Origin of the sequence: Mucilaginibacter sp. (genome assembly GCF_039921305.1) — a bacterium.
Taxonomy (GTDB): domain Bacteria; phylum Bacteroidota; class Bacteroidia; order Sphingobacteriales; family Sphingobacteriaceae; genus Mucilaginibacter.
Window position 1 is genome coordinate 115,343 of the sequence record NZ_JBDSCA010000015.1, and the last position, 57,671, is coordinate 173,013.

Consider the following 57,671-nt stretch of genomic DNA (forward strand, 5'->3'; position numbering starts at 1 on the left):
AAAATCAACACCGGGGAAGTAGGTGCGGCCGCGTTCTTCATAGTCCGACCGGATATCCCTCAAAAAATTGATCTTCTGGAAAGCCGCGCCTAAACTCCGCGCCTGCGGTAAAAGCCTCTGGTAAAGCGCTGTATCATTCTCACTAAATACCCGCAAGCACATCAAACCAATAACCTCTGCCGAGCCATACACGTACTTCTCGTAGCTTTCCTTATTATAAGCCGTTTTATCCAGATCCATTTCCATGGATAGCAGGAAGGCTTCTATCAGTTCTTTTTCTATATGGTACTGATTAACTATATGCTGAAATGATTGCAGTACCGGGTTCATGCTAATACCCTGCTCAATTGCAATAAAGGCTTCCTTTTTAAAGTCGGCGATCAACTGTAGTTTATCATACTCGTGAAAAGTATCAACAATTTCATCCGTATAGCGCACAAAACCATAAATAGCGTAAATGGCATATTGGTAACGCTTATCAAACGCCCTGATGCCTAAACCAAACGAGGTACTATACTGGTGGGTAATTACTTTACTGCACTCAAAGCAGGTTTCGGTATACAGATCCATTTTATCAGCCATGCAGTTTACAAACTTATAGATAATTGCGCATTAATTATGTACAATTAGACTCTCAATCAACATGGCTCTCAAATATTTGTTTAATTTGCCCTGCGAATTAAACATGAATAAACCCCAAAACATTATTGTAATAGGCGCCGGTTTTGCCGGATTGTCCGCCGCATCGGTATTAGCCAAAGCGGGCCACAAAGTTACCATCATCGAAAAGAACGACCAGCCCGGCGGCCGCGCTCGTGTTTGGGAAAAGGATGGGTTTAAGTTTGATATGGGGCCAAGCTGGTATTGGATGCCCGATGTTTTTGAAAACTACTTTGCCCTTTTCGGGAAAAAAGTGAGCGACTATTACCAGCTCACCCGCCTCGACCCAGGCTACCGCGTTTACTTTGGTGATGATGAAGAGATAGACGTACCGGCCAACATTGAAGCCCTCGAAGAGCTATTTGAGCAGATAGAGCCCGGCAGCAGTGCCAAACTCCAGCAATTCCTGATCCAGGCCAAATACAAATACGAGGTTGCCATGTGCGATTACGTATTCCGCCCTTCCCACTCCATTACCGAGTTTATTGATCTGCGTTTGATCCGCGAAAGCTTTCGTATCCAAATGCTTAGTAGCATGAGTAAGCATGTACGTAAGTATTTTAAAAACCCTAAGCTTATCAAAATACTGGAGTTCCCGGTGTTATTTTTGGGCGCAACCCCGCAAAACACCCCGGCCATGTACAGCCTGATGAACTATGCCGATCTAAGCCTCGGCACATGGTACCCCATGGGCGGCATGAACGAGATTGTAAAAGCAATGGTAAGTCTCGCTACAGAATTAGGCGTCGAGATCAAACTTAACACCGAAGCCAGCAAAATAAACGTAAGCGGTAACAAAGCCCAAACCATTGAAACTAATCAAGGCACTTTAACCGCCGATTTCATTATAGCCGGGGCCGATTATAAATTTGTTGATCAGCACCTGCTGGATAAAGCGCACCGCAACTATACCGAAAGCCATTGGGAAAGCCGCACTATGTCGCCATCAAGTTTGGTTTACTTTATAGGTTTGAATAAAAAACTCAAAGGCATTACACACCATAATTTATTTTTTGATGAGGATTTTGACCTCCATGCCCACCATATCTACACCGATCCGCAATGGCCGGATAAGCCCCTATTCTACGTAGCCTGCACCTCACAAACCGACAGCTCCGTTGCACCCGAAGGCTGCGAAAACCTCTTCTTCCTGATGCCCCTTGCCCCCGATCTGCATGATGATGAGGAAACACGCGAAAAGTATTTCAACATCATGATAGACCGCTTTGAGGCCATCACCAGCCAAACCATCCGCGAAAGCATTGTAGTAAAACGCAGCTACGCCCTCAACGATTTTAAAAACGATTATAACTCGTACAAAGGCAACGCTTATGGTTTGGCCAATACCCTTGCCCAAACCGCCTTTTTTAAACCCAGCATGAAAGCCAAAAAAGTAAAAAACATGCTGTATACCGGTCAATTAACGGTACCCGGGCCAGGCGTGCCACCTGCTTTAATATCCGGACAGGTAGCCGCTAAGGAGGCTATTAAGTTGATGAGCGGGAAAAAGTAATAGGTAAGCACACATTTAATTCGCATTTTCCATTTATGAAAAATATTCAGTAACTTCATATTAATCAAACCCTTACCATCATGAAGTTTTTAAAAATACTATTAATCATTATTATTGTGCTGGTTGCTATTTATTACGGAGTTGGCGCATGCTTATCTAAAACCTATACAGTAACCGAATCTATCACCATTAACAAACCCGATAGCGCGGTTTTTAAAACCGTTGCCGATTTTAAGGAGTTTGCCAAATGGAACCCCTGGTTTGAAAAAGAACCTACCGCGGCAAGCAAAATTGAAGGTACTATGGGCGCTCCCGGCTCAAGCATTTACTGGAACGGTAAAAAAATAGGTGAAGGTAAAATGGAAATAATTAGCCTTGAACCCAGCAAAACCATATCCGAAAAGTTAACCTTTATACAACCATACCAAAGCGAATGCACTAATAATTTTTCTTTCGCTCCCGATGCAGGTGGCACCAAAGTAACCTGGGCAATGGACGGCGTAAGCCCAAACATCATGTCGCGTTGGATGATGATGGTATTTGCGGGCGCTGTACACGATGACTTTAAACACGGCTTACAAAACCTTAAAAAACAAATGGAGGCCAACTAAAAAGGTCTTTTCGGTCTTCCGGACTTTACCGACTTCCAGACAATATCCACAAACGGCAAATGGCCATCCTTTTCGGGATGGCCATTTAACTATATATATATTGAGTTTATGTGCTAAAATTAATCTTCGGCGTAGATAGGTTTTTTAACCCCATTATCATAAGCCTTCAAATTCTTTTTCAACAGTTTACGTGCCACGTGTATACGTGTTTTAACTGTTCCTATAGGGATCTCCAAATGATCAGCAATCTCGTGATATTTGTGCCCGTCAAAATACATCGTGAACGGTACAAAATAATCTTCGGGTAGTTTATCTAAGGCACGTTTAATATCGTCCATCACAAATTTAGCTTCGCCTTGGTTTTTAGTTGAGCTAAAAACTAAGTTTGGTGATGATATCTCATCGCTCTTAGTAACAAAAGTGCTCATCTTAACAAAACGACGGTAGTTGTTGATGAAGGTATTTTTCATGATGGTATATAACCAGCCTTTTAAATTGGTACCTTCTTTAAACTTATTATAATAAGTTATTGCCTTTAACATTGTATCCTGAACAAGGTCGTTAGCATCGTCTGCATCGTGTGTAAAGTGAAGTGCATAAGACCTCAAAGAACCTGCCTGACGTAGTACCATTGTGTTAAACTCAATCTTTGTCATAGTGTTAATGTTTGTGTGAAGTATTAAACAAACATAGTACCGCTTTATGTGTATGATGGGGTTTACTATGGTAGCCTTAGCGGGACAAAGCACTGAACCAATTATCAATCGGGTACAAAAACAGGCTAAGTAACTACCATACAGTACAATGACAATCAATAAATAAAAGTTTATTTAAACCGAGATAGGGCATATTAGTCAAAACAGACCAATAAAAATGTGTATACTTTTCCAAACAATTGTGAAAAACTATATAATATTTACTTCACGCTCCAGCATAACGCCAAATTTAGTATACACACTGTCTATGATTTGCGACGAAAGACCGTACACCTCTTCGCCCGTAGCGCCGCCATGATTCACCAGCACCAAAGCCTGGTTTTTCCAGGTACCCGTATTGCCTACAACTTTACCCTTCCAGCCACATTGCTCAATGAGCCAGCCTGCCGCCAGTTTGATTAAACCATCCCCGGCAGGGTAATTCACCACATCGGGGTATTGGGTTTTAACAGGCTCAAATTCCGTTACCGGGATAACCGGATTTTTGAAGAAACTCCCCGCGTTACCAATAGTAGATGGATCGGGCAGTTTAGATACACGGATATGCGATACCACCTGCGAAATATCTTTTATAGTAGGGTTAGTAATGCCCCTGTTATTCAACTCCTGCTCAATAGCGCCATACCTTGTATTGATACTAGCCACCAGCGATAAATGGAATTTAACACTTACTATAATATACTCACCTTTTTGCTGTTTAAATATACTGTCGCGATACCCAAACTGGCAGGCAGCTTTATCAAATGCTTTAAACGTTCCGGTTGCAATTTCAAAAGCCCGGCAACTATCAAACACATCTTTCAGTTCCACACCATAAGCCCCGATATTCTGGATAGGCGATGCTCCTACCGAGCCTGGTATCAAACTCAGATTCTCCATCCCTGCAAACTCCCACTTTACAGCATAATTCACCAGATCGTTCCAAACCTCGCCCGCGCCAGCTTCTATAAAAACATCAGTATGGTTAATGCGATGCTCAATACCACGGATATTCATCCGGATAACTAAGCCATCAAAGTTTTGTGTCAACAATAAATTACTGCCGCCGCCCATTACCAACCGCTCAATGCCTTTCCATTGTGGGTCCATAAACAGTTCCACCAGTTCATCCTCATGGTTGATCTCTACAAAATACCGTGCGGAAGCATCAATACCAAACGTATTAAAATTTTGAAGTGAAATGTTCTCGTGGATCTGTAGCATACTAAAAAAAGATCAAAAAATAATGGTTCAAAGTTTTGTTGCGTTCATCCTTCAGCAAAAATTGTTTGGTCAGGTTTTCGTTCGGATAATTGTCAAAGCTTTTCAACAGCTTAAACGGGATATTATTTTTAAACAGGTTCTTCAATAATGTATCCTCAACCAAAACAACCTCGTTTTTGTTTTTCTTGGCGATAACCGAATCAATGTTAACAAAGCTAACTGGCCTGTTAGTGTAAAACTCAAAGGCATCGGGCACTTCAAAGGATGCTATCACCTTTTTATCGGCATTTACATTTTTATTAATGTAGTGAGCCGCATTAACATCCCCTTTGTAAAATAGCAATACACGGTAAATTTCAACTATAAGATAGGCATTAACGAATATGGCTACGCCACAGGTAAGTAAAAACACTTTCCTGACCACTCGTTTTCTGAAAAAAGACCCAAACAGAGTACCACACATACCACCCGCAAAGGCTGTATAACCTCGCATGTTAAGAGGGATATAAAAATAAAATATCAAAGCCCCAACCAGTATCATCAGCACAATACAAGTGACATACTGTACAATTATAAAGACCTTCGATTTACCATCATCAAAAACCTGCTTCACATAAACCGCCGTGATGATAGCGAAAAACGGAAATAAAATATTGGTATAAAACGGTAATTGAAATTGCGATACAGAAAAGATGATGAGCATCAGCAACGAGCCCGACAAGGTTATATACTCCACCAAAACTACACCTTTCACTATCTTTTTAATGCTGATGAATAAGCTATAGTATAACAAAAATGCCCAGGGCGCAAACGCCCAAAGCAGCGTATGCAAAAAGAAAAAGTAATCCCTATCCGGGCGAATAATGTAACCTGTGTTGCTAAACCGCCCAAACTGACTATCCCACAAAAACCATTTGATGCCTGATACATGGGTATGGTTAAACACTACCTTTTCGGGATGGATATCAAACTGTATATATAAGGTATAGATCTCGGGCAGGGTAAACAGGGCAACCAATACAACAGCCATTAGCCAACGCCATTGAAACAGGCCCTTAAAATCCTTTTTAAACAGGTAATCGCCAATAATAGCGAAACCTATGGGGATAAGAAGGTAGATGCCTTTGGTCATCACCGCGCAAGCGGCGAATAAGGAAGCGATCAGCAGATCGGCTATGCTAAACTTTTCTTTCAGCTTGTAAAAGTGATAAACACTCCCCATCAGCAAACCCATAATATAAGGCTCGGCCCTAACATCGGTGTTCGACATGATGGTATGCTGCGCCGTTAACAGGATCAGTATCGCGATAAGCGCGGTATCAAAACCGTAAAACTTTTTAGCCAGTTTATAAGTGTACACAACCGACATGAAATAGAACAGTAAACCCGGTAGCTTGTAAGCCACCGTACCCACGCCAAAAACCTTAAAGCTCAAAGCCACCATCCAAAACGGGAAGTGCGGTTTATCCAGCCAATCCTTTCCCCGATAAATCAGATCAGTATAGTTATGGCTCTGCACCATATTACGGGCTATCAAACCATATAAGCCAGGGTCGTTCGTAAAAAAATCGGTAGTGATACCGGCTATATTAATAGCAATAGCCAGCACAAGCACAATAAGCCACGGTCGTTTTTCAGCTGTAAGAATATCTTTAAAGCTTGCGCCGATTGCGGGTACAGAAAGGTTAGGATTATCTACGCTCATTGATCGGCCAAAAATAGCGAAATAACTTATAAAGCAGATCGCCCTATTTGCCCGACAGGTAGTTTTTTATTTTCTTGAAAAAGTCTTCCTTACGGGGAGCGTTCTGCCCGTCGTGCGTAATACCGTTCCTTAAATGATGATCAAGCTTTTGAGCATATTCACGAATGTTTGGATCGCTATCCAGCTTCATTTCGCTGATAAACGGGTTGGCATACTCGCGCAAGGCTGCATTTTTCGATACCGTATAATACGAGCCTGTTTCTTTGGCATCTGTATTTACATTGGTAGGCAACTCATTATTCTCGCTAAACAAATCAATGTGATATATCTTAGGATTCAGCTTTTTAAGCCGCTTGGTTCCCTTCCGTTCATTGCGCCAGGGGTGCTCTTTGTATTTAAGCTGCTCCATCAAAAACGATTTTTTCCAGATGGATATTTGGTGCGACATGAGATACTCACTGGCCGCGTTATCCAACAAACCTACCGATAGTCCATTTATTAATTCGCCCGTGGGGTTGGTACGATTAACCTGATTACTGGATAGTTTAAACAGATCGGTATGTTTAGTCAAACTATAATCAATAATTTTATTAATGGTCTCGCCGCTTACGGGCTTATTCAGCCACATATCCTCTTGCATGTAAATGATGTAGTCTTCAGATATTTGCTTTAAACCATTCAGCAGCCTGTGGCTCCATTCGCCTTTACCCGTTTTCAAATTTTTGAACAGACTTGATTGATACTCCTCAACCTCCGTCAAAAAATAGTAGTTGATGTCAACATCGCCGTATGGCCAGTTCTTTTTAAAAAAGTAGGCAAAGCCCGGGTACAATAGTTTGTACCTGTCGCAAGTGTGAACTATGAGGGCGATGTTTTTCATTATCTAAAGGTAGAAAAAAGAACTGTGCGATTGCTTCGTACCTCGCAATGACACCTATTTTTTATACTTCCTCTCTGTTATTAGCAACCCAAACTCTTCAGCCGGTTCTTTCTCCATCGATTTATGATGCATCTTATGCGCCCTCCGAATATTCTGCAAATACCTATTATCACTTTTAAAAGCCTTAAACCGATTATGGATGAACCAATCGTGAAAAACAAAATAGATGATACCGTAGGTGCTAATGCCAGCGCCTATCCAAAAGCGATAATCTAAATTCAAATGTCCAAGCCACATCAGCCATAAGGCAAAGGCTGCGAAACCAAAACTGAATATATCATTAAGCTCCAACCAACCACGTCGCTCCTGATGGTGTGTTTTATGGATAAACCATAGTGGGCCATGAAATAAATATTTATGAATAGCCCACGAGAAAGCCTCCATCCCAATGATGGTTGAAATTAAGATAGCTATATTGAATAAAACTGTTAACATTAAATAATCTCCGTAATATAAAAACCCATCCTTTAACAATTAAAGGATGGGTTTGTTATTTAAAGTCTCCCCTTTAGGGGAGATTTAGAGGGGCTCTTAAATATGTATCGGCCTGTTATCCGTAGCAGCTAAACAAGCTTCACGCATGGCTTCAGTATACGTTGGGTGGGCGTGGCTCATGCGGCTAATATCCTCGGCGCTTGCACGGTATTCCATGGCTACCACTGCTTCGGCTATCATATCCGCGGCACGTGGGCCTATCATGTGTACACCTAAAATCTCGTCGGTAGTAGCATCAGCCAATACTTTAACAAAACCATCCATATCACCGCTGGCAACAGCGCGGCCGCTGGCTTTGAACGGGAACGAACCTGTTTTGTATTTAACACCTGCTGTTTTCAATTGCTCTTCGGTTTGGCCTACTGCCGCAACTTCGGGCCAGGTATAAACTACGCCCGGTATCAGGTTATAGTTAATGTGTGGTTTTTGGCCGGCAATGGTTTCGGCAACAAAAGTACCTTCGTCCTCTGCTTTGTGAGCCAGCATAGCACCGCGTACCACATCGCCAATAGCGTAAACACCTTTAACAGATGTTTCCATATGATCGTTAACCGTGATCTTGCGGCCACGTTCCTCAACAGTTAATCCAATATTTTCTAAACCTAAACTATCAGTATAAGCCACACGGCCAACGGCAACCAGGCAGTAATCGCCTTTCAGTTCCATTTTATCGCCTTTAGGGCTGTCAAAATTTACGGTTACTTCTTTGCCTTTAACGCTGGCTCCGGTTACTTTGTGGCCCAGGTAAAACTCCATGCCCAGTTTAGTTAAAACCTTTTGCAGCTCTTTACCTAAACCTTTATCCATAGTTGGGATAATGCCATCCATAAATTCAATTACAGATACTTTGGCACCTAAGCGCGCGTAAACCGAACCCAATTCCAAACCAATAACACCCCCACCTATTAACACTAAGTGCTTAGGTACTTCGGTTAAGGTTAAAGCTTCGGTACTGGTGATGATGCGTTTTTTATCAATAGGTAAAAACGGCAACTGCGATGCTTTTGACCCTGTAGCTATAATTACGTTTGTACCGGTAATAGTTTCTTCGCTGCCATCAGCTTTGGTTATTTTGATGGTATTTTTATCAACGAACGAACCCATACCCTGGTATGATGTGATCTTGTTCTTTTTGAACAGGAAAGTTATACCACCTGTATTTTTCTGAACTACCTCGTTTTTCCTTTTGATCATCTGCGGCATATCTACCTTCAAATCCTTCAGCTTAATACCATGTGTTGCAAAAGTATGCGCGGCATTGTGGTAATGTTCGGACGAATCTAATAACGCTTTTGACGGGATACAGCCTACATTTAAGCAGGTACCGCCAAAGGTTGAATATTTTTCGATACAGGCAGTTTTTAAACCAAGTTGGGCACAACGTATAGCGGCTACATAACCACCCGGACCCGAACCAATAACAACAACATCATATTGCATAATAATAATTTTTAAGGCGGGGCAAAGTTAAGCAATATGATGTAAAAAGGGACACAGTTTATCGCAACTGTATCATTTTAATATCAATTATATTCTATCATCCGCAATACTTAAATTAGCCTTTTAAACTGACTTCCTATTACTATGAAAAAAATTCTATTTGTTTTTTGCATTTCCATTTTATGCATGAGTGTTTACGCCCAACCCAGCGCTAAAAAAACACAGCAGGAAATTGACGATTCGTTGTATGTTAGAAACAACTACACCAAAATGGAAAAGCAAATAGTCATGCGTGATGGTAAAAAACTATTCTGCTCTATTTATATGCCTGTAGATCAAAGCAAGAAGTACCCTATCGTCATGACGCGTACGCCATATACCGCGGCACCTTATGGCGGGGATAAATTCAAAACCACCTTAGGCCAGAACATGCTGCTTGCCCGCGAAGGCTTTATTTTTGTTTATGAAGATGTGCGTGGCCGCTGGATGAGCGAAGGCGAATATGTGAACGTGCGCCCGCAAATAGATAACAAAACCAATAATACCCAGGTTGACGAAAGCAGTGATACTTATGATACTATTGACTGGCTGGTAAAAAACCTGCCTAACAACAATGGCAAGGTTGGTATAGAAGGTATCTCCTACCCGGGATTTTATTCAACCGCCTCCTTACCAAACGCCCACCCTGCACTAAAGGCGGTATCGCCCCAGGCTCCGGTTACCGAATGGTTTATTGGTGATGATTTCCACCACAACGGAGCTTTTTTCCAGATGGATGCCTTTGCATTTTTAACCAGTTTTGGTGTACCCCGCCCCAAACCTATTACCAATACCGAGTTTAAAAATGGCATTAAATATATTCAGCACGATAACTATAAATTTTATTTAGAATTAGGCGCGTTGCCAAACTTTAAAAAGAAATACCTGGGCGATTCGGTAAAGTTTTGGAACGAAATGATGGATCACCCCAATTATGATGCCTTTTGGCAAGGCATGAATATCCAGCCGCATTTAAAAAACATTACCCCGGCCGTGATGACGGTAGGTGGTTTTTTTGATGCCGAAGATTGCTACGGAGCTTTACACACCTACCAATCTTTAGAAAAACAAAACCCGCAGAGCCACAAAAACATGTTGGTGATGGGCCCATGGTTTCACGGTGGCTGGGAACGTGGCGATGGCGAGACCTTTGGCGATCAAAACTTCGGACAAAAAACCAGCGTTTGGTTCCGAGAAAATGTGGAACTGCCTTTCTTTAATTACTACCTGAAAGATAAAGGCAGCATGGACCTGCCCGAGGCTACCATATTTATAACCGGCCAAAACCAATGGCACAAATTTGATACGTGGCCGCCAAAAAACACCAGCGAAAAAAATTTATACCTGCAAGCTAACGGAAAGCTATCATTCACCGCACCAAAGGCTGTGAAAAGTTTTGACGAATATGTGAGCGACCCAGCCACACCGGTACCCTACCAGGATGGCGTACAAGAAAAACGCACCCGCGAATACATGATAGACGATCAGCGTTTTGCCTCACGCCGGCCGGATGTTAAAACCTACCAAACCGAAGTTTTAACCGATGACCTAACCTTAACCGGACCGGTAATGGCCGATGTTTTCGCATCAACCACCGGTACCGATGCCGATTTTGTTGTGAAGCTAATAGACGTTTTCCCGGAAAATTTCCCTAACCCTGTTCCAAATCCAAAAAATGTAACGTTGGGCGGATACCAGATGCTGGTTCGTGGCGAAGTATTCCGTGGCCGTTTCCGTAAATCATTCAGCAAACCCGAGGCATTTATCCCCGGTAAGGTAACTGAAGTAAAATATGCTTTACCCGATGTTGCCCACACCTTTAAAAAAGGCCATCGGATTATGATCCAGGTACAAAACTCATGGTTCCCGCTGGTTGACAGGAATCCGCAAAAGTTTGTAGATATTTATAAAGCTAAGGATTCAGATTTTCAGAAAGCAACAATTAAGATTTTCCATAATGTCGCTGCGCCTTCGAGTGTGAAGGTTACGGTGTTAAACTAGATTTTGATTCAACATATGGATTTGATTGAGAAATTAAAGTATCACAGAGATATTAAAAAATATGTAAAAATCATCCGGGAAATACCCGGTAGCAAGTTAGGTATCGTTGCCGGGTACATCCTTCAATTATCGGATGACTTTGTGCTGATTCACGAAACAGATGATTTCAAAGCATGTGGGTATATTATTCTACCTATTTGGCAAATTACAAAACTGCGTTCAAATAAAGCAGACAAATACTACGATAAAATAATACACTGGGAAAAAGTAATCGATAAAATAGGGATTGATTTTAAAATAGATCTAAAAAATTATCGGACGATATTTAACACATTAAAAAAAAGAGATTTCAACATTATAGTTGAATGTGAAGATCCGGACATAGATACTTTTACAATAGGCCCTATTGTAAAAGCAGGCAGTAAATACGTATTTATCCAATATTTTGATGCAGAAGGTTATTTTGATAAAGACCCTATTTCAGTAAATTATACATTAATTACCAAAGTGCAATTCGATGAGCACTACTGCAATACAATTAGCAAATATACCAGATATCGTAAAGAATAAATCAATATGACATTAAAGACAATACTGGTACTATGTCTTGGGATTTTTATTTCCCATTGTACCCACGCCCAAACAGCAACCCGTGCTGATAGCCTCCGCGGAAGCACTATTTCCCCCTACCGCAACTGCTACGATATCAACTATTACCATTTAGACGTCAAACTCAACATCGATCAAAAATTCATCAGCGGCAGCAACCTCTTTAAATTTACTGCTACACAAAATTTCAATAAACTTCAGTTTGATCTGTTCGCAAACCTTAAGGTTGAGAAGGTTTTATACAAACGCGTGCCGTTAAAATTTAAGCGGGAGTTTAATGCTGTATTAGTCACTTTCCCAAAAACGATTACCAAAGGCAAACAGGATGCTTTCACGGTTTACTATTCGGGCAAACCAACAATCGCAAAAAATGCACCCTGGGATGGTGGCTTGGTATTTAGTCGAGATGCTGCGGGTAAGCCCTGGGTTGCCACAGCCTGTGAAGGCGTGGGCGCCAGCATTTGGTGGCCCAATAAAGATCAGACTGCCGATGAGGTTGATAGTATGCTTATCAGCGTAAGCGTACCTAAAGGATTAAAAGATATATCCAACGGCCGCTTACGCAAAACAACTGAATTAAAAGATGGCTATACCCAATACGATTGGTTTGTAGCTAACCCTATCAACAATTACGATGTAGCTTTAAATGTTGCCGATTACCAGCACATTAGCGATAGTTATGATGGCGAAAAAGGCAAGTTGAGTTTGGACTATTGGGTACTGCCCGAAAATGTAGAGAAAGCCAAAAAACAATTCGGCGAAAATGTTAAGCCTATGCTTAAAGCTTTTGAGCACTGGTTTGGCCCATATCCCTTTTACGAAGATGGCTATAAACTGATAGAAACCCCGCACCTGGGCATGGAGCATCAAAGCGCGGTGGCTTATGGCAACAAATATGTAAACGGTTATAAAGGTACAGACCGCTCACTAACCGGATGGGGGTTAAAGTGGGATTTCATTATCATACACGAGAGCGGACACGAATGGTTTGGCAACAACATTACCATGAAGGATATTGCCGATGAGTGGACCCATGAAAGTTTCACCACCTATTCCGAATCGCTTTTTGTTGAGGATAACTGGGGCAAACAAGCCGGACAGGAATACCTCCACGGTCAAAGGCATATCATTTTGAACGACAAGCCTATTATTGGCCCTTACAATGTTAACCGTTCAGGCTCATCTGACGAGTACGACAAGGGATCAAACATGATCAACATGGTTCGCACCATAATTAACAATGATGATAAATGGCTGCAAATACTACGGGGACTCAATAAAACATTCTACCATCAAACGGTTACAACAGCCGATATTATTGGATATATCAACAAAGAATCGGGCATAAACTTGAGTACTGTTTTTGACCAATACCTGCACTACAAAAACATCCCTACATTGGAGTTCCGGTTTGATGATGGCAAAGTATCTTGCCGCTGGATAGCCGATGTAGATAAATTCACCATGCCGGTTAGGATACGCGCCAAAGGTGGTGAATATCAATTCATATCACCATCAACCAGATTTAAAGCCATTGATCTGGCCGGAATAACCCGGGATAATTTAGAGATTGATACCTTTAATTATTATATTGGAGTATTAATAGATTAGCCTTCCGGCCCATTAAAGGGAAGTTAAGTGACAATTTTAAATTAGAGTGTAACCTATCGCGGATAGTAATCGTCTTATTATAAAAACAAACTAAACGACCATGAAATTACTAACTAAGATATTCGCTGCAGCAGCCTTGCTCCTCTTTGTTAATATAGCTTTTGCTGATACGCAAGACAGGCATTTAAGCAACTTTAACGCTATCCAACTTTCGGCATCTTATGATGTGTATATCACCCAAAGCTCAACCGAATCGGTAAGGGTTGAGGCTCCCGGAAAACTGATCGGCAAGATTATTACTGAGGTACAGGGTGGCGTTTTAAAAATTTATAGCAAAGGCCAAAACGGCTGGGGCGACTGGAGCTTTTCGGGTGGTAAAAAAACAGTGATTTACATTAACGCCCGCGATATTGTGAGTATTGGCATATCTGGTTCGGGAAACGTTTATTTTAGAAATGGCCTCACAACCAATAATATAAAAATAAGGTTATCTGGCTCTGGCGATATTTTTGGCAAATTGAATGTAAAGAGTTTAGAGTTAGGCGTATCAGGCTCCGGTGATGTAAAACTGAATGGAAAAGCCGATGTAGTGAATGCTACTGTATCGGGTTCCGGTGATTTTTCAGGTCGTGATCTGTTAACTCAAAGTACAACAATCCGCGTAAGCGGCTCGGGCGATGCCACAGTTTATGCGAGTGATAAAATAGATGCTTCGGTATCCGGTTCGGGCGATATCCGGTACGGCGGTTCACCTAAGCACGTTTCTACCGCAACGCATGGCTCAGGCGACATACATAGATTTTGATAGTAAACGGGGAAGGTAATTATCTTCCCCGTTTTTTTATGCCTACTCAACAACCACACTAATTATAGGGCTATTCCTTGATCCGGGGAATGGGTCAGTACGGATAGAGAACAACAGATCATATTTACCCTTCACATCCGGGGCTTTAGCGCGGAATGTGTATTTACATTGGCCTCCTGCCTGTAAACTTATTTGCTTAAAATCGTTACCAGCGGAAGCGATCAACTTATCATTCCCTTTCTGCAAAAAACAGGCTTCCAAAAATGCTTTGTGCAGGTATCCGTTATCGGTAAAAGTAATGGGATGGTTATATGGATTATGCAACACCAGGTTAAAGCTTAACTGCTGTCCTGGCCTTGTGTCAAACTTTTTCTGAGGTACATCAATAGTTAACCGTTGATAAGTACGTACATCATTGATCCAAACAGTGTACCATTTGCGGTTGTATTTATCCAGCAACGAATCAGTAGTGAAAGGGTCTTTACCATCTTGCATATAGTACACCCGTTTGTGCTGTATACTATCTTCAATGGGCCAGCTTTCGTATTGTGTTTTACGATAATAACGGGAATCGTATGACATGGCTTTGGCCGAATTAGTATAATAATTGTATTTAGACGGATCCTGAAAACCATCGCGAATCATCACATAGTTATCGCCTACAACCTGTTTCACATGCTTTGTCCATCCGCGAAAGCCGAAATAGCCTTTTAAAACTTCGTATTGGGTAACAATGGGGAACTGGAATATAAGCGCGATCCTGATCAATAATATTAAAGCGACATTGCTAACAGCCAACCAATAAAACCACTTAGGCGGATAAACCGATTGTTTAAAACTGATGAGTACCAGCATTAATAAAGGTACAAAAGCGATCAATGTCCAATGCATTTGTACTTCGCCTTTGGCAGATGTTGCCATAAAGAAGAGGAAGGTACCTATGCAGTTAACTACCAACGCACGGATAAAAGCATCTTTAATTTTAACCCTGAATGCGCTATAAAACAAAAACCATCCCACCAGCGGCCCGGCCATTAACAACTGCCCAACCGGGTATAGATAAGTAAACTCCGCATGGTATTCCTCTGCCGAACGATCAAACAGATGATACTTTAATGACGGATAATCATGATTAACCTGCCATAAAATGTGCGGGATATAAAGTACTGCTGCTCCTATCGCGATAAGCCAAAAGCTTTTACGGGTGAGCAGTTTGATGTTTGACAATATGGTAAAGCCAACGAGCAATACGCCATGATATTTACTGTAAAGCAGGCAGGCCACAATTATGGCTAATACTACAGCCTGCAACCATTTATCTTCTTCAACATACCGCTGATAAACGTAATAGAATAACACGGTAAAAAACAGTAAAGGCGAATCGGCAGTGGTAGTGAACCCGTACATGTGCAATATGAACAGGCTTGACGCAATAATAATAAACCATTTGGCATCAACAGTATACTTTTTTAGCATGAGCCAAATGAGGTATAACGAACACGAATTGCTGAGTACCGTGAGCAGGCGCAAACCTAATTCGTTATGCATAATACTATCGCCTATCCTAATGAAAACGGCCACCATAGGCGGATGATCAAAATAGCCCCAATCTAAAAAACGGGAGTACATCCAATAGTAAGCTTCGTCACCGTGAACTTCTAAGGTGTAAGATTGCAGCAGGTTTAAAGCCGTCCAGAATAGCAGGAAATACCAGATTGGTTTGTTGGATTGGGTGAAAGTATTAACAGCATTATCCGGCATTTTACTACAGTAAATTTTAGATAAAGGTAAATAAAACCCGCTGCTTATAAAGTCATCTTAAAAACGGGATGGCGGCAAAGTAATAAATGTGTTTCCCATAATTTATCCGGATAGCGTATAGCACAATAAATACGATACTAAAGTAAATGCAACTTACAATATTTGTAGCCGTCTTTTATGCGTCACTTTAACGCCATTTGTGTAATATTGCCTATCTAAATTCTACATCATGATCAAAGCCCTCGATTACATTGTACAGCCACGCAAAAAGGTATTAGAAATTATAAAGCCCTTAAGCATTGAGCAAGTAAACCATATACCTACGGGTTTTAACAATAACATCATCTGGAATCTGGGCCATATGATTGCCGCCCAGCAAGGGATATGCTACAAACGTGCTGGTTTAGATACCATTGTTGGTGAAGAGTTTTTTGATCGGTATAAACCGGGTTCAAAACCAGAGCAGTTTTTTGATGCTATTGAACTGGAAAAAATAATCGGTTTACTATCAACAACCATTACCCAGTTAGAGGCCGACCTTAAAACAGATATGTTTGGTAATTACCCTGCATTCACTACCCGCTATGGCATTGAGTTAACCAGCGTGGATGATGCGGTGCAGTTTTTACCTTTCCACGAAGGGTTGCACATTGGTACTATTGTAGCAATGAGTAAGATAGTTTGATAGACGCTTTCAAAAAATAAAAGAATATCCCTTACCCTTTTTAGGAGGATTTAGACTGTCTTTGTACCTTTTAATTTCCTGACTAAGGTGCTTGACATATTGATCGGTCATAAACTTGCGAAAAATCGAAATGTCTTCATTTTCTCGCGTTTTTATCAATGCTTCAAAGTAATCTTGCTTATCTTCTTTGAAAACCATACCTAATGGCAGGTTGCATAATTGTTGTATATAATTCATCAGCAAACGTGATGTGCGGCCATTCCCATCGTAAAATGGGTGGATACTTACCAATCCAAAATGAACATCAAACGAAAGATTAAGATCATCTAAGGAAGAGTTTGAATTATTTAAATCTCCCTTTATCTGGCCTATAAGCTTTTCAACCATAGTAGGTACTTTATCATAAGATGGGAAATACGAATTCCCAGCGCGAACACTTCCTTTACGAAACGCGCCTTGTGTACTATCTATCTGGCCAAAAACGGTTTCGTAAATAATGCCTGTATTCTTCATCACACTCGCGTTGATCTGTTGGATAAACGCTGGTGTAACAGGTTGTTTTTTATCAGCGGCATCCAATACAAATTTCAAAGCCGTATAATGATCACGAACCATCAAACTATGATCTAAAGGTTTTCCTTTAGGCGTTAAATTCTCGTCTAACAAAAGCTGCGTTTCAATTTCTGTTAAAGTTGAACCTTCAATTGTTGTTGAATGGTGAACTATAGCATACATATTAAACTTATCGAAATCAATTGCTTTCGACAGGTTTAAATCTTTATATTCAGAAATCAGCTTTAGCAAATCCATTATAACTGTAATATAGTTTGTATATGACAAAGATATGTTAACCTTTTAGAAAAACCTTATCCCATAAAAAAACCCGGATAAACCGGGTCTTTATATTTTGCTCCCCCTTTAGGGGGCTGGGGGGTTATACGCCCAATAATAGCCTTGCGGGATCTTCTAACAATTGTTTTACACGTACCAGGAAGCTTACCGATTCGCGGCCATCAATGATGCGGTGATCGTATGATAGGGCCAGGTACATCATCGGGCGGATAACCACTTGTCCGTTTACGGCTACCGGGCGCTCTATGATGTTATGCATACCTAATATAGCTGATTGCGGTGAGTTGATGATCGGGGTCGACATCATAGAACCGAAGATACCTCCGTTGGTGATGGTGAACGTTCCGCCTGTCATGTCCTCAATGGTTAACTTACCATCGCGGGCTTTTCCTGCCAAAGTAACTACGGCTTTTTCAATTTCGGCCAGACTCATTGAACCTGCGTTGCGGATGATTGGTACTACCAAACCTTTTGGTGCAGATACGGCGATAGAAATATCAGCAAAATCGCTGTAAACTATTTCGTCGCCATCTATACGTGCGCCAACGGCTGGCCAATCTTTCAATGCCTCGCAAACCGCTTTGGTGAAGAACGACATAAAGCCTAAGCCTACACCGTGTTTCTCTTTAAATTTATCTTTGTATTTACCACGCAGTTCCATTATCGGAGCCATATCAACCTCGTTAAAGGTGGTTAGCATGGCGGTTTCCTGTTTAACAGCAACCAAACGCTTGGCGATGGTCTTGCGTAATGAGGTCATTTTTTCGCGACGCTCTACACGCGAGCCCGGAACAGCAACCGGAGCGGCTGGCGCTGGTGCAGCTTTTGGAGCAGGTGCGGCGGCGGCTGTCTTTTGTGCATTCAAGGCATCTTCTTTAGTGATGCGGCCATCAACGCCGGTACCATTTACGCCTTTGGCATCAATACCTTTTTCGGCCAATATTTTTCCGGCAGCCGGTGATGGCGTGCCCGATGCATAAGTGTTTTTATCTGAAGCTACTGCTTGTGTTGCTGGGGCAGAAGCTACCGGCGCTGCTGCAACAGGTGCAACGGCAGGCGCGCCTGCACCACCACTTATACTGCAAACTACAGCACCAATTGGTAATACATCGCCTTCTTTAGCAATAGTTTTTAATGTTCCTGCTTGTTCCGCGGTAAGCTCGAAAGTAGCTTTGTCCGATTCCAGTTCGGCAATGGCTTCGTCCATAGCAACCTGGTCGCCGTCTTTTTTCATCCAGCGTGATAAAGTAACCTCGGTGATTGATTCACCTACAGGCGGCACTTTTACATCTATAGACTTCGCTTCGGCTGCTGCTGATGCAGGAGCGGCAGGTTTTTCTTCAACAGGAGCCGCTGGTGCCGCGCTTGCTGCTACAGCTTGCGGAGCAGGGGTTGCTGCCGCGCCACCTTCTTCTATTGAACATACTACGCCACCAACCGGGATCACATCACCCTCTTTGGCTATAGTTTTTAAAATTCCGGCTTTTTCGGCGGTTAACTCGAATGTAGCTTTATCTGATTCTAATTCGGCAATCACTTCATCCATTGCAACGCTGTCGCCGTCTTTTTTTAACCATTGCGACAAAGTAACTTCTGTAATTGATTCGCCTACAGGCGGAACCTTGATTTCTAAACTCATAATTTTATTTAGTGTGATAGATTAGTCGGCACTGGTTTCGGCCATCTTTTGGGTGGTCTTTTTAACTGATTGTTTAACTTCTTCTCCGGCAGGCGCGCTAAACGCTTTGCTCACAATGTATAGCTGTTGTGAGGTATGTTGTTTAGCATAACCTGTAGCTGTGCTTGCGCTTTCCTTACGGGAAATTACTTCCAGTTGCAATTCGCTTTTGCGGAACTTGCGCAGCATGTATGGCCATGCACCCATGTTTTCCGGCTCTTCCTGTACCCAGAAAAATTCGGTAGCATTAGCATATTTGGTTTTGATCTTTTGCATGGCAACCATAGGGGTTGGATACAATTGCTCAACACGCACAATGGCAACATCTTTACGCTTATCAACCTGCTGTTTCTCCAGCAAGTCGTAATAAATTTTACCTGAGCAGAATAATACGCGTTTAACGCTCTTCTCGGTAACAAATTTATCGTCAATTAACTCCTGGAATTTGCCTTTGGTGAAGTCTTCTATCGGCGATACGCACATCGGGTTACGCAACAAGCTTTTTGGCGTGAACACAACCAATGGTTTGCGGAACTCGCGGTGCAACTGGCGGCGCAATACGTGGAAGAAATTTGCAGGTGTGGTACAATTAGTTACCTGGATATTATTATCAGCGCAAAGCTCCATAAAACGCTCAATACGTGCCGATGAGTGCTCAGGGCCCTGGCCTTCGTAACCGTGTGGCAATAGCATAACCAATCCGTTACCACGTTGCCATTTAGTTTCGGCGCTGGCAATGTACTGGTCAACAATAATTTGTGCGCCGTTTAAAAAGTCACCAAACTGTGCTTCCCAAATGGTTAACGCGTTCGGATCGGCTAAAGCATAACCGTATTCAAAACCTAAAACACCATATTCGGACAACAGTGAGTTGTAAATATCAAATTTGGCTTCGGTACCTAAAGTATTTAAAGGTGTGTATTCTTCCTCCGAATCTTCCAGCGTTAATACCGCGTGGCGATGTGAGAAAGTACCGCGTTTAACATCCTCGCCGCTTAAACGTACACGATGGTTCTCTTTTAATAAAGACCCATAAGCCATTAACTCGCCCATGGCCCAGTCAAAGGTTTTGGTTTTCTCAACCATGTTTTTACGCTCTTCAAAAAGCTTTTCTATCTTTTTGAAGAAGTCTTTATTTTTAGGTAAAGTAGTTAAGCCCTTACCTATTTCTAATAAATCTTTCTCAGAAACAGCAGTATCCGGCGAAGTACCGTTAACTTCTTTTTCGCTGGCGATGTGTAAACCCTGCCATGCACCACCATACATTGGTCTGCTGGCGGTAAAATGCTCTTCGGCTTTTGATTCGTCAAGCATGGTTTGCAATTGCGCTCGGAAAGTTTTTTCTATCTCGGCAGCATAAGTTGCACCAACGCTTCCGTTCTCAATAAGCTTTTGATTGTAGATATCCCTTGGATTAGCATGCGATTCAATTGCCTTGTACAACAATGGCTGGGTGAACTTAGGCTCATCCGCCTCGTTGTGGCCATAACGGCGGTAACATAAAATATCGATAAACACATCCTCGTGGAAAGTTTGGCGGTATTCCATTGCCAGGTTAATGGCGTATGCTAAGGCTTCGGCATCATCGCCGTTTACGTGCAATACGGGCGATAATACGGTTTTGGCAACATCGGTACAATAGGTGCTTGAACGGGCATCTTTATAATTGGTGGTAAAACCAATTTGGTTATTGATAACCAGGTGAATGGTACCACCGGTACGATAACCATCCAATTTAGACATTTGCAAAACTTCGTACACAATACCTTGGCCGGCAGCTGCCGCATCGCCATGTATTAATATAGGCGCGATCTTTTTGTAATCGCCATTGTATTTAAAATCAATTTTTGAGCGAACCAAACCTTCAACAATTGGGTTCACAGTTTCCAGGTGCGATGGGTTAGGGCAAAGGCTCAGGTGAACTTTTTTGCCGTTGGCGGTTTCTACATCGTTTGAGTAACCCAGGTGATATTTTACGTCGCCACCAAAAGATGATTCCGCATCGTAGCTTTTACCCTGAAACTCAGAGAAAACCTCTTTGTAAGATTTGTTCATGGTGTTCACCAGTACGTTCAAACGACCACGGTGAGCCATACCAATTACAAACTCTTCTAAACCCAGATCGGCACCTTTTTCGATAACCGAATCTAAAGCGGGGATCAAAGCCTCGGCACCTTCTAACGAGAAACGTTTCTGGCCCAAAAATTTGGTTCCTAAAAAGTTTTCGAAAACTACGGCCTGGTTTAATTTATTGAGGATCTGTTTTTTCTCGTCGGTAGTAAAGCTTGGGGTGTTGCGCACCTTTTCCATCCTATCCTCAAACCACTTCATTTTTATTGGGTTGCGGATGTATTTATACTCCGCACCAATAGCCTGGCAATAGGTTTGCTCTAACAGATCGTGAATATCACGCAGTTTAGCTGCACCCAAACCAACCTCAACACCGGAGTTGAATACTGTATCCAGATCGGCATTGCTTAAGCCAAAAGTTTCGAGCTCTTTACCGGGGTAATAATGACGGCGCTCACGTACCGGGTTAGTTTTAGCGAACAAATGACCACGGGCACGGTAGCCGTTGATCATGTTGAGCACATTAATTTCTTTTAAAATATGATCGGGCGTAGCTGTGGTGGCTGCTTGTGGCGCAGTACCGCTAACGGTTCCGGATTGAGCGCTTTGACCAAAATCAAAACCTTCAAAAAACTTTTGCCAGCCGTAATCAACAGATTCCGGGTCTTGCTTGTAGGCTTCGTGAAGAGAATCGATATAGGCGGCGTTATCGATATTTAGGTATGTGAGGCGATCCATGTAAATATAAATCAGTAAAACATCACAAAATTATAATATAAAACCCACAAAAAGGAAATAACTTTCATTAAAGTGAATAGTTTTTAAGGTAAATGTTGCCAATAGAAACAAGCTATTAAAATAATAGCCTAATGATGTACTTAAAGGCTGATTTTAACTAAATTAAATACCAAATGGTATGAAATAAAAATTCTTTTAAAACTCATTTTCATATCGAATACATCAATTAATATATTTATAAAACAGATTATCCCCCAAAAAATTAATGAATAAAATGCTAAAAGCGACAGAGGAAATACAATTCCCCAAAGCAATAAATACCAGTCGGTATTTATTATATATATTTTAAAGAAAATTAATGATGCAAATACTCGTGCAAGTATTTTTTGAGATGGGATACCCCTTCAATAGCTACGGCTATCAAACCAATAATAAGGGTATATTGTTCGAAAGAGTTCACGGTGTATTAGGTTTTGAAATCTTATACTAAGCTAACGAATTATTTATGTAAATAGTGTGGCGTTCTTGCTATTTATTTCGGTTCCTAAACCTACAATCGGTTTAGGATAATCAACCCCTAAATTCACTTTATATAAATTCAATTCGGCCTCGCTTAAACAGAATGGGCTTTGTACCAGTTTGGCCGGGATAAGCGCTAACTCGGGCAGCCAGGTTTTTACGTACTCGCCTTTAGGGTCAAACTCTGCTGCTTGTTTGAGGATATTAAAGTGACGGTTTTCGCGCGGATCGTTACCTACTCCGGCTACGTAGGCCCAGTTGCCCCAATTGCTGGCCGGGGAATAATCGATCAGTTTTTCTTCGAAGTATGCGGCACCTTTTGTCCAGTTCACTTTTAAATCTTTTACTAAAAAGCTGGCTACGTTTTGGCGGCCGCGGTTACTCATAAAGCCTGTGGCGTTTAGCTCACGCATGTTGGCATCAATAAACGGGATGCCGGTTTGGCCCGATTTCCATTTTTCGAATAGCTCGTCCTGGTTGGCAGAAACCTCGGGTGCTTCGCCTTTAAAACCACCTGCTTTAAAAAACTGGTTGCCATATTTTTTAAACATAAAGCGGAAGTAATCGCGCCAAAGCAATTCAAATATCAGCCAATAGGTAGAATCATTAGCTCCCCTATCTTGCTCATACCGTTTTACTTCCCAATAAACCTGACGAACAGATAAGCAGCCAACGGATATCCACGGGCCAAATTTTGATGAATAGCCCGAACCTAATAAACCATTTCGGGTTTGCTTGTAGGTTTTGAGCCTGTCGGTTCCCCAAAAGTATTCTTGTAAATGTTTAAGTGCCTCGGTTTCGCCACCTTTAAAATGCATTACGGCGCGACAATCGTCAATAGGTTCTTCAAAACCTAAATCATGTAAGGTTGGTATTTCACCGGCATCGGTAATTTGTGGTATATGAATTTCGCCGGGAGTTTCAAAGCTGTTGCGGATATTACTATCGCGTTCCACCTTTTTACGGAATGTGGTAAATACATCCGGAATATCTTTGATAGGGAAAGGCAAGTCCTCTTTATGATAAAAGGTATGGCCAATGAAATGCTTGAGGTTTAACTTGATCTTCCACAGGGCGGCCTCTACTTTTGATGAGATATCGGTTTCTTCGAAAGCTACTTCGCGGTGATGGTAAACTTCGGATACATTGTATTCGGTAGCCAGTTGGGTAATTACCTCTACTGAATCGCCGGTACGTACCAGCAACTCCGCTCCGTGTTCACGCAGGGTTTGGCGCAGATCAGCTACAGCCTCCAACAAAAACCTTGCGCGAAAATTGCCTGTTTTAAGCGTGCCGTACCGGGTGGTTTTAAAGTAGAAGGGATCAAAGCAGTACACCGGCAAAATCTTATCGGCTTTGCGGATAGCCTCCAATAAAATTTCGTTATCGTGTATGCGAAGATCGTTTCTAAACCAAACCAGTATCGTTTTTTCAGCCATGCTTAAACCAAGGGTAAGTTACCCATAAAAAGGAAGATGGTGTAAAATTGCGAATAATTTATTTTTTCTGCATCCTGCACTGTGTTTTTTGACATCTTTACAACATTTCGTCTGCATTATTCAGCAAAATACAGTTGCGAACTATTATAACATCTGGCTGACAAAACTCCTTACCTACTTTAACACAATGCCTGATACTTAACGTTATACTTGTATATTATTCGCAAAATAACCCTGAACCATTAAACGTTAATAGTATGAGCACTAAATTAAGCACCCAAAACACAAAAAAGATGGTCACTAAAGAAAGCATCCAGAACGCTTATATAGATTACGTGTTAACCGAGGGCGAGCAACCCAAATCGGTTTACATATTTGCCAAGAAAAACGAAATGGAAGAAACCGAGTTTTACCAGTTTTTTGGCTCGTTTGATGCCATTGAACAAAGTTTATGGACGGATATTACCACCAAAACCATAGCAGAAATTAAAACTCAGGAAGTTTGGGGCCAGTATAACTCGCGCGAGAAAGCGTTATCGTTTTTCTACAGCTTTTTTGAGTTGTTGAAAAGCAAACGCAGTTTTGCTACTTACAGTGCTAAAAAGATTCACAAAGGTTTTAGTACCCCAACCGTTTGGCAGGGCGCTAAAAGTGAATTTGAAACTTTCGCATCTGAAATATTAAAAGATGGCATTGAAAGCGGTGAGCTGACCGACCGCAAATTTTTCGCTGATAAATATAAAGATGCCCTTTGGGTGCAGTTTGTATTTGTATTGAACTTTTGGCTGAATGATATATCAGCCGGATTTGAAAAAACCGATGAAGCCATTGAAAAAGGTGTGAACGTTACGTTCGACCTGTTCCAACGCTCGCCAATTGATAACCTATTGGAATACGGCAAGTTTTTGGCAAAAAATGGCGGGATGAAAGAGAAGATGGGGTTTTAGATCGTTCATGGATCATGGTTGATAGTTCATGGTAACCCCAAAAAGCTATGAGCCATGATCTATGAACCATGAACAAGAAAAATGAGCGAACCGAAAGAACAAAATAGCATACCTACCACCAAAGTACAGCGATCTGCAAAGTTTGTGAGTACGGGGTTTAAAATTGGTGGCAACTACATTAAGCACTACTCCAAAAAGCTATTTAACCCGGAAATGAACAACGATGAGTTGAACCAGGATAACGCGGCTGATATTTACGAATCGCTGAGCGAGTTGAAGGGCAGCGCACTCAAAGTTGCCCAGATGCTGAGCATGGATAAAAACCTATTGCCCAAGGCTTATGTAGATAAATTTTCGTTATCGCAATATAATGCTCCTCCCTTATCGGGACCACTGATCGTTCAAACCTTCAGGAAATTGTTTGGTAAGACGCCAGAACAGATATACGATAAGTTTGAGTTACGATCAACCAACGCGGCATCTATCGGCCAGGTTCACCGGGCTGAATTGAATGGGAAGAAACTGGCGGTTAAGATACAATACCCCGGTGTTGGCGATTCTATATCATCCGATCTGAAACTGGTTAAGCCATTCGCTTTCCGCCTTTTGGGGATGAGCGAGCGGGAACTTGATGTTTACATGAACGAGGTGGAAGAGCGGTTAGTTGAAGAAACTGATTATGAACTGGAAGTTCGCCGTTCTATCGAATTTTCGGAGGCTTGCGCCGGTTTGAATAATTTGGTTTTCCCAGAGTATTTTCCGGAGTTATCCGGTAAACGGGTAATTACCATGAGTTGGTTAGAGGGTATGCATTTAAAAGAATTTTTAGCTACCAACCCATCCCAGGAATTGCGTAACCAGATAGGCCAGGCCATGTGGGATTTTTACAATTTTCAGCAGCACGAAATGCGCGCCGTACATGCCGACCCGCACCCCGGCAATTTTTTGATCACGCCGGAGGGTAAACTTGGTATTATTGATTTTGGCTGTATTAAAGAAATGCCGGATGATTTTTATTACCCCTTCTTCTCCACCACATCAACCGATCTGTTAGATAACAAAGAGGAAACGATCAAAGCTTTCCGCCAGTTGGAAATGATCCATACCAATGATACACCGCAACAGGTTGAGTTTTATTATGAGCAGTATAAAGAAATGATCAGTCTGTTTGCGCAGCCTTATATGACAGGCTCTTTTGATTTCGGTAAAAACGAATTCTTTGATAACCTTTATAGCTTTGGCGAACGGTTAGCCCGCATGCCCGAGTTTAAACAAGCCCGTGGCGTTAAGCATTTTATTTATGTTAACCGCACCAATTTTGGTTTGTATAATATATTGCATGAGTTAAAAGCGCAGGTAAAAACGGATACATTTAAGCCACATGTGGTTGTAGAGTATTAACGGGGTTAATCATCCCAATAATATTTTAAAACACCCTACCCTATTTGCGTGTTGCACTAAGTATGAAAGTACTTATCACAGGTGCTAACGGATATATTGGCATATGTTTGCTGCCAGTTTTGCTGGAGAAGGGTTACGAGGTAGTTTGCCTTGTGCGGGATAAGCTACGCTTTAAAGAGAACAGTGATTTTGGCGATCAAGTAAAGATCATTACCGGCGATTTGTTAAAGGAATCATCTATCGAAGCCTTCCCTACTGATATTGATGCGGCTTATTACCTGCTGAATACCCAACATTGGAGCAAAGACTTTTTCCCGTTAATGGCACTCTCAGCTCACAATTTTGTGCAAGCCCTGGATAAAACCCAATGCAAGCGGTTGATATTTTTAAGCATAGGTAAGCAAATTAATTGCTTGCAACCACACCAGCAGTTACAGCAAATATTGGGTCGCGCTAAGGCCGCCTTAACTATTGGCCCGGCAATACCTAAATGGTATTTGATGTGGCCGTTCCACCTGTTTAAGTTTAAAGGCGTGGCCAATCAGATCACCAGATTAACACTATAAAAGTGATAAGATGTGCTGTAAAGGGATATGTAAGAAATTTAATTGATTGAAAAATAACTATTTGGGATTTATTTTTGAGGTTAAAAAAGAAAATCCTATCTTTAACTAACCAATTAAACGAATAAAGTTTAACGAAAACCTGTGTGTAAGTACCGTTTGTGATCTAATTTAATATTTCACATAGGTTTTTCATCCGTTCATTTTTAATAAATTATTTACGATGAAAAAGATCAGGAACATTCTGGAAAACAAAGGGCACCAGGTTTACTCGGTTACCCCCGAAACATCAGTTTATGATGCTTTGCAGGTAATGATGGAAAGAAACATCAGTTCGCTGCTTATCATGGAGAATGAGATATTAAAAGGCATTTTTACCGAGCGCGATTACGCCCGCAAACTGGTGTTAATGGGTCGCTCATCAAAAGAGACCCCGATAGGTGAAATTATGACGATTAACCTGTTCACCATTACCCCAAGTGAAAGTATTGATCATTGTATGGAAATGATGAGCTCCCATAAAATACGCCACTTACCTGTTATTGATAATAACCGGGTAACAGGTATGGTATCTATAGGCGATGTGGTAAAGTTTATTATCGAAGATCAAAAACGCACCATTCAGCAATTGGAGAGCTATATAGCCAGTTAGGTTATTTGTTATTGAGTTATTAGGTTATTGACGTTTTCGAAATCGGATTACAACTTGTGGTTTTAACAATGTTAATAAATTAAGGTCCTTAATTACGGAATATTTAAACGCTTAAAACTATCTTGCCACTATTCCATTTTATAAATAGTTTGTTAGAGCAAACGCACCTAATATTATTGATTAACCCCCATAATGAACCATATATTAATAACCGGCGGCAGCGGTTTGCTGGGTAAACAATTGACTGCTGAATTATTAAAAAAAGGCTATAGTGTTAGCCACCTGAGCCGAAAGACCGGCACTAACCCTGAAGTTAAAACTTATTTGTGGGATGTTGATAAAGGCACCATTGATGTAAACTGCATACGTGGCGTAGATACCATTGTACACCTTGCCGGCGAAGGTATTGCCGATGAAAAGTGGACAGAAGAACGTAAGAAACAGATAATCCGCAGTCGCACTAAATCAATAACCTTGATATATGATCTGCTGAAAAGCAAAACACATAAGGTAAAAAGTGTGGTTTCGGCATCGGGCATTGGTTACTATAGTGATAGAGGTAATGAGTTACTATATGAAGACAGCGCCCCTGCCGATGATTTTTTAGGCGAGTGCTGTGTTAAATGGGAACATGCCGTTGACGCGGGATTAGAATTGGAGCTACGCGTATTAAAATTTAGAACCGGAGTAGTGCTAACTCGGCGCGGTGGTGCATTATCTAAAATGGCCGCGCCCATTAAGTATGGCTTTGGCTGCGTATTAGGTACCGGCAACCAGTGGGTGCCCTGGATACATTTGCAGGATGTTATTGACATGTACCTGATGGGGATAGAAAACGAAACCATGAGCGGTGTTTACAATATGGTTGCTCCCTACCCTGTAACTAACGAGCAATTGACGCACAGCATTGCCAAACAATTCAGAAAAACAATATGGCTGCCCCACGCGCCGGAGTTTGCGCTCAAACTTTTTTTAGGTGAAATGGCTACGCTGGTTTTAGGCAGCACCAAAGTAGCGGCTACCAAAATTGAAAAGGCAGGGTACCATTTTAAGTTTTTAACTGTGGAAGATGCGCTGAAGGACCTGTACTCCAAAAAAGCTTAATAGCCCATTTGCACCAATTGCTTATACTCGTTTGAATTTACGGGAGCCCATATTCTTAAAAGAATCAAGAGACAAGAATCAGGAATCAAGACATCTTCCCTCTATAATTACCCGTTTTTCGTATCCGTTTCTTATATTTATCTCATGAAGAAACCTTTACTCCTTATCGCGCTTGGCTTGTTTGGGGCCAACAGTTATTCGCAAAGTACATCAAAGGCCGAGGTGGCCAAACGTGTTGATGCTATCGAGAAAAAAATAATTGGCTGGCGCGAGGATTTTCATGAGCACCCAGAGTTGGGTAACCATGAGGTGCGCACATCCGAAATTGTAGCGAAGCATTTGGAGAGTTTGGGTATTGAGGTAAAGCGTGGTGTAGCTACTACGGGTGTTGTAGGGATTTTAAGAGGTGGCAAGCCTGGCCCCTGTGTGGCCCTGCGTGCCGATATGGATGGTTTACCGGTTACCGAACGTACCCCGGTTCCGTTCGCATCAAAAGCTACCACTACTTTTATGGGCAACCCCGTTGGTGTGATGCATGCCTGCGGACATGATTCGCATATGGCAATATTGATGGGTGTGGCACAAGTGCTATCATCTATGAAAGCAGACCTGCATGGTACGGTTAAATTTATATTTCAGCCTGCCGAAGAGGGTTTGCCTCCCGGCGAAAAAGGCGGCGCGCAACAAATGGTAAAGGAGGGCGTGATGGAAAACCCACATGTTGACGCGGTGTTTGGCTTGCATATTCAATCGTACCAACCTGTGGGTACTATTACTTATAAACCGGGTGGTGATATGGCGGCGGTTAATGATATGCAGATCATCGTTAAAGGCCGCCAATCGCATGGGGCCTATCCGTGGTCGGGGGTGGATGCTATTGTGACTTCGGCGCAGATCATTAATAATTTGCAGACTATTGTGAGTCGTAATTTACACATTACAGAGAATCCTGCGGTGGTTACCATTGGCGCTATTAATGGCGGCAACCGCTCAAATATCATCCCGGAAACGGTGAGTATGCTGGGTACCATCCGCACGTTTAGCGCTGAAGATGAAAAGATGATCATCGAAAGAGTAAAGCAAATTGCCACTAAAACAGCCGAAGCAAATAATGCCATTGCCGAAGTGAAGATACCATACAGCAACCATTACCCCGTTACCTATAACGCCCCTGCTTTGGTGGCTAAAATGCTGCCTACCCTGCAAGCTACAGCCGGTGCCGACAACGTGAAACTACGTCAGGGCGAAACAGGGGCCGAAGATTTTAGCTTTTATGAGGAAAAAGCGCCGGGCATATTTTTCCATTTAGGCGGCTTGCCTAAAGGCGGCGACCCCGCCAAAGCACCGGCTCACCATACGCCTGATTTTTTTATTGACGAGAGTGGGTTTACACTGGGCGTTAAGGCGTTGTGTAATTTGACGATTGATTATATGGGTATGGGGAAATGATGATGGACTATATCAAATATGTTTCTGATGGTAAATGGTTTACCTGTGATATCCCAAGTTATTGGACGGCTTTTAAAGAAGATGAGAGCACCGCCCTTTTTTATGACGATGATGATTGGAAAGGAAATTTAAGAATTACACCAAATAAATTCCCAGGAGCTAATCTTGAAGTACAAATAAATAAAATAGAAACCCATATCAATGATGAGTTTGATCACAATAATGATGCAAAAAAACTGTTATTAGGAACGAAAAAGGCTATCCACTATCTAAAATATACTGGGCAAGATAGTGATAGCGTGTCTATTCATTGGTGGTTAGTTCGGGATGTCAATATCTTATTTCTATGTTCTTTTGCAGTCGATACCAGTCGCGAGAAAGAGGATGAGGTAATGAAAGAATTTGAATTTGCACGACAGGTTCTCATATCACTTAAAGCAAGTTGATAATATATTTATGAATAAACCTACCCTTTTAACCTTTCGCCGATATAATGACGTGGCTTTGTCTGCCCAACTTGTTTCCATTTTGGAAAAGAATGATATTACTTATGAGCTAAATGAAAGCCCGATGGTGTTTAGCGCTTCGATGGCTTTTAACGAAGAGAACGATAAGGAGTTTGTAGTTAAAATATTGCCTGAAGATTTTGAACAGGTTGAAAAGCTGATTGCTGAAGATGATGCGCAACATATTGATGATGTAGATAGCGACTACTACCTGTTTGCTTTTAGCGATGATGAATTATTGGATGTGGTTGCCAAATATGATGAATGGAATGCCTTTGATGTGGTTTTGGCCCGTAAACTATTAAAGGAACGCGGAGTTAAAATAGACGAAGAAAAGCTAAAAACAGAACGGATAGAGACATTGCAAAAGCCTGAACAAACGCAAAGCTTTTGGATAATAGTGGGCTATGTTACTGCTTTTTTAGGTGGGCCTTTGGGTATCCTGATCGGTTGGTTTTTATCAACCAGTAAAAAAACTCTGCCTAATGGCGAGAGGATATATGCCTACGGCGACGTAGACCAAAGGCATGGGCAACGAATGTTTTTTATTGGGATAGTTGTGCTTGTGGTAACTGTGGGGTTGAGGTTTTATGGCCTAATAATTTAAAATCTGCCAAACCTCCTCTTCATCTGTAGAAAGACCAATGCACATTGGTGTGTTGTAATTGATACTTGTTATTGTTAAATTTGAATATGAGTACGGCAGAAATTAAAATTGAGATTCAACAGGTATTAGATAGTGTGCCCGAAGATGCTTTGGTTAATATACTTGATTATTTAAAGCAATTTCAGAATCAAACTCAAGACCAGATTGAGTTAGCCGGGTATATTAAAAAAATAATCACGGAAGATAAAAACCTGCTTGAAAGGCTCGCTAAATGATAAATATAGCTATTGCCTGTAATCTGCATGACATATTATTAGAGCAATTTGGTGGCGGTAAAGGTATCAGAGATGTGGGTGCTTTGGAAGCTGCACTCGCGCGCCCCTATATGACATTTGAACAAACCGACCTTTATCCAACTCCTGTGGATAAAGCATCTGCTATCTTAGAAAGTATACTGATCAATCATCCTTTCATTGATGGAAATAAGCGAACCGGATATGCTTTGATGAGATTAATATTGCTACAGGCCCGGTTAGATATTGTAACTACAGAAGATGAAAAATACCTGATGGTTATTGCTGTTAGTAAAGGTGATTTTCGTTTTGATGAAATAAAACAGTGGCTAATTCAATATGTAAAATAATTATCCTTTGCCAAATCTCCTCTTTATTTGTAGTAAAAACCAATGGCGCAGCCCAACGGCCGAGTTGTTGTTTAAGAATCACCCATTAAATCAGGCGCGCTCGGCGGGTACGGGTGATAAGGCGCGGGTTAAGGTTAGCGAGAAGCTATTGGCTTGGGCCGATGTTGTGTTTGTGATGGAGCGCAAACACCGGGATATTTTGAGGCAACGTTTTGCATCGGCTATAGCCAGAAAGGAAATTGTGGTGTTGGATATTGAGGATAATTACCAGTTTAATGATCCGGAATTGATTGGGATATTGGAGATGGCTTTGGTTGATTATTTGTGATGGTACTGTATCTACCCAATAAGTAGTTTTTTTATTAAAAAACTTTAAAATAATCTTACTTATTCCCCCCTTAAATTATTGGGACATTCCTCAACCTATTTCCATAAGTGGATTTTTGAATGAATAGTTTAAAAATAATCCTACTTTATCCCCCTCTGTTTGTTATTTAGGTTATCGTGGTTATTAATTACTGCACCTTTTTAAAATCGTAAGGGGTGTATTCTATGAAATCTGACACTTTGACTCTAACGCTCGTTACCTGTCCGTTTTGGATGGTGAAAGGGAATACGGCTTTGCCAAATTCGGGGTCGGAGAAGGTGGCGTAGAAGCGGTTGTTACCGATGGATTGCAGATGGGCAAACATTTTGGGGTGGTGTTCAAAGTGTACTTGGAGGTCGTTGTTTTCGCCGCCCTGGTCAATGGTCATGTTGCCGTACAAGTCGTTAAAGTACCTGCCGGTGTAGGCGGATAGTGATATTGGCGGACGGAGGTTTAGAGCAACGCTGTCGCGGAGTTTCCTGTCGGCAGCCTGATCTATATTGGCCTGGTTTTTATATTTGGCTAGTGATGCATCGCTGTAATTGCGGTAAGGCATTTTGAAATAGGCATCTAAAACTTCCCAACGCAGGGCATCATACAAGTCGTTCTGATCGGTATTGGTGAGGATGATAATGCCGAGCCGCTGATCGGGTACGAGGGTCACCGAGGTTACGTAGCCATTAACGCCACCATCGTGCATTACGATGCGGTGGCTTGCATAATCTTGTAAAAAGAAACCCAAGCCATACATTTCTACATTGGTTATCCCACTTAAGTGGTGCACGTCGCCAACAATATCCTGTGGTTGGCGGGTTGCGGCTATGGCTTCGGCGGGGATAACCTGGCGCGGACCTACTTTGCCATTATCCAACAGGGCCATTACCCATTTGCTCATGTCGTTTACGGATGAGCAGATGGCTCCTGCGGGGGCCAGGTTATCCAATTGGGCAAATGGTATGGTGATGAGGCGGCCATCGTACAGGGTATGGGCAGCGGCTTTGTTAAGCTGCATATTGAAATCTTTAGTTAGAGCCAGGGTGCTACCCATGCCTAAGGGGGCGAAGATGTTGTCTTTAATGTATGATTCCCATGAGCGTTGGGTTACTGATGTAATGATTTGCCCGGCGGTTAAAAAGGCGGCATTGGTATAACCCCATTTGGAGCGGAACGCGTATTGAGCCTTCACATGGCCCATTTTTTCGACGATCTGTTCGCGGGATAGATCGCTGGTCCAGTAGGTAAAATCGCCCTGGAAGGTACCGAAGCCGAGGCGGTGGCAAAGCAGATCGCGCAGGCGGGCATCGTCGCCAGCCAGTTTGTTATCCAGTTTAAAGCTGGGGATGTATTTGGTTACCTTATCATCAAGCGAAAGCTTATGCCCGGCCTGTAACATGGCTAAGGCGGTTGCGGTAAAGGCTTTGGTGTTGCTACCTATCATAAAAAGGGTACGCTCGTCAACCTTGTTATTGAGGCCTAACTCTTTAACGCCGTAGCCTTTCATCAGGATAACTTTACCATCTTTAACAATGCAAACGGCGGCACCGGGAATGCGCCAGTTGGTTAGGGCGCGGTTAACATAGGCATCTATACTGTCTTTAATAAAACCCGTACGGTTTATGTTTTGCGCAAAAAGGCTATTGGTTAATAAAATGGAACAAATAGATAACAATTTGGCAATTTTTCTCATTATAGATAGGTATGTTTAGCTTTTGATATAACAGTTAACGTGAAATTATGTGTTAACAGATATCAACCACACAAAATAATAATTCGGATCATAATAATCTAAGTAAGATGAATAAATATTACCAGTTGAAGGTAGTGGCATTAGTGACTGTGTTACTGATGTTTAAGCAAGCTATAACTGTAGCGCAGTTTACGCCTACACGTTGGGCTACCGATGGCTACCAGTATTACGTAGCCAAAGGCGGCGAAATTATTGAGTTAGATACCCGCGACGAGAATAAACGGACGATTATTGTAAGCAAAGATATGCTTACCCCTGCCGGTAAAACGGCTGTTGGAGTGAAGCGTTTTACGTTTAGCGATGATGGTAAAAAGGTTTTAATAAACAACAATACCAAAAAGGTTTGGCGTTTTGATACCCGCGGCGATTATTGGGTTTATGATTTTACCGCTAAAACGCTTACGCAGATAGGGAAAGCAAGGCCTGTATCGTCGCTGATGTTTGCAAAGCTATCGCCGGATGGTACTAAGGCGGCTTATGTGAGCGAGCATAACATTTTTGTGGAAACGCTGGCAACCGGTGAGGTTAAGCAGTTGACTACCGATGGCACCCGTAAATTGATAAACGGCACGTTTGATTGGGTTTATGAGGAGGAGCTGAATTGCCGGGATGGTTTCCGCTGGTCGCCGGATGGGAAGGCTATTGCTTACTGGCAGATTGACGCGAGCAAAATAAAGAACTATTTGATGCTGAACACTACGGATTCGATATACCCTTATGTTGTTCCGGTTGAGTACCCTACGGCGGGGCAGGATCCGAGCTCGTGCAAGGTAGGTGTGATTAGTGTTGATGGCGGCGCTACTCAATGGCTAAATGTACCTGGTGATGCGGTACAACATTATATACCGAGAATGGAATGGGCCAATGCCAACGATGTGATATTGGAACAATTGAACCGGGCGCAAACCGAAAGCAAGATATACTTATGCAATTACAAAGCAGGATCGGCTAAGGTTATTCATGTAGAAAAGGATAATGCGTGGATAGATGTAAAATCGGAATGGAACGGTGGTGATCCGTTCTCGTCGGATCCGACGGGTTGGGAGTGGATAGAGAAGGGTAAGAGCTTTGTTTGGGCGAGTGAAAAAGACGGCTGGAGGCATCTGTATAAAGTGGGTGTTGATGGCAAGGAAAGTTTGATCACCCAGGGAAATTATGATGTGATCAGCATTGATCTGATAGATGTACCAACGGGTTATGTTTACTTTACGGCTTCGCCGGATAACCCTTTACAGCGGTATTTGTTTAAGGTGAAGATAAGCGGTGGTAAGCCCGAAAGGCTCACTCCTACAGATCAGCCCGGTACACACGAGTATGAGCTATCGCCAAACGGCAAAATAGCTATTCATAAATTCTCGAATAGTTATACACTGCCAAAGGAAGAAAACATAAGCTTGACCGATCATAAACATATTAATGGCGACGTGATCAAAGTGGATGCGGCAAATAAGCCAAAGGGTACGCCGGAGTTTTTCCGTGTGAAAACTGAGGATGGAATTGAGATTGATGGCTGGATGGTGAAACCCACCAACTTTGACCCGGCCAAAAAGTACCCTGTTGTGTTTTATACTTATGGCGAACCTGCATCGCAGGTGGTTACCGATACTTATGGTGTGGCACGCAATGGTGAATACCGAGGCAATATGGCCGATGATGGTTATATTTATATGGGGCTTGATAACCGTGGGGCACCGGCTCCGCGGGGCCGCGAATGGCGCAAGGCTATTTATCAAAAATTAGGGACATTGAATATACGTGACCAGGCTATGGCGGCTAAAGAGATACTGAAATGGCCCTTTGTTGATGCCAGCAGGATAGCGGTTTGGGGTTGGAGCGGCGGCGGTTCGTCAACCTTGAATTTGATGTTCCAATATCCGGAGATCTATAAAACGGGGATAGCTGTTGCAGCTGTAGGCTGGCAGTTATCTTATGATAACATTTACCAGGAGCGTTATATGGGCGTGCCCATCACCGATGAAGGGCGTGCTGTATTTATTAAAGGTTCGCCGGTAACTTACGCTAAAAACCTGAAGGGTAATTTGCTTTACATACATGGTACCGGCGATGATAATGTACATTATCAGAATGCAGAATTACTTATTAACGAGTTGGTGAAAAACAACTGCCAGTTCCAGCTTATGTCGTACCCAAACCGTACGCATGGTATTTTTGAGGGGGCCGGTACAAGGCTGCATTTGGCTACGCTTTTTACACAGTATTTAAAAGAGCATTGCCCGCCGGGGGGCAGATAAACAAAACAAGCCTCCCGGGTTTGGGAGGCTTGTGTAATTATGGTTTATTATTGGTTAGTGCTAGTAAGGTAGTTCTTCGGTGCCGTTTAGGCTATTACCAACCTGTTCGTCAAGTTCAAAGTCGGTTTTACGGCCCAATAAGGTAAAGTTCTCGGCAACAATTTCGGTGGTGTATTTTTTGATACCTTCTTTATCTTCAAACGAACGGGTTCTTAATTTGCCTTCAATGTAAACAAGCTTGCCCTTTTGAAGGAATTTAGCTGCTACATCTGCCAGTCCGCGCCACATTACAATATTATGCCATTCGGTTTGTTCAACCTTACGGCCATCCTTGTTAAAAGTTTCGGATGTGGCTAAGGGAAAACTAACTACCGAAACGCCGCCTTCAAGGTAGCGGATATCAGGATTTTTACCCAAATGACCCACCAATATTACTTTGTTTATACCTGACATATTAATTAGGGTAAATATAATTTAGAATTTAAAAAAATTAGTTAAAAATAGAAAAATTATTTTCGGCAGCGCTAAATTATTTAAATTATTCACTCCCGTGAAAAAATATGTTGATTTTTGATAAAATTTATTTTGTTCTAAGTAAATATGATAAAACCGGGTGTGGATATGCTGATGGGTAAGAATATGCTTTTGCAGAGGTGATATACTCTGTATCTGTGGAATAATACCGAAGGTTGAAATCATATCAGGCGAGGCAAATAACTCTTCCGGTGATAATAGTTCGCTGGTTTCTATTAAGGGTAGATCATACATATTTGCCCAGATATCGTTCTCGCCACGTTTGTTTAAAAGGAGTTGATCGCCTTCGGTTATTAAAAAATAATTGAAGTACCGGTTCTTAATTTTAACGGTTTTTAATTTTACGGGTAGTTCATTCACTTTGTTATGCTTGTAAGCATAGCAGCCTTCTTTAACCGGACAAACACTGCAATTTGGACTTTTAGGTTTGCATTGCAGGGCGCCAAACTCCATCATGGCCTGGTTATGTAAGCCCGGCGACTGCTGGTTTAATAGTTCATTAGCCAATTGTTGAAACAGCTTTTTGCCTTTGCTACTATTAATAGGTTCGCTGATGCCCATATAGCGGGCTATTACGCGGTTAACATTCCCATCAACAACAGCTTTGGCCTGATTTGAGGCGAATGATGAAATAGCGGCAGCGGTATATTCGCCAATGCCTTTTAAAGCGATGAGGTCATCATACTGATCCGGAAAGCGGCCGCCAAACTTTTGCTGAACCAGTTGAGCGGTTTTAAGCATGTTGCGGCCGCGGGAATAGTAGCCCAAGCCTTGCCATAATTTGAGTATCTCATCTTCTGTCGCGGAAGCGAACGCGTTTACTGTGGGATAAGCCTCGGCAAAGCGATAGAAATAAGGCATACCCTGATCAACCCTGGTTTGCTGTAAGATGATCTCGGACAGCCATATAATGTATGGATCGGTGGTATTTCTCCAGGGCAGGTCGCGGCGGTTTTGGTTGTACCAAAGTACCACTGTATCAGTAAAATTCATTATCCTCAAAGTTACATTCTTTTACTTTATAGTGGTTTACAAACTACTTAGTAAGTAAAATCAAAAATAATCATCTTTTATTTTTCTGTTTCATTTTAAACCAATACTTTTGCAACCCCAAAACAGTTAAGTATTTACAAAAATTAATAAAGAAAAAAAGGTATGACTAAGGCAGAAATTATAGCTGAAATCTCATCTAAGACAGGTATTGAGAAAGTTGATGTTCAAGAAACTGTAGAGGCGTTTTTTAAGGTGGTAAAAACCTCAATGGTAGGTGGCGAGAATGTATATGTAAGAGGTTTCGGTAGTTTTGTAGTTAAAAAACGTGCTAAAAAAACAGCTCGTAATATTTCAAAAAACACTGCTATTATTATCCCGGAACACTTTGTTCCAAGTTTTAAACCAGCTAAAACTTTTGTAGAAAAAGTAAGAAGCGGTAACAAAGTAAAAGCTGTAAAATAATTTAATACTAAGGATGAAACTTAAACAAATAGTAGTAGTAGTTATAGTAGTTGCTATAATGGGCTATTTGTTTAAGTTAGATCCTGTGCGTTTGATAGTAGCCAAAGAGGGCAAACCAGGCGCTGGAGCAAGAATTAGCGAAACACGTGCCGGTAACAGCAGCGTTAATGCAAATATTGATGCCAATTACGTTTCGGCCCCGGCAAAAACAGCAGTTGGAAGTAACTTATCGGCAGAAATAACCGCCTTAGAGAATAGCTTGAAAAATGCCGGTAGTAATACCGATAAAGTAAAGTTTGAAACTGAACTTGCCAAAAAATGGGACGATGTAAATCAACCCGCGCCTGCGGCCTTTTACTATATGGCAATTGCCAAAGAGAAAAATGGCTACCAGGATTGGGTGAACGCAGGCGACAGGTTTAACGACGCTTTTAAGCTAACACAAGATACGCTGGCCCAGCCAACTTTTGTGGGTAATGCGGTTGAAGCGTTTAACAATGCTTTAAAACTTAACCCTAACGGGCTTGAAGCTCAAACCGGATTAGGTATTGCCGATGTAAACGGCGGTGCGCCAAGCCCTATGACGGGTATTGGTTTATTGTTGGGCGTGGTTGCAAAAGACCCTAACAACCGTAAAGCGGTATTGAATTTGGGAACTTTTGCCATGAAAAGCGGTCAGTACCAAAAAGCTGTTGAGCGCTTTAAAACGCTGATAGCGAAAAAGGAGGAGTTAGAACCTTACTTTTACTTAGCTGAAAGTTACAAGCAGTTAGGTATGAAAAAAGAAGCCATTGATGCTTACCAGAAATGTAAAGAATTAATGCCCGATCCGGCCTTTGGGACACGGATTGATGAATACATCAAAGAATTAAAGAATTAATTAAACATAAATTTAAAACATTACAATTATGCCGAGCGGTAAAAAAAGAAAAAGACATAAAATGGCAACCCATAAACGTAAAAAACGTTTAAGAAAAAACAGGCATAAAAAGAAGTAAGCTAATTATTAGCTTATTGAGTATGAACGTTCACCTAAGCGGTGAACGTTCTATTATCGTTTATACCTTCATGTTATTAATTACGGCCTTATGTCGTTAAAAGAAATGGAGTAGCCATTGGTAAAAGAATTAATTATCGATGCAACCCCCGGAGGGGCTACTATTGCCTTATTACAGGATAAACAACTTGTAGAACTCCACAAAGAGCAAATCAGCAATAATTATGCTGTAGGCGATATTTATTTGGGTAAGATCAAAAAGATCATGCCTGGATTGAACGCGGCTTTTGTGGATGTTGGATACGAGAAGGATGCGTTTTTGCATTACCTGGACCTTGGGCCGCAAGTATTAAGCTTATTAAAGTTAGCCAAACAGATACGTGGCGGAAGCTACCAATCAAAACTATTGGATAACTTTAAGCTGGAAGAAGAAATAAACAAGGGTGGTAAAATATCTGATGTTTTAACTAAAAACCAGCTTATACCTGTGCAAATAGCTAAGGAGCCTATCTCTACCAAAGGCCCCCGCTTAAGTTCTGATCTTTCCATCGCCGGAAGGTATGTTATTTTGGTTCCTTTTTCTGAGACGATCTCGATCTCAAAAAAGATCAAAAGCAATACCGAACGTACGCGTTTGCGCAAGATCATTGAAAGCATAAAGCCTAAAAATTTCGGGGTGATCATCCGCACTGTTTCCGAGGGAAAGGGTGTAACTGAATTACAGCAGGACTTACTGGACCTGATATCAAAATGGGAATCATTCATTACCCGTTTACCATCAACCGAGCCTGCGAAGAAGATCTTAGGCGAGATCGACCGTACATCAACTATTCTGCGTGACCTGTTAAATCCGGATTTCCAGAATATTTATGTGAACGATACCGCCATTTTTGAGGAGATTAGAACTTATGTTCACCAAATATCTCCGGATTTAGATAGCATTGTTAAGCTGCACAAGCACAAAGAGCCATTATTTGAGCACTTTGGTATTGATAAGCAGATTAAAGGCGCTTTTGGTAAAACTGTTAACCTGGCCGGTGGCGCTTATTTAGTTATTGAGCATACCGAAGCCTTGCACGTTATTGACGTGAACAGCGGTAACCGCACAGCTAACAAAGAGAACCAGGAAACGAACGCGTTCCAGGTGAATAAGGAAGCTGCTAAAGAAATTGCCCGTCAGCTGCGTTTGCGCGATATGGGTGGTATTGTGGTGATCGATTTTATTGATATGCACAAGCCAACCAACCGTAAGGACCTGTTTGACTACCTGCGCGACGAAATGCTTTTGGACAGGGCCAAGCACACCATTTTGCCACCGAGCAAATTTGGATTGGTGCAGATAACCCGCCAGCGCGTTCGCCCGGAAATGAATATAGTTACCAGCGAGCTTTGCCCTGCATGCGGCGGTACAGGCACCATAAGGCCAACCGTGTTGCTGCTTGACGATATTGAGCAAAACTTTAACTACGTTTTAACCGAGCAGAACGAGAAAAACATTACGCTTAGTGTACACCCGTACATTGAGGCCTACATTAAAAAGGGCTTGTACAACCGCCAAATGAAATGGTTTTTTAAATACAACCAATGGATTAAGGTGAGCAGCAACCCGGCTTATCAAATTACTGAGTTCCACTTCCTGTCATCTAAAGGGGAAGAGATCAAGTTATAGTTTGGAGATTTTTTGATGTGCGAATGTGCAAATGATTAGTTTCATTTGCACATTTTTTGTTTATAAGGTAGTATCTTTCCACATCCTTTATAACATATATGAAACCGATCATAGTTAAAACTACCTTTGTACCCATCATGATCGACGTTATACTAAAAAAGGGCAAAGAAAAAGCGGTTCAGCACAAACACCCCTGGGTTTTCTCGGGTGCTATCGAGAAGGTTAAGGGCAAGCCCGCTAATGGCGATATCGTTCGCCTGCTCAATGCCAAAGGCGAATTTATGGCCTATGGCTTTTATAACGATCAATCACGTGTTGCCCTGCGCTTATTGGAGTGGGACGAAGCCGTTACCGTTGACGAAGCCTGGTGGCGACGTAAAATTGGCATAGCTGTAGCCGCCCGCCAATACATTTTGCAACCCGGCGTTACCGATACCTGCCGCCTTATCTTCAGCGAAAGTGATTACCTTCCGGGATTGATCGTTGATAAATATGCCGATCATCTCTCCTTGCAGATCCTAACCTCAGGTATCGAAAACATCAAACCTGTCATTATCGACGAGCTCCAAAAACTACTCAATCCAGCAAGTATCTTCGATAAAAGCGATGCTTCATCACGAGAGCACGAAGGTTTACAACCATCCGCAGGCGGCTTACTCGCCGGTAACCAACCGCCCGAACTGGTGGAGGTTATTGAGAACGGCATCCGCTATGGCATCAACATCGCCGAAGGCCAAAAATCAGGCTTCTATTGCGATCAGCGCGATAACCGACATGTATTAGCCGGGTATGCCAAAGATAAGAATGTGCTCGACTGCTTTTGCTACACCGGCGGCTTTACCCTAAATGCCTTTAAACAAGGAGCCAAATCTGTCACCAGTGTGGATAGCTCGGCCTTAGCCATCGAAACCTTAAAGAGCAACCTTGCCCTAAACGGTTTTGCCGATAAAGATCAGCGTTCTATACAATCAGATGTAAACAAGCAACTCCGCAAGTTCCGCGAAGACGGCGAAATGTTCGACATCGTTATTCTCGATCCACCAAAATACGCACCCTCACGTTCCGCATTAGACCGTGCCGCACGCGCCTATAAAGATCTGAACCGCCTGGGTATGCTCATCCTAAACCCCGGTGGCCTACTGGCAACCTATTCCTGTTCCGGCGCAATGGACATGACTACCTTTAAACAGATCATAGCCTGGGCCGCTTTAGATGCCGGCAAACAAGTACAGTTCATTCACCAATTTTGCCAACCTGGCGATCACCCCGTAAGCGCAACCTTCCCCGAAGGTGAATACTTGAAAGGTTTATTGTGCAGGGTTTTGTAAAATAACTCCAATAACCGCAGTTACAAATTATGCCTGCCTGTGGGCAGACAGGGGTATTTATGGGTGTCCTTACATTTATGCTACCTGTTGCCTTAATAAGGAGGGGGATAAAGTAGGTTTTTTGTTTCTTTGGTACTCCCCACATTCACGCTGGCGCGAACGTCCCGCTCGTGACTACTATTTCAAGGCCTCCGGCCTTAATTAGCAGGGGGAAATAGTAAGAATATTTCACATCTTGGTTCCACCTATATTCCTTCCCATAAAGGTACAAAAAATTATCAGGATTGGCCTGTAAAAGGCCTGAATTTTATATATTTACCACTCAACCTCATCATAAAAATGTTTGTTAAATATCTTCTGTCTGCCACTTTCTTGGCTTCCTTTACACTATCATCATTCGCACAAACTACTACCACTTACTATACCAACAAAGGAAAGCAGGTATCAACGGCCGATGAATCCGATTATAGCCGGGTATCTTCCAGGGCCGATACCACCTCAGCCTCGCTTTACAACATAATTGAATATTATAAAAACGGTAAAATCAAACGTAAAGGCACATCTACCCATGCCATATACAATGTATGGCATGGCCCCTATGCCGATTTTTACCCATCGGGCAATAAGCAAACGGAGGGCACTTATACAGGCGACAAACTAATCGGCAATTACTACGAATATTACCCTAATGGCGTATTGCATAGCGTAAAGGATTATTTCGACCCAAGCCAGCTTCCTAATAAAAATGCAGTAGGTAGCTCCGCAGATGATTATTTGATCAAAACCTGTAACGATTCAACAGGCAAAGCCATGCTTATCAATGGTAATGGCCACTATATTGCATACCACCCGGGTTTCAAAAAAGTTTACGAGCAAGGCGACGTTCAAAATGGCAAGCGTAACGGGCAATGGACGGGTGGTAATAACTATAAAGATTCCATCAAATTTACTGAAACGTATGAGAAAGGCATGTTAATCAAAGGCGAGAGCCGTGATAAATATGGCAAAGTTTACAACTATACCATACGCGAAGCATCGCCCGAATATGAGGGTGGCGAACAGGCATTCGCGCGATTCTTGTCAACTAATGTAACCTATCCCGCTAAGTCCAAAAAAAACAATGTGGTGGGTAGGGTAATTTTGCAGTTTGTGATAGAGCGCGATGGTAGCCTAACCGGGATCAAAGTGGTAAAAACTCCTAACTCCGAATTAGGCAACGAGGGGGTGCGGGTTCTAAAACTCTCACCCAAGTGGAAGCCGGGAATACAATACGGCCGTCCGGTAAGGGTACAATTCACAGTACCTTTAAATTTCGATTTGCAGGATTGATTATATATATTCTACTGCGATAATGCCAGCCAATTATATACTCATATAAAAATAGCTCAGTTTACCCAAGCCTTTGTGGGATTTCAGCAATACAAGCAATGTAATTTGCAAAATCTGTGATAATTCCCGCTATACAAACAAAATTTGCAAATGCCTTACCAGCAATATAAAATTTGCAAAAAACTTTAACTCATGCCACTCAAAAACCTATCTTTGCATCCCGAACGCAACGATCGGGTTTACCCGATCAGCGCATAGTATACAGTCTTGTCTTTTTATCGACTTTTGACTCATAACTTTTAGACTTTTTCATTAAAAAGCCCTATGCCCAAAGACACCTCCATTAAATCAGTACTGATCATCGGTTCAGGTCCAATCATCATTGGCCAGGCCTGCGAATTTGATTATGCCGGCTCGCAAGCTGCCTTATCTTTAAAAGACGAAGGCATCTCGGTATCCATCATCAACAGCAACCCGGCTACCATCATGACTGATAAGGTTATTGCCGATCATGTGTACCTGCTGCCACTTGAACCTGAAAGTATTGAAAAGATTTTACAGGAACAAAAAATTGACGCCGTACTCCCAACCATGGGTGGCCAAACTGCACTTAACCTTTGTATCGCCGTAGCCGAACGTGGCATTTGGGAAAAATACGGGGTTAAAATTATTGGGGTTGATTTAGCGGCCATCGAAAAAACCGAAAACCGAGAAGCTTTCCGCCAATTAATGGTTGATATCGGTGTAGGTGTGGCCACATCAAAAATTGCCAACTCGTTTTTAGAAGGTAAAGAAGCAGCACAGCAAATAGGCTATCCTTTAGTTATTCGTCCAAGCTATACGCTTGGTGGTAAAGGTGCAGGCTTTGTACATAAAAAAGAAGATTTTGATGCTGCCCTGAGCCGCGGCTTACAAGCATCGCCAACCCACGAGGTTTTGGTTGAGCAGGCAGTTTTAGGCTGGAAAGAATATGAATTAGAGCTTTTGCGCGATAGTAACGATAACGTGATCATCATTTGCTCTATCGAAAACTTCGACCCAATGGGTATCCACACCGGCGATTCCATAACCGTGGCCCCGGCCATGACGTTGAGCGACCGCTGTTATCAGGAAATGCGTAACCAGGCCATCAAAATGATGCGTGCCATTGGTAACTTCGCCGGCGGTTGTAACGTACAATTCTCGGTTAACCCGGTAAACGATGAAATTATCGCTATCGAAATTAACCCACGCGTATCACGCTCATCTGCCTTAGCATCAAAAGCAACAGGTTACCCTATCGCCAAAATAGCTGCAAAGCTGGCCATTGGTTACAACCTGGACGAAATAGAAAACCAGATCACCAAAACAACTTCGGCTTACTTTGAGCCAACGTTAGATTACGTGATCGTAAAGATTCCCCGTTGGAACTTCGATAAATTTAAGGGCGCTAACCGCGAACTGGGTTTACAAATGAAATCAGTAGGCGAGGTAATGGGTATAGGCCGCAGCTTTATTGAGGCCCTGCAGAAAGCCTGCCAAAGCTTAGAGATAGGCCGCGCCGGTATTGGTGCCGATGGCAAACAAAGCCGCAACCTCGACGAAATTATGCACAGCCTGGAAAAACCAAGCTGGGACAGGTTATTCCACATTTACGATGCCTTAAGCTTAGGTGTTCCGTTGGAATCTATCCGTAAGTCAACTAAAATAGACAAGTGGTTTTTGATCCAGATTCAGGAATTGGTTGCCTTAGAGACCGAACTGCGTCGCTACTCGATCAATAATATCCCTCCCGATTTCCTTTTCACACTAAAACAAAAAGGTTTCAGTGATATCCAGATAGCTACAATTTTAGGCTACAATGTAACCGAAGAGGATGTTTACCAACGCCGCAAGGCTTTGGGCATCCGGCGCGTTTACAAAATGGTTGATACCTGCGCTGCAGAGTTCCAGGCCAAAACCCCATACTTCTACTCAACTTACGAAGGTGAGAACGAGTCGATAGTTTCTGATAAGAAAAAGATCATCGTATTAGGCTCAGGCCCTAACCGTATCGGTCAGGGTATCGAGTTTGATTACAGTTGCGTTCATGGTTTGCTTGCCGCCAAAGAAACCGGCTTTGAAGCCATCATGATCAACTGTAACCCCGAAACGGTTTCTACCGATTTTAACATGGCCGATAAGCTATACTTCGAGCCTGTATTCTGGGAGCACGTTCGCGAGATCATCGAACTGGAAAAACCAGAAGGTGTGATCGTTCAGCTAGGCGGACAAACAGCCCTTAAAATGGCCGAAAAACTGCACGAGCACGGCATCAAAATTATCGGAACATCATACGATAACATGGATATCGCCGAAGATCGTGGTCGCTTTAGCGATATGCTGAAAGATCTTGGCATCCCATACCCAAAATACGGTGTTGCCGAAAGCGCCGAAGAAGCTATCGAGGTTGCCCATAAAGTTGGTTACCCGGTACTGGTTCGTCCAAGCTATGTATTAGGTGGCCAGGGTATGAGCATCGTGATAAACGACGAGGACCTGGAAAAAGCCGTAGTTAACCTGTTAAAAAACCTTCCGGGAAACCGTGTGCTGATAGATCACTTTCTGGATCGTGCCGAAGAAGCCGAATCAGATTCCATCAGCGATGGCGAGGATGTTCACATCATCGGTATGATGGAGCACATTGAGCCCGCCGGTATCCACTCAGGCGATTCAAACGCGGTATTGCCGCCATTCAACCTGAGCGATAACGTGCTGAAGCAAATGGAAGATCATACCATCAAAATAGCTAAAGCATTAAATGTTCGCGGCTTGTTGAACATCCAGTTCGCCGTTAAAAACGAAATGGTATATGTGATAGAGGCTAACCCACGTGCGTCACGTACAGTCCCTTTCATCGCCAAAGCCTACGATGTGCCTTATATCAACATCGCCGCTAAGGTAATGTTAGGGGTAAATAAACTGAAAGATTTTACCATTGAGCGCAAACTGAAAGGTTACGCTATTAAAGAGCCCGTATTCTCTTACGATAAGTTCCCCGAGGTAGAAAAACAATTAGGCCCCGAAATGAAATCAACAGGCGAAGCCATCCGTTTCATTCCCGACTTGAACGATCCATACTTTAAGCATTTATACAGCATTAAATCAATGTTCCTGAGCAAGTAAGCTACAGAACAAAGATAGAAGGAGCAAGGAATAAAGATTTCTTGCTCCTTTTTTATTTTTCAAGCATTTGTTCCTTGCTCCTTCTATCCTTGCTCTCTATTCCACCATCAACCCCGAAGCTTCAAAAGTTAATTTCCTTTTTGGGGCAACCTTTACCTGGTGCTCTTTCCCCCCTTTAACCTTATCGCCGGTGTAGTGTTGCATCTCATCAGCCATAAATTGCTTTTGAGCAATACCCTGTATCATCACCGTCCGGCCTTTTAATTCTTTGGGGATAGTTACGCTATAATCCGTAAAGTGTACCTTAATCACGTTGCCGTTACCCGCGTCCATCCGGAACCATCCGCCTTTTGGCGTATCAACCTGTATAACCTTTCCAAATATAGTGGTTGATATACGCGTTCTCTTACCCATATAGGCTTCAAGCTTTGTAGCTGACATATTTTGCCGCTCATCAACCTTTTTTCCAAACATCATACCATGCGGAAGCGGCACCCGTTTCTGAACAGGGGAGAGCATCATTGCGATAAAAAAGCAAATCTTCATCATGGTATGTAACAAACATCTTTCATTAGCATTAAGTTTTAGTTAAAAAGAGTTAAATGGGAGTCTGCTTCATCAAAATTTCATTTTGGGTGCAGATTTTTATCTTCATGAAAAAACAACAACCTATTGTTATCACCTTATCTGCCGCTTGCCTGTTACTATTATTCATAATTAGTGCCTGCAACAAATCATCAAACGATACGGCTACTTCTGTGCCCGTAATTTCCACATATCCTGTCATTAATTCGGTAACCACAACTACCGCCCAGGCATATGGTTTAATAAGTTACTATGGCGATAACGCGTTCGCCCTAACCGCCGAAGGTATCTGCTGGAGTTCAACCAATCAAACACCTACCATTGCCGATTCAAAAACCAGCCACGGCCTCGATACTTTAAGCGTAGCAGCAAACTTAACTGCGCTTACCCCTAATACAACCTATTATGTGCGGGCCTATGCTACCAATAATTTGGGTACAGGCTACGGCAGCGTAATCAAATTTAAAACCAACTCTGCCACCTATGCGGTAACAGCTACAGTAAGTACCCTTGCCGGGAATGTGAATACAGGTTCTGTTAATGGTACAGGCGCGGGTTCATCATTCTATAGCCCACAGGGTGTTTGTGCCGATGCCACTGGAAATATTTATGTTGCCGATAGTTACAATAACGTGATCAGGAAGATAACCGCGGCCGGTGTAACAACAACCTTCGCCGGTAACGGGAATGTGGGGTACTTAGATGGCTCATCAGCAAGCGCCGAATTTTACGCCCCTTCGGCCGTGGCCATTGATGCATCGGGCAATTTGTATGTTGCCGATATGGGCAATAACATGATCCGCAAAATAAGCAGCTCAGGTGTAGTTAGTACTTTGGCGGGAAGGGGCAATGCGGGTTATTCCGATGGTACAGGCACGGCCGCGGTATTTAAATCGCCTATAGCCTTAACCGTTGATGCCAGCGGAAATGTTTTCGTTGCCGATAAGGGGAATAACATGATTCGCCAGATCACTCCTGCCGGAGTAGTGACCACCCTGGCCGGAACCACCACAGCTTCCTTACTGGATGGAACAGGCACCGCTGCTGGTTTTAGCTCGCCAAGCGGCGTAACGGTTGATTCACAAGGCAATGTGTATGTTGCCGATAGTGGTAACTCTGCCATCCGTAAAATTGCATCTGGCGGTGTAGTTACTACATTAATTGGCAGTAAAATATTTTCAACCATTATCCCATCGCCCACTGGTATCTGTATTGATGCCACAGGAAACCTGTTTATCTCCGATTCGGGTGACCGTATCATGGAAATCACTACAGGTAATATATTAATATCCTTAGCGGGAAGTTTAACTACCACAGGCTTTGCCAATGGTGTAAATACGGCTGCCGCGTTTAACAATCCGCAAGGCTTAACTGTTGATGCTTCGGGGAACATTTATGTAGCCGATATTTATAACAACATGATCAGGAAGATCGTGGTGACAACAACACCGTGATTTTACCCAAATAACAAATTAAAGGCTTCTTCTATCCGGCCAACAGGTTTAACCTCGATGCTGTAACGGGAGAAGTCTATTTTTTTGCCCTTACCGCCCGTAGGCATATTGTATTTAGAAATAAATATCTGCTCAAAACCCAGTTTTTGAGCTTCGGCAATGCGTTGCTCAATCCGGTTAACCGCCCGTATCTCGCCCGATAGACCCAACTCCGCAGCAAAACAGGTTTTAAATGGCACCGGGATATCTTCGTGCGATGATACAATAGCCGCGGCCAAACCCAGGTCAATAGCCGGGTCTTCAACACGTATGCCACCCGTAATATTCAGGAAAACATCTTTAGCGCCAAGTTTAAACCCGCAGCGTTTTTCCAATACGGCCAACAGCATGTTCATTCGCTTAGTATCAAAGCCCGTTGCCGAGCGCTGTGGCGTACCATAAGGCGATACGCTAACCAATGCCTGCGTTTCTATCAACATTGGCCTCAGGCCCTCTAAAGTAGCCGATATGGTGATGCCGCTTAATGGCTCATCACGTTGTGATAACAATATTTCTGATGGATTGGAAACTTCTCTTAATCCTTCGCCCAGCATCTCATAGATCCCTAATTCCGATGCCGAACCAAAGCGATTTTTAATAGCCCGCAATATCCGGTAAACATGGTGCCTGTCGCCCTCAAATTGCAGCACGGTATCCACCATGTGCTCCAATATCTTCGGACCGGCAATCATCCCATCCTTAGTAATGTGCCCTATCAAAAACACCGGCGTCGAAGTCTCCTTAGCAAAACGCAGCAATTCCGCCGTACATTCCCGCACCTGCGACACACTACCCGGTGTAGATTCAATATGTGCCGAATGCAAAGTCTGGATAGAATCAACTACCACCAGATCCGGTTCCAACTGTTCTATCTGTTTAAATATATTTTGAGTTGAGGTTTCTGTCAGGATATAACAGCCACCACCCGATTTACCAGCGTTAGGCGCCAACCGCTCGGCCCGCATCTTGATCTGCATCTCACTTTCCTCGCCCGATATGTACAACACCTTAAGCGCGGGCATATTCATAGCCAGTTGTAGCATGAGTGTAGATTTACCGATGCCCGGCTCACCACCAATCAGCACCAGAGAACCTGCAACAATACCCCCACCCAAAACCCGATTAAATTCCTTGTCGGGAGTTAATAAACGGTGCTCCTCCTGGTAAACCACATCCGCAACCAAAACAGGCTTGTTAGAGCGCTGCATAGAAGTTGAAGCCGTAGTGCTCGCCTTCCAGTTAGGAATAGAAGTATTAGGCTTCTCCATAATCTCCTCCACAAAAGTATTCCACTGATTACAGCTTGGGCACTTACCCAGCCATTTAGCAGATTCGTAGCCACAGCTCTGGCAGAAGTAGGAAGTTCGGATTTTAGCCATTTTGTTGGATGTGCAGATTTGAAGATGTGCAAATGTGCAGATTAGTTTTATATTTTACTAATTATTTTAGTAATTTCTTGTACTGAGTACGATAGTTTAATCATTTTGGATAGTAAGTTTTTTCTTTAAAAAAAGGAGTATCTCTTGTCTACCTTCAAATGCGGTATACCTTTGTAGCCTTCTTAAAAAGCGTTTTTTGCGCTCATAAAATCCAATGCAACCTAAAATAATATAAGAAAGGAAACCGCTTCCTAATCCTAAACTAATCCAATCATGCGAGAGTATTCCTGCTCCTAAACATAGAAACCCAGCCAACATAAGTTTGATTTGTGTTGAAATAAAGTTTCTATTTGAAAAATTCCAAATTAGCTTTTGAGCTTCTATAAAGTCTCGATAGATAAAAGGTAGGTTTTTTTATAGTCCATAGACTATAGTGAATGGTGCATGGTAAAAAGATTGATTAATTTTTCAAATATTACTATGGTCTATGGGCCATTCACTATGGACTTTTAATACTTTTGAATTATGGAAACCATTACCTGGAACGATTTTGAAAAGGTTGAACTTCGCGCAGGCACTATATTAGCTGTATTTGATTTTCCGGAAGCGCGTAAGCCAGCTTATAAAATACAGGTTGATTTTGGGGAACTGGGCATTAAATGGAGCAGCGCGCAGATCACGAAGCATTATGCTCAGGAAGAATTGATTGGTAAGCAAATTATGGGCGTAGTTAACTTTCCGAAGAAACAGATAGCTACCTTTATGTCGGAATTTTTGGTTACCGGCTTTGCTGATGAAAATGGTGATATTATTTTGGCGGGTGTTGATAAACCCGTACCTAACGGGCATAAATTGATATAAGATGATATTAGCGCATTGGATAGTTGGTCCGCAAATAGTAGGGGTGATGATGCTTATTGTGGGTTGTATTCAAAAGTATTATCCGCCAAAGCGCATCAATAATTTGTATGGCTACCGGACAGACTCATCGAAAAAAAGTCAGCAGACGTGGGACGAGGCCAACAGATATTCTGCCATTTTAATGATTAAGATGGGTTTGATAGCTATTGTGCTTGGCTTGATAATGGCTGCAATATTTAGTATTAAGTACGAATTAGTGATGGTTATAACTACCACCTTTACCGGGATAGGGTTTGCGGTAGTATTAATGGTGAAAACAGAGAAACACCTCGAAAAAACATTTGATAAGAAAGCTGAATGAGATACTACAATTTTACCGACGAAGCGCCAACGATATCTCCTGACGATTTTTTTATGAAGGAAGCGTTAAAGGAAGCCCGTTTGGCTTTAGCCGAGGATGAGATACCGATTGGGGCCATTGTGGTTTGTAAAGGCCAGATTATTGGCCGTGGGCATAACCTTACGGAGCGGCTGAATGATGTATCGGCCCATGCCGAGATGCAGGCTTTAACCGCCGCAACCAACCACACTGGTGGTAAATACCTGCCCGAGTGTACTTTGTATGTTACTATGGAACCCTGCGTAATGTGCGCCGGGGCCAGTTATTGGTTCCAGGTGGGCAAGATAGTTTTTGGAGCTTATGATACCCAACGCGGTTTCGGCAGATTGAATCAAAAGATAACGCATCCTAAAACTTTAATAACCGGGGGGATTATGGAAAATGAGTGCTCAGAACTGGTTAAGGAGTTTTTTAGAAAGAAAAGACTTAAAACTTAACATTCATTTGAACAAATATCAAGGATATGCCGTTATATTTGTTCCCGACGATAGTCAACTACATTTTATTTAACCTTTTAAAAATAGATCACATGGCATTTGAATTACCAGCGTTACCATACGCTACCGACGCATTAGAACCACACATTGATAAGCTGACCATGGAAATTCACCACGGTAAGCATCACCAGGCTTATGTTACCAACCTGAACAAGGCGCTTGAAGGTAAGCCCGAGGCTACAAGTAGCATTGAAGAGATCGTTAAAAACATCTCTAAATTTCCGCCTGCTGTACGCAACAATGGTGGTGGCCATTACAACCACACTTTTTTCTGGAGCATTTTAACTCCAAACGGTGGTGGTGAGCCTACAGGCGAATTAGCCGAAGCTATCAAAGCTACATTCGGTTCTTTCGGCGAGTTTAAAACCAAACTATCAGAAGCTGGTGCAACCCGTTTCGGATCAGGCTGGGCATGGTTAATTGTTACTGCTGATAAAAAACTGGCTGTAACTTCAACTCCTAACCAGGATAACACTTTGATGGATATTGCCGAAGTAAAAGGCACGCCAATTTTAGGTGTTGACGTTTGGGAACATGCTTACTACTTAAAATATCAAAACCGTCGTCCTGATTATCTGGCGGCTTTCTTTAACGTGATCAACTGGAACCACGTTGCTGATCTGTACAAAAAAGCGATAGCTTAATTAGTACAGAATTAATAATTAACGGCTGAGTTGAATGACTCAGCCGTTTCTTTGTTTTTATAATCTTTTATACATCTCCCAATGAAAGCCATCGTACTCGAAAGTGCCGAAAACCCGATAGTTTACAAAGAAGTTGACAAACCCGTTTTGCAAGCTGGCGAAGTTTTAGTTCAGTTAAAGGCCGCCGCTTTGAATCGCCGCGATTACTGGATAACCGTTGGTAAATATGGCGGTATAAAGTATCCTACCATATTGGGTTCTGACGGTGCAGGCATTGTAAGTGAGGTTGGTGAAGGGGTTGATGCAAACTTAATTGGTAAAGAAGTAGTGATAAACCCAAGTCACGATTATGGTGATGATCCTAGTTTTCAGGGTAAAGACTTTAAGATATTGGGTTTGCCAGATGATGGTACTTTTGCTGAGTATGTAAAAGTTAAAGCAGAGTATCTATATCCCAAACCAACGCATTTAAGCTGGGAACAGGCTTCGGCAATCCCGCTTGCAGGTTTAACGGCTTATCGGGCTTTGTTTACAAAAGGCCAACTAAAAGCAGGTGATAAAGTACTGATAGTTGGCGCAGGCAGTGGTACAGGTAGCTTTGCCATACAATGGGCTGTTGCGGCAGGAGCTACGGTATACGTAACATCCGGCTCGGCCGAAAAGATAGAATTGGCTAAACAATTGGGTGCTGTTGGCGGTGCTAATTATAAAGATGAAGATTGGGACAACCAGTTAAAAGAATTAGCAGGCGGCTTTGATGTAGTTGTTGACAGCGCCCTGGGCGATGGCTTTGCCAGGATACCTGATCTGTGCAAACCGGGTGCCCATATTGTTACCTTCGGTGGTACGGCTGGTGATTTCCCGGCGTTTAACGCCCGTAAGTTTTTCTATAAGCAACTGGTATTATCCGGCTCTATGATGGGTACGGTTGATGAATTTAAAGCGATGATGGATCTGGTAGATCAGCACCGGATAGTGCCCGTTGTTGACGAAGTATTTCCATTGGATCAGGCTGCAGCCGCGATTGGCAAAATGGAGAAATCAAACCAGTTTGGTAAGATCGTGCTTAAAATATCGTAGTTAATGTTGCAGCTTAGGGTTGAGGCCATTAAATGGGAAACAGGCGATACGGCCACGTTCTTTTTAAGCGAGATCAACGGCGAAGAGATACTATATCAGGCCGGACAGTTTATTACACTTATATTTTCGCATCATAGGGAGGAGATAAGGCGGTCGTATTCTCTGAGCTCATCTCCGCATGAAGACTTTCTTTCTATCACCGTTAAACGGATGGAGAATGGTGAGATATCCCGTTTCTTGCTTACCAAAATAAAGGTTGGCGACGTTTTGAACGGCCTCGCTCCCGCCGGGAAGTTTGTTGAAGCGAATCCCGATAGTAATAAAGATATCTTCTATTTCGCTGCTGGTAGCGGTATTACTCCTGTTTATGCACAGATCAAGTATGCCTTATCCCGTAAGGGGGCCAGTAAGATCACTTTAGTTTACAGCAGCCATAAGGCAAAATCTACTTTGTTTTATACTGATTTAAACGAGTTGGTTAATGATTTTCCTGATAGGTTAAAGGTGATTTATCTGTTCAGTGTAAGCGAAGATAACTCTCCGCGCAAGCGATTAAATAATGAGTTGGTAACGCAATTGGTAAATGCCAACCTGCAATATTCATCTGACCAAGCGGAATTTTTTATCTGCGGGCCATTTGTTTACATGCGCATGGTTAAACTTACCTTAACTTTTATGGGTTTTGATGCCGCGCAGATACGACGGGAAAACTTTGTGTTGGAAACTGTACCCGTATCAACTACGGTAATGAACTTCCCGCCAAGGAAGATCAAGTTACATTTTGGAGCAACTACTTACGACCTGATGGTTGGCGAAAATCAATCCATACTGCAAGCGGCTTTGCAAAACAACATCCGGATACCTTATAGTTGCCGGGCAGGTATTTGCTCAACATGCACAGCTATATGCAAAAACGGCAAGGTTGAAATGGTTGTTAACGATGTATTAACCGATCAGGATCTGCAACATAAATGGATACTCACCTGTACCGGCCACCCGGTTAGTGATGATGTGGAAATTGAATTTTAAACTATTGATTTAACAACTTCTTTTTTTGAGCATCATATTCCTTTTGTGTTATTGCGCCCGCATCCAATAGTTTTTTAAGCTTCAGTATTTCGTCGGCCACGCTGAGGCTCTCTTTTGGAGTATTACCACAAGGGATTACCTCGCAGGCACTTATGGCATCATCAATATATAAATTGTATGTTGTAATACCGCCGCCATCAACAACAAACCATAGCTTTTCAATGCTTCGTGGGTCGGGTTTACCTTTCTTAATTTTTTTGATCACTAAACCTGTATTGGCATAGGCTTTATCAATGTTTTGATTATGGCCACGGCTTAAAAAGCTATTAAAACCACCTATTTGAATGTATAGAAATTCGCCGGTTGGCGATGAACCTTTACCTAATCTAACTGTATCGCCAACATGGTAGGTTTTATTATTGAGAGCTTTATACTCAGTTAAAGTTTGTGCTACAACAATACCCGGAAAAAGCAGGAAGAAGAGTAATAAGTTTTTCATGATAAATGATTTGGTTACAAATATGCAGCAAAATTTGGACCAATTCCGGAAGATAGATAATTCGTGCCTGGTTTACCCGCGGTATTTTCAATAGTACAACCGCAGGTAAACAGGACTTATAAGTATTTACAAGGCTTTAAACAGCAAGCCTGGCTCTTGGTTTTTTATGTCTTTTTTTATTGCGCTTACCCAGCCAGATAATGAAACCGGTAATAGGTAAGCTTGCGCAGATGAGACTGGCTATAAACGCGATGATCTTTCCGGTCAAACCCAATATCTGGCCTACGTGGATATCGTAATTCATTTCGTTTATTTTCATCCCGGCGCTTTTCCCGGTATGTGGTAGTATTTTAAGCAAGTTGCCACTGTATTTGTCAAACACATAACTATCACTTTTGTAATAGTGCATGGATTTGTAATACGCCGTTACAGATACATTATTTTTTGATTTCTTGCCCCCCTGGCTTATAAAAAACATTTTTGCCTCTGGAGAGTGTGCAGTTGAATAAGCAAAGGCTTTATCGCCGATAGATTGATTAATCGTGACCCTTTTAGTTGAATCGGATTTTACCTCGCTTTTTTCGAAGGCGTAGGATTTGCCCAAATTAGCAGTATTATAAATACCTGTCCGCACCCAATCAAAAGCTATGGATAAACCCGATATGGCAAGAATAATGGCGATTGCGCAAGCGTAAAAACCCAATACATTATGCAAATCATAATTAACCCTGCGCCAGCGGCCATTCCATTTAATAGTAAAGCTGCGTTTACGGTCGGTTTTGCGTTTAGGCCACCATAATATGATACCGGTTATCATAATGATCACAAAAATGATGACCGATATGCCTACAATCATCTGGCCTATAGCCGGGGGTAATAACAGGTATAGGTGAATAAACTCAACGATGACGAAAAAGTTACGTGCAATATTCTCATCGTGTAAAAACTGCCCGGAATAGGGGTTTATAAAAATATAATGTGTTCCTGCTTTGGGTATAGTTACCATAGCTGCTGCAGGGCGGTTAGGGCCATAATAGGCCACTATGCTTGATTCTCCCGTTGGATACTTTTGCAACGCTATCTGTTTTATTTGCGATGGTGGCAAATACGGTTTATGTTGTACCTCAACTTTTCGGTAGCTGTACAGGGCATCCTGTATCTCATCCTGAAAAGCAAAAAGGCACCCGGTAACGCTCACAATAAACACCACGAGCCCGGATATAAATCCGAGCCAGCGGTGTAAAAAAAGGATGGCTTTTTTTAAGGTAGTCATACCAGGCGTATTAAAACTTAAATGCTATACTTGCAATAAAAGCTCTTGGTTTTTGCGGCTCAATGGTTGACCAACCTTTATAATATTCTTTATTGGTAAGGTTATCTACTTTAAAAGCCAGATCCCAGGCTTTAACTGAGTAAAATAGAGATGAGTTTAGCACAGTATAAGCCGGGAGGCTAAATGTACCTGTAGTTTCACGGTTTAGTATTTTGTTCTCGCTGGCATAATTTCCGCCAAATCCTAAACCGAAACCTTTGATACGGCCTTGTTCAAATCGGTAGCTGATCCAGGCATTAACTAAATTTTGTGGGCCTGCTTCTTCGGGCCTTTTTCCTAAATAATCAGTAGCATCTGTTTTAACAACCTTGCTGTTATTATAACTATAGCCGGCAACAATGTTTAAACCTGGTACCGGGTTAGCGGTAATATCGGCTTCAAAACCGCGACTGTTATTTTCGCCATCCTGTACATAATCGTTCGGGCTTAGTTGCCTTACCTTGTCGGATACTTTGATATTGTAATAGCTTACCGTAGCCGCCAGTTTACTTTCAAAAATGTTCATTTTAACACCGGCCTCCATTTGGTTGGCATGCTCAGGCTTGAACGTTATGGTTTGGCCAGCCGTATTACGCACAGGAGCTACATTGCTAAAACCATTCATATAGTTAGCAAACACCGATAGCTTATCGGCTATAGGCTGGTACACTAATCCAAATTTAGGTGATAATGCAGTTTGCGAATACTTATCATCAGCCAAAGCAGTTAAACCTCCATTTTTAAAATGGTCAACACGGAGGCTTAACATTGCAGATAAAGTAGATGTGAAATTAACAACATCAGATGCGTAGGCGCTATAAACCTCCTGTTCAGTATTACTGTTATCTACAGCTGAAGCACTCAGTTTAGTATCAACCTGCTGTTTTGATAATATACCCGTTTCAAGTCCGGCCATGTTAACCATGCCTATATTGGCATATCCTGTGCTGTTATTAATGGTTACCCGACTGAAGTAATCAAGGCCTACTAAAATGCGATTGCGAATAGGCCCTAATTTGATATCACCATTAAAGTTTTGCTGAATATCTGTAGTTGATGTTGTAGAATTTTGATCGCTGATGTATCGGTTAAACGTTGGTGATACATT

Annotated in this window: 53 protein-coding genes (2 of these 53 running past the window's edge); 33 read left to right on the top strand and 20 right to left on the bottom strand. The window is 42.3% G+C overall.

Going from position 1 to position 57,671, the window contains the following annotated elements; all coding sequences use genetic code 11:
* A protein-coding gene (locus tag ABIN91_RS03385; RefSeq protein ID WP_348048448.1) for a phytoene/squalene synthase family protein crosses the window boundary here: on the bottom strand, window positions 1-582 show its 5' portion. 264 nt of this gene lie to the left of the window's left edge; the window shows 582 of its 846 coding nt (coding positions 1-582); the start codon lies at window positions 580-582; the stop codon falls past the left edge of the window.
* 103 nt (window positions 583-685) lie between these two features.
* On the opposite strand from ABIN91_RS03385, the gene crtI reads away from it, so the two are divergent.
* Complete coding sequence (gene crtI, locus ABIN91_RS03390; protein WP_348048450.1) at window positions 686-2,173, top strand: phytoene desaturase family protein; 1,488 nt, start codon at window positions 686-688, stop codon at window positions 2,171-2,173.
* 80 nt (window positions 2,174-2,253) lie between these two features.
* Complete coding sequence (locus tag ABIN91_RS03395; protein ID WP_348048452.1) at window positions 2,254-2,784, top strand: SRPBCC family protein; 531 nt, start codon at window positions 2,254-2,256, stop codon at window positions 2,782-2,784.
* A gap of 119 nt (window positions 2,785-2,903) precedes the next feature.
* On the opposite strand, the gene ABIN91_RS03400 is transcribed toward ABIN91_RS03395, so the two are convergent.
* The 6 genes from ABIN91_RS03400 to lpdA all read right to left on the bottom strand — a co-directional run bounded on the left by ABIN91_RS03400 (window position 2,904) and on the right by lpdA (window position 9,283).
* Window positions 2,904-3,440, bottom strand: a complete 537-nt coding sequence (locus ABIN91_RS03400; protein ID WP_348048454.1) for a sigma-70 family RNA polymerase sigma factor — start codon at window positions 3,438-3,440, stop codon at window positions 2,904-2,906.
* A gap of 249 nt (window positions 3,441-3,689) precedes the next feature.
* Window positions 3,690-4,703 (bottom strand): UDP-N-acetylmuramate dehydrogenase, encoded by a 1,014-nt coding sequence (gene murB / locus ABIN91_RS03405; protein WP_348048456.1) that lies wholly within the window; start codon window positions 4,701-4,703, stop codon window positions 3,690-3,692.
* A 1-nt stretch (window position 4,704) separates the two neighbouring features.
* On the bottom strand, window positions 4,705-6,408 hold the full coding sequence (locus tag ABIN91_RS03410; protein ID WP_348048458.1) for a glycosyltransferase family 39 protein: 1,704 nt from the start codon (window positions 6,406-6,408) through the stop codon (window positions 4,705-4,707).
* Window positions 6,409-6,451: 43 nt separating this feature from the next.
* A complete protein-coding gene (locus ABIN91_RS03415) occupies window positions 6,452-7,288 on the bottom strand; it encodes a hypothetical protein (protein WP_348048460.1) in 837 nt (278 codons plus the stop codon).
* A 54-nt stretch (window positions 7,289-7,342) separates the two neighbouring features.
* A complete protein-coding gene (locus ABIN91_RS03420) occupies window positions 7,343-7,783 on the bottom strand; it encodes a sterol desaturase family protein (RefSeq protein WP_348048462.1) in 441 nt (146 codons plus the stop codon).
* 96 nt (window positions 7,784-7,879) lie between these two features.
* Complete coding sequence (gene lpdA / locus ABIN91_RS03425; protein ID WP_348048464.1) at window positions 7,880-9,283, bottom strand: dihydrolipoyl dehydrogenase; 1,404 nt, start codon at window positions 9,281-9,283, stop codon at window positions 7,880-7,882.
* A 186-nt stretch (window positions 9,284-9,469) separates the two neighbouring features.
* Between lpdA and ABIN91_RS03430 the strand changes: the two genes are divergently transcribed.
* The 4 genes from ABIN91_RS03430 to ABIN91_RS03445 all read left to right on the top strand — a co-directional run bounded on the left by ABIN91_RS03430 (window position 9,470) and on the right by ABIN91_RS03445 (window position 14,348).
* A complete protein-coding gene (locus tag ABIN91_RS03430; RefSeq protein ID WP_348048466.1) occupies window positions 9,470-11,323 on the top strand; it encodes a CocE/NonD family hydrolase in 1,854 nt (617 codons plus the stop codon).
* Window positions 11,324-11,338: 15 nt separating this feature from the next.
* A complete protein-coding gene (locus ABIN91_RS03435; RefSeq protein WP_348048468.1) occupies window positions 11,339-11,893 on the top strand; it encodes a hypothetical protein in 555 nt (184 codons plus the stop codon).
* 6 nt (window positions 11,894-11,899) lie between these two features.
* Window positions 11,900-13,543, top strand: coding sequence for a M1 family metallopeptidase (locus tag ABIN91_RS03440; protein ID WP_348048470.1), 1,644 nt, complete (start codon window positions 11,900-11,902; stop codon window positions 13,541-13,543).
* Between the two features lie 100 nt (window positions 13,544-13,643).
* Complete coding sequence (locus tag ABIN91_RS03445) at window positions 13,644-14,348, top strand: head GIN domain-containing protein (RefSeq protein WP_348048472.1); 705 nt, start codon at window positions 13,644-13,646, stop codon at window positions 14,346-14,348.
* 42 nt (window positions 14,349-14,390) lie between these two features.
* On the opposite strand, the gene ABIN91_RS03450 is transcribed toward ABIN91_RS03445, so the two are convergent.
* Window positions 14,391-16,109, bottom strand: a complete 1,719-nt coding sequence (locus ABIN91_RS03450; protein ID WP_348048473.1) for a glycosyltransferase family 39 protein — start codon at window positions 16,107-16,109, stop codon at window positions 14,391-14,393.
* A gap of 229 nt (window positions 16,110-16,338) precedes the next feature.
* Between ABIN91_RS03450 and ABIN91_RS03455 the strand changes: the two genes are divergently transcribed.
* Window positions 16,339-16,794 (top strand): DinB family protein, encoded by a 456-nt coding sequence (locus tag ABIN91_RS03455; RefSeq protein WP_348048475.1) that lies wholly within the window; start codon window positions 16,339-16,341, stop codon window positions 16,792-16,794.
* Between the two features lie 9 nt (window positions 16,795-16,803).
* Here the strand turns inward: ABIN91_RS03455 and ABIN91_RS03460 are convergent, their stop codons facing one another.
* The 4 genes from ABIN91_RS03460 to ABIN91_RS03475 form a co-directional block, all read right to left on the bottom strand.
* Window positions 16,804-17,604 (bottom strand): Fic family protein, encoded by an 801-nt coding sequence (locus ABIN91_RS03460; RefSeq protein WP_348048477.1) that lies wholly within the window; start codon window positions 17,602-17,604, stop codon window positions 16,804-16,806.
* A 124-nt stretch (window positions 17,605-17,728) separates the two neighbouring features.
* Entirely contained in the window at window positions 17,729-19,285 is a 1,557-nt protein-coding gene (gene odhB / locus ABIN91_RS03465; RefSeq protein ID WP_348048479.1) for a 2-oxoglutarate dehydrogenase complex dihydrolipoyllysine-residue succinyltransferase, read from the bottom strand.
* 21 nt (window positions 19,286-19,306) lie between these two features.
* Window positions 19,307-22,132, bottom strand: a complete 2,826-nt coding sequence (locus ABIN91_RS03470; RefSeq protein ID WP_348048481.1) for a 2-oxoglutarate dehydrogenase E1 component — start codon at window positions 22,130-22,132, stop codon at window positions 19,307-19,309.
* Between the two features lie 503 nt (window positions 22,133-22,635).
* A complete protein-coding gene (locus ABIN91_RS03475; RefSeq protein WP_348048483.1) occupies window positions 22,636-24,090 on the bottom strand; it encodes a DASH family cryptochrome in 1,455 nt (484 codons plus the stop codon).
* A 257-nt stretch (window positions 24,091-24,347) separates the two neighbouring features.
* On the opposite strand from ABIN91_RS03475, the gene ABIN91_RS03480 reads away from it, so the two are divergent.
* From ABIN91_RS03480 to ABIN91_RS03530, 11 genes are all read left to right on the top strand, one after another.
* Window positions 24,348-25,037 carry a TetR family transcriptional regulator C-terminal domain-containing protein gene (locus ABIN91_RS03480; RefSeq protein ID WP_348048485.1) on the top strand — a complete coding sequence of 230 codons (690 nt, stop codon included), beginning with the start codon at window positions 24,348-24,350 and terminating at the stop codon, window positions 25,035-25,037.
* A gap of 81 nt (window positions 25,038-25,118) precedes the next feature.
* A complete protein-coding gene (locus ABIN91_RS03485) occupies window positions 25,119-26,438 on the top strand; it encodes an AarF/UbiB family protein (protein ID WP_348048487.1) in 1,320 nt (439 codons plus the stop codon).
* 62 nt (window positions 26,439-26,500) lie between these two features.
* Window positions 26,501-27,004, top strand: a complete 504-nt coding sequence (locus ABIN91_RS03490; RefSeq protein WP_348048489.1) for an NAD(P)H-binding protein — start codon at window positions 26,501-26,503, stop codon at window positions 27,002-27,004.
* Between the two features lie 220 nt (window positions 27,005-27,224).
* The gene (locus tag ABIN91_RS03495; RefSeq protein ID WP_348048491.1) at window positions 27,225-27,653 is read left to right on the top strand and encodes a CBS domain-containing protein; all 429 of its coding nucleotides are present in this window, start codon (window positions 27,225-27,227) and stop codon (window positions 27,651-27,653) included.
* Window positions 27,654-27,845: 192 nt separating this feature from the next.
* A complete protein-coding gene (locus tag ABIN91_RS03500) occupies window positions 27,846-28,757 on the top strand; it encodes a TIGR01777 family oxidoreductase (RefSeq protein WP_348048493.1) in 912 nt (303 codons plus the stop codon).
* A gap of 144 nt (window positions 28,758-28,901) precedes the next feature.
* Window positions 28,902-30,206: an amidohydrolase gene (locus tag ABIN91_RS03505; protein WP_348048495.1), complete on the top strand. Its 1,305-nt coding sequence runs from the start codon at window positions 28,902-28,904 to the stop codon at window positions 30,204-30,206.
* The gene (locus ABIN91_RS03510) at window positions 30,203-30,652 is read left to right on the top strand and encodes a DUF3805 domain-containing protein (protein ID WP_348048497.1); all 450 of its coding nucleotides are present in this window, start codon (window positions 30,203-30,205) and stop codon (window positions 30,650-30,652) included. Before ABIN91_RS03505 ends, ABIN91_RS03510 begins: the two co-directional genes overlap by 4 nt.
* A gap of 10 nt (window positions 30,653-30,662) precedes the next feature.
* On the top strand, window positions 30,663-31,319 hold the full coding sequence (locus tag ABIN91_RS03515; protein ID WP_348048499.1) for a hypothetical protein: 657 nt from the start codon (window positions 30,663-30,665) through the stop codon (window positions 31,317-31,319).
* A gap of 86 nt (window positions 31,320-31,405) precedes the next feature.
* Window positions 31,406-31,594: a hypothetical protein gene (locus ABIN91_RS03520; RefSeq protein WP_348048501.1), complete on the top strand. Its 189-nt coding sequence runs from the start codon at window positions 31,406-31,408 to the stop codon at window positions 31,592-31,594.
* Window positions 31,591-31,962 (top strand): Fic family protein, encoded by a 372-nt coding sequence (locus ABIN91_RS03525; RefSeq protein WP_348048504.1) that lies wholly within the window; start codon window positions 31,591-31,593, stop codon window positions 31,960-31,962. The genes ABIN91_RS03520 and ABIN91_RS03525 overlap by 4 nt, the downstream gene beginning before the upstream one ends.
* Window positions 31,963-31,969: 7 nt before the next feature.
* Complete coding sequence (locus ABIN91_RS03530) at window positions 31,970-32,290, top strand: protein tyrosine phosphatase (RefSeq protein WP_348048508.1); 321 nt, start codon at window positions 31,970-31,972, stop codon at window positions 32,288-32,290.
* A gap of 187 nt (window positions 32,291-32,477) precedes the next feature.
* Here the strand turns inward: ABIN91_RS03530 and ABIN91_RS03535 are convergent, their stop codons facing one another.
* Window positions 32,478-34,016 carry a serine hydrolase gene (locus ABIN91_RS03535; RefSeq protein ID WP_348048510.1) on the bottom strand — a complete coding sequence of 513 codons (1,539 nt, stop codon included), beginning with the start codon at window positions 34,014-34,016 and terminating at the stop codon, window positions 32,478-32,480.
* A gap of 107 nt (window positions 34,017-34,123) precedes the next feature.
* On the opposite strand from ABIN91_RS03535, the gene ABIN91_RS03540 reads away from it, so the two are divergent.
* Complete coding sequence (locus tag ABIN91_RS03540) at window positions 34,124-36,328, top strand: S9 family peptidase (protein WP_348048512.1); 2,205 nt, start codon at window positions 34,124-34,126, stop codon at window positions 36,326-36,328.
* A 60-nt stretch (window positions 36,329-36,388) separates the two neighbouring features.
* Here the strand turns inward: ABIN91_RS03540 and ssb are convergent, their stop codons facing one another.
* The gene (ssb, locus tag ABIN91_RS03545; RefSeq protein WP_348048514.1) at window positions 36,389-36,781 is read right to left on the bottom strand and encodes a single-stranded DNA-binding protein; all 393 of its coding nucleotides are present in this window, start codon (window positions 36,779-36,781) and stop codon (window positions 36,389-36,391) included.
* A gap of 21 nt (window positions 36,782-36,802) precedes the next feature.
* Window positions 36,803-37,855, bottom strand: coding sequence for an A/G-specific adenine glycosylase (mutY, locus tag ABIN91_RS03550; protein ID WP_348048516.1), 1,053 nt, complete (start codon window positions 37,853-37,855; stop codon window positions 36,803-36,805).
* A 162-nt stretch (window positions 37,856-38,017) separates the two neighbouring features.
* Here mutY and ABIN91_RS03555 point away from each other — a divergent pair, with 162 nt between their 5' ends.
* The 7 genes from ABIN91_RS03555 to carB all read left to right on the top strand — a co-directional run bounded on the left by ABIN91_RS03555 (window position 38,018) and on the right by carB (window position 46,784).
* Window positions 38,018-38,317 carry an HU family DNA-binding protein gene (locus ABIN91_RS03555; protein ID WP_348048518.1) on the top strand — a complete coding sequence of 100 codons (300 nt, stop codon included), beginning with the start codon at window positions 38,018-38,020 and terminating at the stop codon, window positions 38,315-38,317.
* 13 nt (window positions 38,318-38,330) lie between these two features.
* Complete coding sequence (locus ABIN91_RS03560; RefSeq protein WP_348048520.1) at window positions 38,331-39,197, top strand: tetratricopeptide repeat protein; 867 nt, start codon at window positions 38,331-38,333, stop codon at window positions 39,195-39,197.
* A gap of 28 nt (window positions 39,198-39,225) precedes the next feature.
* Entirely contained in the window at window positions 39,226-39,315 is a 90-nt protein-coding gene (locus ABIN91_RS03565) for a hypothetical protein (RefSeq protein ID WP_008506795.1), read from the top strand.
* Between the two features lie 117 nt (window positions 39,316-39,432).
* On the top strand, window positions 39,433-40,983 hold the full coding sequence (locus ABIN91_RS03570; protein WP_348048523.1) for an Rne/Rng family ribonuclease: 1,551 nt from the start codon (window positions 39,433-39,435) through the stop codon (window positions 40,981-40,983).
* Window positions 40,984-41,120: 137 nt separating this feature from the next.
* Window positions 41,121-42,311 carry a class I SAM-dependent rRNA methyltransferase gene (locus ABIN91_RS03575; protein WP_348048774.1) on the top strand — a complete coding sequence of 397 codons (1,191 nt, stop codon included), beginning with the start codon at window positions 41,121-41,123 and terminating at the stop codon, window positions 42,309-42,311.
* 339 nt (window positions 42,312-42,650) lie between these two features.
* Window positions 42,651-43,640 (top strand): TonB family protein, encoded by a 990-nt coding sequence (locus ABIN91_RS03580; RefSeq protein ID WP_348048525.1) that lies wholly within the window; start codon window positions 42,651-42,653, stop codon window positions 43,638-43,640.
* A 324-nt stretch (window positions 43,641-43,964) separates the two neighbouring features.
* Window positions 43,965-46,784: a carbamoyl-phosphate synthase large subunit gene (carB, locus tag ABIN91_RS03585; protein ID WP_348048527.1), complete on the top strand. Its 2,820-nt coding sequence runs from the start codon at window positions 43,965-43,967 to the stop codon at window positions 46,782-46,784.
* Window positions 46,785-46,880: 96 nt separating this feature from the next.
* Here the strand turns inward: carB and ABIN91_RS03590 are convergent, their stop codons facing one another.
* Window positions 46,881-47,333: a DUF4920 domain-containing protein gene (locus tag ABIN91_RS03590; RefSeq protein ID WP_348048529.1), complete on the bottom strand. Its 453-nt coding sequence runs from the start codon at window positions 47,331-47,333 to the stop codon at window positions 46,881-46,883.
* Window positions 47,334-47,437: 104 nt separating this feature from the next.
* On the opposite strand from ABIN91_RS03590, the gene ABIN91_RS03595 reads away from it, so the two are divergent.
* Entirely contained in the window at window positions 47,438-48,823 is a 1,386-nt protein-coding gene (locus tag ABIN91_RS03595; protein WP_348048531.1) for an NHL repeat-containing protein, read from the top strand.
* A gap of 2 nt (window positions 48,824-48,825) precedes the next feature.
* On the opposite strand, the gene radA is transcribed toward ABIN91_RS03595, so the two are convergent.
* Complete coding sequence (gene radA, locus ABIN91_RS03600) at window positions 48,826-50,241, bottom strand: DNA repair protein RadA (RefSeq protein WP_348048533.1); 1,416 nt, start codon at window positions 50,239-50,241, stop codon at window positions 48,826-48,828.
* 525 nt (window positions 50,242-50,766) lie between these two features.
* Here radA and ABIN91_RS03605 point away from each other — a divergent pair.
* From ABIN91_RS03605 to ABIN91_RS03630, 6 genes are all read left to right on the top strand, one after another.
* Window positions 50,767-51,102: a tRNA-binding protein gene (locus ABIN91_RS03605; protein ID WP_348048535.1), complete on the top strand. Its 336-nt coding sequence runs from the start codon at window positions 50,767-50,769 to the stop codon at window positions 51,100-51,102.
* Between the two features lies 1 nt (window position 51,103).
* Entirely contained in the window at window positions 51,104-51,463 is a 360-nt protein-coding gene (locus tag ABIN91_RS03610; RefSeq protein ID WP_348048537.1) for an SdpI family protein, read from the top strand.
* Entirely contained in the window at window positions 51,460-51,939 is a 480-nt protein-coding gene (locus ABIN91_RS03615; RefSeq protein ID WP_348048539.1) for a nucleoside deaminase, read from the top strand. Before ABIN91_RS03610 ends, ABIN91_RS03615 begins: the two co-directional genes overlap by 4 nt.
* A gap of 92 nt (window positions 51,940-52,031) precedes the next feature.
* Entirely contained in the window at window positions 52,032-52,643 is a 612-nt protein-coding gene (locus tag ABIN91_RS03620; RefSeq protein ID WP_348048541.1) for a superoxide dismutase, read from the top strand.
* A gap of 81 nt (window positions 52,644-52,724) precedes the next feature.
* Window positions 52,725-53,723 (top strand): zinc-binding dehydrogenase, encoded by a 999-nt coding sequence (locus ABIN91_RS03625; protein ID WP_348048543.1) that lies wholly within the window; start codon window positions 52,725-52,727, stop codon window positions 53,721-53,723.
* Between the two features lie 3 nt (window positions 53,724-53,726).
* On the top strand, window positions 53,727-54,752 hold the full coding sequence (locus ABIN91_RS03630; RefSeq protein ID WP_348048545.1) for a ferredoxin--NADP reductase: 1,026 nt from the start codon (window positions 53,727-53,729) through the stop codon (window positions 54,750-54,752).
* A 1-nt stretch (window position 54,753) separates the two neighbouring features.
* Here ABIN91_RS03630 and ABIN91_RS03635 read toward each other — a convergent pair whose 3' ends face one another.
* From ABIN91_RS03635 to ABIN91_RS03645, 3 genes are all read right to left on the bottom strand, one after another.
* Entirely contained in the window at window positions 54,754-55,251 is a 498-nt protein-coding gene (locus tag ABIN91_RS03635; RefSeq protein ID WP_348048547.1) for an SHOCT domain-containing protein, read from the bottom strand.
* A gap of 136 nt (window positions 55,252-55,387) precedes the next feature.
* Window positions 55,388-56,524, bottom strand: coding sequence for a PepSY-associated TM helix domain-containing protein (locus tag ABIN91_RS03640; RefSeq protein ID WP_348048549.1), 1,137 nt, complete (start codon window positions 56,522-56,524; stop codon window positions 55,388-55,390).
* Window positions 56,525-56,534: 10 nt separating this feature from the next.
* Window positions 56,535-57,671 carry the 3' portion of a TonB-dependent receptor gene (locus ABIN91_RS03645; protein ID WP_348048551.1) on the bottom strand. Its footprint extends 1,272 nt past the window's final position, so only the last 1,137 of its 2,409 coding nucleotides appear in the window; its start codon lies off the right edge, out of view — the gene reads right to left on this strand; the stop codon is at window positions 56,535-56,537.

What these genes read in the sequence shown, in the direction of transcription:
- crtI (WP_348048450.1), top strand. Translation starts at nt 686, where the DNA reads ATGAATAAACCCCAAAACATTATTGTAATAGGCGCCGGTTTTGCCGGA.
- ABIN91_RS03395 (WP_348048452.1), top strand. Translation starts at nt 2,254, where the DNA reads ATGAAGTTTTTAAAAATACTATTAATCATTATTATTGTGCTGGTTGCT.
- ABIN91_RS03400 (WP_348048454.1), bottom strand. Translation starts at nt 3,440, where the DNA reads ATGACAAAGATTGAGTTTAACACAATGGTACTACGTCAGGCAGGTTCT.
- murB (WP_348048456.1), bottom strand. Translation starts at nt 4,703, where the DNA reads ATGCTACAGATCCACGAGAACATTTCACTTCAAAATTTTAATACGTTT.
- ABIN91_RS03410 (WP_348048458.1), bottom strand. Translation starts at nt 6,408, where the DNA reads ATGAGCGTAGATAATCCTAACCTTTCTGTACCCGCAATCGGCGCAAGC.
- ABIN91_RS03415 (WP_348048460.1), bottom strand. Translation starts at nt 7,288, where the DNA reads ATGAAAAACATCGCCCTCATAGTTCACACTTGCGACAGGTACAAACTA.
- ABIN91_RS03420 (WP_348048462.1), bottom strand. Translation starts at nt 7,783, where the DNA reads ATGTTAACAGTTTTATTCAATATAGCTATCTTAATTTCAACCATCATT.
- lpdA (WP_348048464.1), bottom strand. Translation starts at nt 9,283, where the DNA reads ATGCAATATGATGTTGTTGTTATTGGTTCGGGTCCGGGTGGTTATGTA.
- ABIN91_RS03430 (WP_348048466.1), top strand. Translation starts at nt 9,470, where the DNA reads ATGAGTGTTTACGCCCAACCCAGCGCTAAAAAAACACAGCAGGAAATT.
- ABIN91_RS03435 (WP_348048468.1), top strand. Translation starts at nt 11,339, where the DNA reads ATGGATTTGATTGAGAAATTAAAGTATCACAGAGATATTAAAAAATAT.
- ABIN91_RS03440 (WP_348048470.1), top strand. Translation starts at nt 11,900, where the DNA reads ATGACATTAAAGACAATACTGGTACTATGTCTTGGGATTTTTATTTCC.
- ABIN91_RS03445 (WP_348048472.1), top strand. Translation starts at nt 13,644, where the DNA reads ATGAAATTACTAACTAAGATATTCGCTGCAGCAGCCTTGCTCCTCTTT.
- ABIN91_RS03450 (WP_348048473.1), bottom strand. Translation starts at nt 16,109, where the DNA reads ATGCCGGATAATGCTGTTAATACTTTCACCCAATCCAACAAACCAATC.
- ABIN91_RS03455 (WP_348048475.1), top strand. Translation starts at nt 16,339, where the DNA reads ATGATCAAAGCCCTCGATTACATTGTACAGCCACGCAAAAAGGTATTA.
- ABIN91_RS03460 (WP_348048477.1), bottom strand. Translation starts at nt 17,604, where the DNA reads ATGGATTTGCTAAAGCTGATTTCTGAATATAAAGATTTAAACCTGTCG.
- odhB (WP_348048479.1), bottom strand. Translation starts at nt 19,285, where the DNA reads ATGAGTTTAGAAATCAAGGTTCCGCCTGTAGGCGAATCAATTACAGAA.
- ABIN91_RS03470 (WP_348048481.1), bottom strand. Translation starts at nt 22,132, where the DNA reads ATGGATCGCCTCACATACCTAAATATCGATAACGCCGCCTATATCGAT.
- ABIN91_RS03475 (WP_348048483.1), bottom strand. Translation starts at nt 24,090, where the DNA reads ATGGCTGAAAAAACGATACTGGTTTGGTTTAGAAACGATCTTCGCATA.
- ABIN91_RS03480 (WP_348048485.1), top strand. Translation starts at nt 24,348, where the DNA reads ATGAGCACTAAATTAAGCACCCAAAACACAAAAAAGATGGTCACTAAA.
- ABIN91_RS03485 (WP_348048487.1), top strand. Translation starts at nt 25,119, where the DNA reads ATGAGCGAACCGAAAGAACAAAATAGCATACCTACCACCAAAGTACAG.
- ABIN91_RS03490 (WP_348048489.1), top strand. Translation starts at nt 26,501, where the DNA reads ATGAAAGTACTTATCACAGGTGCTAACGGATATATTGGCATATGTTTG.
- ABIN91_RS03495 (WP_348048491.1), top strand. Translation starts at nt 27,225, where the DNA reads ATGAAAAAGATCAGGAACATTCTGGAAAACAAAGGGCACCAGGTTTAC.
- ABIN91_RS03500 (WP_348048493.1), top strand. Translation starts at nt 27,846, where the DNA reads ATGAACCATATATTAATAACCGGCGGCAGCGGTTTGCTGGGTAAACAA.
- ABIN91_RS03505 (WP_348048495.1), top strand. Translation starts at nt 28,902, where the DNA reads ATGAAGAAACCTTTACTCCTTATCGCGCTTGGCTTGTTTGGGGCCAAC.
- ABIN91_RS03510 (WP_348048497.1), top strand. Translation starts at nt 30,203, where the DNA reads ATGATGATGGACTATATCAAATATGTTTCTGATGGTAAATGGTTTACC.
- ABIN91_RS03515 (WP_348048499.1), top strand. Translation starts at nt 30,663, where the DNA reads ATGAATAAACCTACCCTTTTAACCTTTCGCCGATATAATGACGTGGCT.
- ABIN91_RS03520 (WP_348048501.1), top strand. Translation starts at nt 31,406, where the DNA reads ATGAGTACGGCAGAAATTAAAATTGAGATTCAACAGGTATTAGATAGT.
- ABIN91_RS03525 (WP_348048504.1), top strand. Translation starts at nt 31,591, where the DNA reads ATGATAAATATAGCTATTGCCTGTAATCTGCATGACATATTATTAGAG.
- ABIN91_RS03535 (WP_348048510.1), bottom strand. Translation starts at nt 34,016, where the DNA reads ATGAGAAAAATTGCCAAATTGTTATCTATTTGTTCCATTTTATTAACC.
- ABIN91_RS03540 (WP_348048512.1), top strand. Translation starts at nt 34,124, where the DNA reads ATGAATAAATATTACCAGTTGAAGGTAGTGGCATTAGTGACTGTGTTA.
- ssb (WP_348048514.1), bottom strand. Translation starts at nt 36,781, where the DNA reads ATGTCAGGTATAAACAAAGTAATATTGGTGGGTCATTTGGGTAAAAAT.
- mutY (WP_348048516.1), bottom strand. Translation starts at nt 37,855, where the DNA reads ATGAATTTTACTGATACAGTGGTACTTTGGTACAACCAAAACCGCCGC.
- ABIN91_RS03555 (WP_348048518.1), top strand. Translation starts at nt 38,018, where the DNA reads ATGACTAAGGCAGAAATTATAGCTGAAATCTCATCTAAGACAGGTATT.
- ABIN91_RS03560 (WP_348048520.1), top strand. Translation starts at nt 38,331, where the DNA reads ATGAAACTTAAACAAATAGTAGTAGTAGTTATAGTAGTTGCTATAATG.
- ABIN91_RS03565 (WP_008506795.1), top strand. Translation starts at nt 39,226, where the DNA reads ATGCCGAGCGGTAAAAAAAGAAAAAGACATAAAATGGCAACCCATAAA.
- ABIN91_RS03575 (WP_348048774.1), top strand. Translation starts at nt 41,121, where the DNA reads ATGATCGACGTTATACTAAAAAAGGGCAAAGAAAAAGCGGTTCAGCAC.
- ABIN91_RS03580 (WP_348048525.1), top strand. Translation starts at nt 42,651, where the DNA reads ATGTTTGTTAAATATCTTCTGTCTGCCACTTTCTTGGCTTCCTTTACA.
- carB (WP_348048527.1), top strand. Translation starts at nt 43,965, where the DNA reads ATGCCCAAAGACACCTCCATTAAATCAGTACTGATCATCGGTTCAGGT.
- ABIN91_RS03590 (WP_348048529.1), bottom strand. Translation starts at nt 47,333, where the DNA reads ATGATGAAGATTTGCTTTTTTATCGCAATGATGCTCTCCCCTGTTCAG.
- ABIN91_RS03595 (WP_348048531.1), top strand. Translation starts at nt 47,438, where the DNA reads ATGAAAAAACAACAACCTATTGTTATCACCTTATCTGCCGCTTGCCTG.
- radA (WP_348048533.1), bottom strand. Translation starts at nt 50,241, where the DNA reads ATGGCTAAAATCCGAACTTCCTACTTCTGCCAGAGCTGTGGCTACGAA.
- ABIN91_RS03605 (WP_348048535.1), top strand. Translation starts at nt 50,767, where the DNA reads ATGGAAACCATTACCTGGAACGATTTTGAAAAGGTTGAACTTCGCGCA.
- ABIN91_RS03610 (WP_348048537.1), top strand. Translation starts at nt 51,104, where the DNA reads ATGATATTAGCGCATTGGATAGTTGGTCCGCAAATAGTAGGGGTGATG.
- ABIN91_RS03615 (WP_348048539.1), top strand. Translation starts at nt 51,460, where the DNA reads ATGAGATACTACAATTTTACCGACGAAGCGCCAACGATATCTCCTGAC.
- ABIN91_RS03620 (WP_348048541.1), top strand. Translation starts at nt 52,032, where the DNA reads ATGGCATTTGAATTACCAGCGTTACCATACGCTACCGACGCATTAGAA.
- ABIN91_RS03625 (WP_348048543.1), top strand. Translation starts at nt 52,725, where the DNA reads ATGAAAGCCATCGTACTCGAAAGTGCCGAAAACCCGATAGTTTACAAA.
- ABIN91_RS03630 (WP_348048545.1), top strand. Translation starts at nt 53,727, where the DNA reads ATGTTGCAGCTTAGGGTTGAGGCCATTAAATGGGAAACAGGCGATACG.
- ABIN91_RS03635 (WP_348048547.1), bottom strand. Translation starts at nt 55,251, where the DNA reads ATGAAAAACTTATTACTCTTCTTCCTGCTTTTTCCGGGTATTGTTGTA.
- ABIN91_RS03640 (WP_348048549.1), bottom strand. Translation starts at nt 56,524, where the DNA reads ATGACTACCTTAAAAAAAGCCATCCTTTTTTTACACCGCTGGCTCGGA.